The following is a 57,671-nucleotide window of genomic DNA, read 5'->3' as shown; positions in this document are numbered from 1 at the left end:
GTGGCGCAAACGCGACTCCCAGGCCAAACAGGCAAACAGTCAGGACCCTTCCTCGCCCTGGGGCAGCGCCAGTGGCTTTAGACTCAACTGCGCCAAGCGCCACGATATTGCCCTGATGGACGATGAACACCATATTCATCACCTGCAGCTGACTGAGCTGGCCAAGGCCGATAGCTGGCAACTGACACTGGATGGCCAAACCCTGGTTATCGAAGGCGAGCTGAGCACAGATGAGGCCGGTGGTGACGCGCTTCGCTGTGTGGTCGATGGGCATATCAGCAGCCAGCGAATCAGCCGCCAGGGCATGGACTTTACCCTGCTTGGCCGCTCCGGCGAGCTTAACGCCTGTCATTTCCGCGCCATTCAGAATGAACTGGAAGAAGAGCAGGCCAACCACGCCGATCTGCTCAAGGCGCCGATGAATGGCACCATAGTCACCCACCTAGTGGCTGTGGGCGACAGCGTTAAGGCGGGCCAGGGGCTGATGGTGATGGAAGCGATGAAGATGGAATACACCATAGCCGCGCCTTTCGATGGCACTGTGAGTGAGTTTTTCTTCCAGCCCGGCGAACTGGTCAGCGATGGCGCCCAGTTGCTGGAGCTCAGCGAACAACTCAAGGAGGCTTAAAATGCTGCCTCCAAAGGTAAGCCTGTTTGAAGTAGGCCCAAGAGACGGCCTGCAAAATGAAACCTCGGTCAGCACTCAGGCCAAGATAGCCCTGATTGAAGCCCTGGCCGATGCCGGGGTGAAACGCATCGAAGCCGCCAGCTTTGTGTCGCCCAAGTGGGTGCCGCAAATGGCAGACTCGGGCGAGGTGCTGCGCGGCATTTCACGCCGCGCCGGCGTCTGCTACAGCGCCCTGACTCCCAATCTCAAGGGCCTGGAGTTGGCGCTGGATGCCGGCGCCGATGAAGTTGCAGTATTTGCCGCCGCCTCCGAAGGCTTCAGCCAGAAGAACATCAACTGCTCCATCGAAGAGTCCATCGCCCGCTTCGAGCCCCTGCTGAGCCGGGCCAAGGAGCAAGGTATTCGGGTTCGCGGCTATGTTTCCTGCGTATTGGGTTGCCCCTATGATGGTGAAATCGCCCCGGCAGAAGTGGCTCGGGTCGCCGACATTCTGCATCAATTGGGCTGCTATGAAATATCCCTCGGCGACACCATAGGCGTAGGTACACCGCTCAAGGCCCGAAAAATGGTGGAAACCGTGGCCGAGCGCGTACCGGTAGAGCGCTTGGCGCTACACTTCCATGACACCTACGGTCAGGCGCTGGCCAACATTCTCGCCTGCCTGGAAACCGGCGTCAGTGTAATAGATACCTCGGTCGCCGGACTCGGTGGCTGCCCCTATGCCAAAGGCGCATCCGGTAATCTGGCCAGTGAAGATCTTGTCTACATGCTGCATGGTATGGGTATAGACACAGGCATAGATCTCAACAAACTGGCCCAGGCCGGACGGCAGATAAGCCAGCAGCTTGGACGGCAAACCGGTTCAAAAGTAGCCAGAGCCCTGGGAGCTTAAGGCCTCCAGGTGGCACAACAGATAAGCAGTATAACGACAGATAATAAACAGCAAGGACATCACTATGGCAGGACTCAATAAAGTTGTCGGCAGCTACGACGAAGCGCTCGCAGGTCTCACCAATGATATGACAGTCATGGTGGGCGGTTTTGGCCTTTGCGGCATTCCCGAAGGCCTTATCAATCAAATGGTCAAACTGGGCGTTAGCGGCCTGACCGCCATCTCCAATAACGCCGGGGTGGACGACTTCGGACTGGGGCTGCTGCTGCAACATAAGCAGATAAGCACAATGATCGCCTCCTATGTGGGTGAAAACGCCACCTTTGAGCGGCAGATGCTCAGTGGCGAACTCAATGTAATCCTTACTCCGCAAGGCACTCTGGCGGAGAAGATCCGCGCCGGCGGCGCCGGGATCCCCGCCTTCTTTACCGCCACCGGCTACGGCACCCCGGTGGCCGAGGGCAAAGAGACCCGCGAAATCAATGGCCGCCACTATGTGCTGGAAGATGCTCTGACCGCCGACTTCGCGCTGATCCGCGCCTGGAAGGCCGATACCATGGGTAACCTGGTATTTCGCAAGACAGCCGCCAACTTCAACCCCATGATGGCCACCGCCGGCAAGATAACTGTGGTGGAAGTGGAAGAGATAGTCGAGCCGGGTGAGCTGAACCCGGATCATATCCACACCCCGGGAATCTATGTGGATCGCGTCATCAAGGGTGTGTTCGAGAAGCGTATCGAACAGCGCACAGTCAAACAGGCATAAGGGCAGGAGAGCAAAATGGCACTTTCAAGAGAACAACTGGCCCAACGCGTCGCCAAGGAACTCAAAGACGGTTACTACGTCAACCTGGGGATAGGTATCCCGACTCTGGTGGCCAACTATATCCCCGAGGGCATGCAGGTGATGCTGCAATCGGAAAACGGCCTCTTGGGCATGGGTGAATTCCCCACCGAAGACACTATAGATCCGGATCTGATCAACGCCGGCAAGCAAACCGTTACCGCCGTCAAGGGCGCGTCTTTCTTCTCAAGCGCCGAGAGCTTCGCCATGATCCGTGGCGGACATGTGGATCTCACGGTACTGGGCGCGTTCGAGGTGGATGTCGAAGGCTCTATCGCCTCATGGATGATCCCCGGCAAGCTGGTTAAAGGCATGGGCGGCGCCATGGACTTGGTGGCCGGCGCCGACAATATCATAGTCACCATGATGCACGCCGACAAACATGGCAACTCCAAACTACTGAGCAAATGCGAGTTGCCGCTCACAGGTTACGGCTGCATCAAGCGAGTACTGACAGACCTGGCCTTTATCGAAATCAAGGACGGCGCCTTCCACCTGCTGGAGCGGGCACCTGGTGTGAGTGTCGAGGAGATAGTTGCCAAAACCGCCGGCAAGCTTATCGTCCCGGAACATGTGCCAGAGATGGCACTGTAAATCAGACCGGTGGCTCCCACAGAGCAGTGATATCCCAAACACCCGCCGTTGCGGGTGTTTTTGTATTCAGTCAACAGGGACAATTCTCCCCACCAACACTTGCAGGGCTTACGGCGGTGGATTTTCCTATTACATGCCGCAAATTTTCGCACAGGCACATCTGTGACATGGCACGAGTTGCATAGCTAGTTGCGTAGCTAGTTGCGTAGCTAGAGCAAGGTGCTTTCGAGCACGAACCAAGGAGGGTGAGCTGGCTCATTATCCCTCAAGGCTCTGCCTCGGCCATACACTTCCCTGGGTATGAGCCAGTTCGGCGTTCATGCCTCTCGTTCGTAGCCAACGCAATGCGTTACTAACCATGCTCCGGAAGGTCAAAGTTCCACCTGCGCTTAGAAAATAAATGCACTACCTAAGGAAGATGCGAACAAGTCCCATGTGTGCTCTGCGTCGACTTACAGGCCTGAATGCAAGGCGTGGTTCGCAGCAAATGGCCCGAGTCCTTTGCAAGAAGCACAACACAGCAGGCTGGCCTGTAAGCCATGTCCCCGAACAAAGTGTTTACCAATTTCCCGGTCTATACACTCTTGTATTCCCCTCTTGTATACACTGTGGCTATCCATTAACCTGAAACGGCATTGGCAATGGATGGCTTGACGCGAATCTGACGCCAGTCAAGAGCGGCTAACGCTTTTATGTTTTAGTGCTTGGATGCTCACGACTAAGGCTCAATTCTCTGCCTGTTACTTCAGGCAGTTGCATGCGACAGGGAAAGTCGGGCTCTCTCCCCCTTAGTGAAACCCCAAAATACTGCCCAGCCGATGTTGCAAAGCCTCTTAGTCCGGCGCCGCTCGTATCCAACACGGGTATAGGGTAAAAAAATAATCATAATTTGGAGACTCAATTTGGCCACCAAAGTACTGCTTCTTCTTGCCTGCCTGGCGGCATCGAGTATTGCCCAAGCTCATGCGACAGGCACAGAAGCTGCCGCTTTAAGCGCAGAGAGTACAAAGAGTGCACTGCAACAACTCAGTGCCAAGAGTAAGCTGCAAACCCAGGTGATGGTGCTTGGCAGCCTGCACCTGAGCAATATCAAACAGCAATTGGACAGCCGCTCTCTGTCCTCGATCCTCGAGCCACTCTCCCGTTACCAGCCTACGGCCATAGCAGTAGAGTCACTGCGGCCACAGGATATCGCCACCATGATCAACGGCTCAGGCGAGTATCAGACTGTGTTGGATTATTTTGTGGGACAAAGATTTCTGGCGCTGGCGATAAAGGAGCAGCAGGAGTTGCGGCTCTCGGCGCAAAAGGCGCTTGAGAGTCTGGAGCCCTTATTGGACGAGACAAGCCTTGAACCTGTTCAGCGAGCAAGGCTCATCAAGTTGGCCGTTGCAGCCTATCACAAAGAGATAGCCCTGCTGCACTGGCATTATTTGGACAAAACCGCGGCAAGCCCAACGATTTCCACCGAGTTGCAGCACTATCTGGAGCAACTTGCCGCGAGCAATAACGAGAAAAACACCCTTGGCAACAACCTGGCCATGGCACTGAAGCTCAAGCGCATTTATCCGATAGATGATCATCTGGATAAAGATCTCTACCGCCCCATCGAAGCGCGGCTGCTTGAGTCTTACAATCAGTCGCCTCATGCCGCCGCTCTGGCCAAAAGCGACTATATCAACAAGCCACAAAGGCTAAAGACAGAGGCGCTTGAGACAGGTAATTGGTTGCCGCTCTTTTCCTGGCTAAACAGCCAGGAGTACCAGAGGGCCGTCATTGACCAGGAGTGGAGCCTGTTTATCGATAAAGATTTAACCCAGGATGCGGCGCTCTCCCGGGTTGCCCTTTGGGAGATACGCAATCTCAACATGAGCTCGCACATCATGCGCGTGGTGGCAGCTAACCCTGGAGGCCGGGTGCTGGTGATAGTCGGTGCCAGTCACAAGGTGTTTCTGGAGCAGTATTTGGCCAATATGTTGGGGGTTAAACTGATCCAACCGCAACAGTATTTTGCCGCCCCAAAGACATCAAAGGGGCAATCACCACAGCACTTGTTCTCAGATAAAGAGCAAAGATAAAGAACATGAACAGTCCATAACACACGATCAATAAAGCATCGCCCATGAAACATAGCTCACGAAATAGAAACAGCGGCAAAGGGTCATCAACTGCGCGCAGCAAGACCCACTCCGGTTGGCTTGTTGGCCTGCTCATGGGGCAACTGGCCGCTCTGGTGTTTGCCGTGCCGACCGCGGCACTGCTTTGGTTGGCAACCAATAAACATCTGGCCCTGTGGAGCAACGGCCAAGCCTTTATCGGCAGCCAGGGTTGGTGGCTGACACTGGCAGTATTTGCCCTGACGGCGCTGTTACTGCCGCGACTCTTCCCGAGTCTGCTGGGGAAAGTCTGGCAGTTATTGATTTGGTTTTAGTTGTAAACAAGGAACCCCATGAAACAATTGCAAAGTGTAGCCTGGCTATATGAAAAAGACGGTAAAGTCTTGTGTGTCAAATCCAAGGGCAAAGATAAGTACTTTATTCCCGGCGGCAAACCTGAACCGGGTGAAACCCTTGAACAAGCCCTGACTCGGGAGTTGAAGGAAGAGCTCAGCATAAATCTGCAGCAAGACACCATTTGCCACAGGTTCAGCATTACGGATAAGGCCTTCGGCTTCGAGAACACTGAGCTGACCATGCATTGTTTCAGCGCGGGCTTTAGTGGCGACATCATTACCGCCGCCGAGATAGAAAGCCTGGACTGGATAGACATGGTGGGTATCATCAAGTGTGCACCGGCGGCGCAGCAGGCGATTGCAAGACTGCTTGGCGACCATTGAATCGACGTTCGCTGGAGCAACTTTGTCCATCTTGGTCTATCCTGCTGCCAGATAACACAGAGTCAGGCTCGCACTCGCAAGCGAGCCAGGGAGAACACAAATGGACAAAAAATTGCAGCAAACCGACGGTAGTGTTTCTATCGACCACAAGATTGCCGCCCTGGGCGGCTGGCGCGCCGAGATGCTTGGCCATATCCGCGAACTTATCAAGGCAGCTATTCCCGAGGTAGTTGAAGAGTGCAAATGGGTAAAGCCAACGAACCCGTCCGGCGTACCTGTATGGTCGAGCCAAGGCATACTCTGTACCGGCGAGTCATACAAAGCCAAATTGAAACTGACATTTGCCAATGGCGCTTCGCTGCCGGATCCCCACAAGCTGTTTAATGCAGGTCTTGAGGGCAAACAGCGTAGAGCCATAGATATTACCCAGGACCAATCCTTGGATGAAACAGCTTTCAAGGCACTGATAAGCGCCGCTGCCGACTTCAACCACAACAAGGCCCTGAAACAATCAAAGCGGTAAGTGGGCTGCCAGAGCGGCAGCAAAGATGCACCAAGCTATAGCTATAGATATACAAATCTAAGGAAGGTCAATGAATAACCCGTTTATTCGCCGTTTGGCACTATTGTTTTTCCCCTTGTTTTCCCTCTGCCTGGCACCTGCGGCATTTGCCGAAGTAGATGAGCTTTTTATGCAGTATCTGCAGGGCAATTATCAGCTGGTTGGCAAAGCCATTGACTCAGATGCCAGCTACACGGGCAAGATGAGCATTTATGAGCAGGACGGCGAACTTAAGGTGCGCCGGGAGATAGAAGGCTTAAGCATTCAAGGAACAGCAGCCATAGAGCCGGTGCTGAACGGCGATGCCAAGGTGCTTAGGATCCGTTTTCAGCAACAAGAGCGGGATATTGAAGCCAGCTGCCTGTGGCGCGGCGATCTGGATAACTATGCCCGCATCAGCTGCTACCTGTATCATCCGGGGGAAGACACAGAAAACCCAGGTTTGGAGGCGCTGTTTCACTTGAGATAATTGCCAGGATTAACAACCCGGCTTGCCATTACGCGTTCAACACCTTTAACTCTCTTTAGCAATCAAACAGGGAAGTCACTATGAATCGGAAACTCATCACTTTAATCAGCAGCGCCTTAATCCTGATTATCGGCACGACGGCGCAGGCCTGCACCCGCGCCGTCTATCACGGCGAAGAACAGTTGGTGATCACTGCCCGCTCCATGGACTGGCGCGACGAAATCCCGGCGAGCCTGTGGCTGTTTCCCCGCGGCATGCAGCGCCATGGGGCGGTCGGCGACAACTCAGTCACCTGGACCTCACGCTACGGCAGCCTGGTCACCAGCGCCTTTGATATCTCCAGCACCGACGGCATGAATGAGAAGGGCCTGGTGGCCAATCTGTTATGGCTGGCAGAGTCGAGTTATCCCGAATACCAGGGTAAACGAAAAGGCCTGTCGGTCGCCGCCTGGGTGCAATATGTGCTGGATAACTTTGCCACAGTCGCCGAAGCCGTCGATGCACTGAGAGCCGAACCTTTTGTAGTAGTTTCCGCCAATATTCCCGGTACCCAACGCTTTGCCACCCTGCATCTGTCAATTTCCGATGCCGCAGGTGACAGTGCCATATTCGAGTACATAGATGGCAAGCTGGTGATCCATCACGACCAAAAGTACCGGGTGATGACCAACTCCCCCATCTTCGAGCAGCAACTGGCACTGAACCAGTATTGGCAACAGATTGGCGGCTTTACCATGTTGCCGGGAACCAACCGCGCCGCCGACCGGTTTGTCAGGGCCTCTTTCTATATGGATGCCATTCCCAAGACAGCCAATACCCGGGTGGCGGTTGCCGGCGCCTTCAGCGTCATTCGTAACGCCTCTGTGCCTTTCGGTATAGCTTCCGAGACTGAACCGAATATCTCTTCGACCCGTTGGCGCTCGGTCTCGGATCATAAAAATCGGGTGTATTACTTTGAAACCGCCTTAACCCCCAACACCTTCTGGGTCGATATGAAGGGCATCGACTTCAATAAACAACAAGAAGTGAAAAAGCTGACCATCAACAACAACAGCATCTACTCAGGTAACGCGCTGTCGGACTTTGTCACGGCCAAGCCCTTTACGTTCGCCGGGCTTTAATCTTTAAGACAGGGAGCCAAGGCTCCCTGTCTATCTTTTTGGCCTCACTGCCGAGCCCACACTCGCGCAAACCGTATCTAGGACTCAAAACTGTTCAGCCCGGCTTAAGGCTGATGGCGGATACTGTGAACTCTGAGAATCTTTGCAGGAGTCCTGTGAATGAAGCTAACCAACACCTTAGGCAAGTATTTCCCTAACTCCAAAACCGCTCTCTGGATGTTTTCGGCCCTGGCCCTTGGCACACTCTCCGGCTGCGGCTGGTTTGCCGCCGATGAAAAGGCGCAACTGGAGCAGCAGTGGCTCGCCAAAGATCAAGAGTTGCAACAAGCCATTGAGCAGATCCGCTCTCAAGGTCTGGATGCCATCAATCGCAGCGCCGAGGTCAGCTCGGTAACCGCCTGCGTCGCTGAAAAGCTCAGCCTGGATCCGCTTGGTGAACTGATCCAGGTCGATGGCGTATTGGCCGAGCCCGCCAGGGTCAGCGAGCTGCTCGGCCAAATTCAGCAGTTACTGGAGCAGGGCTTCAGTTTTGAAAACGCAGCCGCACTGCTGAATAAAGGAGCGGATCTCGCCGCCTATGTCAGCACACTTATCGAATCCCAGGGAATAGACAAGGCTTTGGCAGATGTCGAACAGCTACTGAAAAACGGCACTGATATCAAGGATCAGCAGCTCGGTGGCCACTTGCAAACCCTGTTGAACCAATGCCGCCAATCCCCTCCTAAAGGAAATGGATAGCGGCCGAACATCATTCATGCAAAAGACGGTGGCTGCAAACAACTTGCCGCCGCTCTCCCCTTGCCCGCCAAGGACATGACCACTGGCGCCACAGACTCACCAGATAAAAGAAAAATCCCAGTTATCCAATTAGCCATTCAAACCAAAAACCAGTTTTTATTGCCACCAACACAACAAAAACCAGACAGTTGCGCCATAGCTTTAAATCTTGGCTGTGATAGAGTCTCTTTGAACAAGGATCCGAGTCTGAATGTAATGGAGGCCATATGAGCACAGCAGTTCCACGTACCGTCACATCTCCCAAAAAGTTCATTATTGGCAAAGGCTTATTGTCGAAAATGCACGAATATGTGCATGACTTCGGCGACAATGCTTTTATTATTGCCGATGAGTTTATTCTCGGCAGGCTTGAGGATGAAGCCCTGACGGGTCTTGAGCAAAATGGCATCAGCAACCAACTGGAAAAATTCAACTACGAGTGCAGTGAAGCCGAGATCCAGCGGCTTGCCGCCCTGGCTGAGCAGGCTCATGCCAACGTAATAGTGGGTGTCGGCGGCGGTAAGACCCTGGATGCCGCCAAGGCCGTTGCCTTTCACCTTAAGCACCCCGTCGTTCTCTACCCCACCATAGCGTCAACCGATGCTCCCTGTACGGCTCTGTCAGTGATTTATACCGAAGCGGGTGAGTTTGAACGCTATCTATTCCTGCCACAGAATCCGGATGCCGTGATTGCCGACACCAGCATCATCGCCGCCGCACCGGCGCGTTTCTTTGCCGCGGGTATAGGCGATGCCCTGGCCACCTACTTTGAAGCCAGGGCCTGTTATCAGGCCGATGGCGTTAACCTGGTGTTAAAAAAGCCCTCGCGTACCGGCCTTGGACTGGCGCAGCTGTGCTATCAATTGCTGAGTGAAAACGTTGCCGCCGCCATGGATGCGGTAAACAACAAAATAGTCACCCCGGCGCTTGAGCAAACCATAGAGGCAACCATCTATTTAAGCGGTGTCGGCGCCGAAGCCGGTGGCCTTGCGGCAGCGCATGCGGTCAACAACGGTATGTCGGCGGTTGCCGAGCTGCATGGCGCCCAACATGGCGAGAAGGTGGTCTTTGGCCTCTTGACCCAACTGGTGCTGGAAAACGCTCCACAGAGTGAAATAGACAATGTTGTCCGCATCATTAAAACCGCTGGATTGCCGCTGACTCTGGCAGATATGGGGCTGAAGCACTTTTGCGAAGAAGAGTGGCGCAAGGTCGCCGAAATCGCCTGCGCCGAAGGCGATACCATGGACAATATGCCGATGGCTATCAGCGTCGATGATGTCTATCAGGCGATGATAGCTGCCAACGCCATGGCCGAGCGCTATCGCCGCCAGGACTGACAACAGCCAGAGCTGCAAACCCTCTCCGCGAGTTGGTTTGCAGCCTTCTTTAAATAACAGCAAGGCCCAAGGTTACATTTTTGTTAGTCAAAGATGTTTTTAAGTTTTTTAAAAACAAAGACCTAACAAAAAAGGATTAAAAATCACCGGCCGGCAGAACCCCGGGGATTTGCGTGACACTCATCACACAACTATCGCCATTTAAGGAGTAGAAAGGTTTGAGCTTTATTTCCAGCCACTCGCCTCTGAGGGCCGGAATCCACGATAAATCCAAACATTTTCACCCGATGCCAGGAGTTGGCATCAATACCCTATTACTTGCAACGCTGGGAGGAACACATGGCATATGCAACGATCAATCCCTTCACGGGAGAGCTCATCAAAGAATTCCCCAACGCCACTGACGCCCAAGTCACCGAGGCGATTGAATCGGCCCACCAGGCCTTCTTGAGCTGGCGCAATACGCCCTTCGCCACCAAGGCTGAAATACTCAATCGGGCTGCAGCCCTGCTCAGAGACAGCAAGCGCCGCTATGCAGAGCTGCTGACTCTGGAGATGGGTAAAGTCATTGGAGAGGCGGAGGCCGAAGTAGAATTGTCGGCACAAATCCTCGAATACTATGCAGAGCATGCCGAGAGACTGCTGGCACCGCAGAAACTGCCGGTGGCCGATCCCGCCGAAGGGGAAGCCCTTTTAGTCAATGAACCTCTGGGGGTATTGTTGGCCATTGAGCCATGGAACTTCCCCTACTACCAGATTGCCAGGATCCTGGCACCACAGCTTTCAGCCGGTAATACCCTGCTGTTGAAACACGCCTCCAATGTGCCTCAGTGCGCCGCCGCTTTTGAGAGCCTGATGCGTGATGCCGGGCTGCCGCAGGGCGCCTTCCAAAACCTGTATGCCACCCGGGATCAAATCGAACAGATCATTAACTCACCCAAGGTGCATGGCGTGGCCCTGACCGGCTCTGAAGGTGCCGGCGCCGTTATCGCATCCCAGGCCGGCAAGGCGTTGAAAAAATCCACCCTGGAGCTGGGCGGCTCTGATGCCTTTATCGTGCTGGAAGATGCCGAACTCGAGAAAACCATAGATTGGGCGGTGTTCGGCCGTCACTGGAATGCGGGTCAGGTTTGTGTTTCATCCAAGCGAATGATCCTGGTGGAAGCCATCTATGACAAGTTTATGGAAGGCTATACCCAAGGTGTGGCCAAGCTTAAAGCCGGCGACCCCATGGATCCGAATACTACCCTGGCCCCACTGTCATCCCAGGGCGCAGCAGATGAAGTGAAGCAGAAAATTCGTGAAGCGGTTGAGCATGGTGCCACGGCTACCGAAGTCGGCCCCAAAGTGCCGGAGCAAGGCGCCTTTGTGCAGCCGACCATACTCACCAATGTCAACCCGGACAACCCGGCTTACTACTGGGAGTTCTTTGGCCCTGTCTCCATGATCCTCAAGGCCAAAGATGAACAGGAAGCGATTGCCATTGCCAACGACTCTCCCTTCGGCCTCGGTGGTTCGGTATTCACCGCCGACAAACAACGCGGTCTGGCGGTAGCCAAACAAGTCTCTACCGGGATGATGTTTGTCAACCACCCCACCATGGTCAAGGCCGATCTGCCCTTTGGCGGTATCCGCCGCTCCGGCTATGGCCGCGAATTGATCGACTTAGGCCTGAAAGAGTTCGTCAACCACAAGCTGATCAATGTGGTGGATATCGACGCCCCCTTCTGATCTCACTTGACTCACGCAGCTATCAATGACAGACCCGGCCATTTGGCCGGGTCTTTTTGTGTAAGTCCATGAACTGACACAGATACTGACAAGCAAGGCTTACAGGCTGGACCAGATTGCTTAAATGGACAGCATCGACTATAGATTTGTGACCCGGCATATCCCCGGCAACCGACAGCACCACAAGGACAAGGAAGCCCAAGGTTATCGCCACTTCAGCCATGTCATGGAGGACACCCTATGAACTCACAAATAAGCCAAGGTTTTGAAATCGCTACCTGGTACGATACCTGGAATCCTGTTGGCCTGAATAATCTGGTCAACAACCTGGTCCCGTTGCACCTTGCCAGTCGCTACAGCCTGGCATTCGGCCAGTTGTCGGCAATTCACTCTGGTGGTTACTGTATTGAAATGAGTGGCAAATATGCCGATGCCATCAAAGATCAGCTGCTCTCTCAAGCGCCGGGTATCGAGCTTTATGCCGGAATTGGCAGTGAAGGCATACAGGCAAGCGTTGCCAGTAACAAGAGTGACAACAATCTCTCGACCCGCAATATTGTCTCCTGGCTCAAGGACAATCACTACACAGGGATAAACATAGACGCCGAAGAAAGAGAGGCGATGAAGCAAGTGGCCGAATTCGTCACTCAGTTGGGGCCTGAGTTTCGTGCCGCCGGTCTCGGAATTGCCGTTTCAGTCCCCTGGCCCGGGGAAGGACCGAGTTACCTCTACGGAGAGGGAGCTATCCAGGCCTTTAACGATAATGTCGATGCGGTGGAAATGCAGGACTACTCCTCCATCAATACCGCCCGCGATGCTGCGGTTTGGCTCGATGCCGGTTTAAAAGCCGAGATATTGATGGGCGGAGTCTGCAGTGAAAACTCCCGGGTACAAACCCCGCTCGAACAAGTTGAGCAGTGGACTGAGTTCGCCATTCACAATGGCTTGCGGGGCATGTTCAGTTGGCGTTTGGATAACGATCACGGCTCAGACGGCACCCGGGAAGACGTAGGCCCCAACTTTGCCTGCGCCAAGCACCTCTACGATACCCTGATGAAAAACAGATAGGCAGCACCTATCCCGGCTGGCTCACCAAGCCAATGCTTGCCAGCATTGTTGCTTGAACGGCTTCAGAGCCGCTGCCGGGAAATCTATGTCACGCGGCCCGGCCGCATCTGGCACTCTGGCATGTAAATTTAGGCAAATCCCTTATCCTTGAGAGCTCCCTGACAGTTAAAGTGTTTATTCGCAGCGCTTTTGCAATGCTGTCCCGGTTTATATCCACGCCGCTGCCGCGCGGCGGCCTCTAGTCAATGGAGTCCTCAATGAAACAACACAAATACAGTATCAGTGTCGAACATCTCGAAGATCAAAACGGTATGCCATCAAGCTATCAACAGGCGCTCAAATTCGAAGTCGGCAATCACGACGATATCTTTGCCATAGTGGACAAAATCAAACAGCGACAGGACTTCGATGAAGATCAGGCTGCCGCCTTTGCCGTTGGCCTTAAACTCTTCAGTGAGGTGATGCTGGAGCAACGTAAAAATCCACTCTTCGATGAGTTTCGGCCTCACTTTATGCAGTTTATGAAACAGCTCAAGCAAGGAAACCGCAGCGCCTAAATAGCTTCATGGCAAGAAATGCAGTGTTATCACCTTGGCAAGAGCCCCAGGCGTTAACAACTTGTATTTAGTGCTTGTATTCACAGATTGGGCCGTGTCATCTTAAGCGGCACCTGATACTCACAGCTGCATCATTCATGTCTGGATTGGAAAAGAAACTGCCGCCCCTGGCTCTCTTGTTGCTGTTTGCCCTTTTGCTGCAACTGACGTCCTATTGGCTGCCCTCTTCCGGCCTGCATTCCAGCCTCAGCCTGAGCCTCGCTTTTTCTCTGTTGGCGGTCGGGCTGATTATCCCATTGGCGGGAGTGCTCAGCTTCAAACGCCATGGGACGACACCGGATCCCAGGGTGCCGGAGCAAAGTTCAACGCTGGTAACCTCGGGGATTTATCGCTGCTCACGCAATCCCATGTATCTGGGATTTGTGTTCTTGCTGCTGGCGCAGACATTTTTCCTCAACTCACTCTGGCTGCTGATCTTGGTCGCCCTGTTTATTGCCTATTTACAGCGCTTTCAGATCCTTCCCGAAGAGCGGGCGATGCAGCAACTCTTTGGTGATCCCTACCGCACCTATTGTCAGAGAGTCAGACGCTGGATTTAACCCGGGCCTCCTCTTGTAAACCTGCCCCAGGCAAAAAACCACATTCGAATGATGCCACCAGAGGGCAAGCTGTGATCCAGCGCATAAAGGCTTTGCCGTCAAGCAATTGTGGCTCCCAGTTTGCACCTTTCGCGGCCACCGCCGACTCCATCGCGATTCATCTCTGTCATAATTGCCCTTGACGGTCAACCCATACGCTTTTTGAGACACTGCCATGCCCCTGTTTGCCAGAGCCTCCGCCTTCGCCGATTTCATCTATCGCCATTCCCGCGCCGTACACACGGTAAAACTGGCCTTGGCGCTGTTTATTGCCGCCGCCATCAACGCCATCTGGTCTTTGCCTCACTTTGTCTGGAGCATGGTCACCATAGTGATCATCATGATGGGCCTGCCACAAGTGGGCGGCGCTATCGAAAAATCGCTGCAGCGGGCCATAGGCACCTGCTTGGGCTCGGCCTATGGGGTCTTGTTGGTGATCACCATGGGCGGCTATTGGGACTTGATGGGCTTACTGATCCTCGGGGTCAGCATAGTCTGTTATATCAATGCCGGCCGCTACAGCTATGCCTACCTGGTGGCTGGGTTCACCATGATCATAGTGATAGGTGACGCCAACCACGACACCTCGGAAGCCTTATGGCGCACCGCCAATATTCTCATCGGCTGCGTGATTGCCGTGCTGGTATCCCTGTTTGTGCTGCCAATCAAGGCCAAACAAGACTGGCGGGCCCAGCTGGCAAGCTCACTGAAAATCATGACCCAAGTGCTGGAGCAGCATCTCAATGCCGGCCAGGAAGAGCCGGAAGATGCCCGTAAGTCTCTGGAAACAGCGATGAAGGCGGTGCTGGCGCAGAAAAAACTGCTGTTTTCGCTGGAATGGGAAAGCCAAACCTTGAAGAAAGAGGCTGCTACTCTGACCGAGCTGGCCAACAAACAGATAAGGGTGATCACGCTTTTGGAGCTACTGCTGCTCACCCGCTGGAAGGCCGAAGAGGATGAGGCCTATGCCAGAGTCAAACAGGTAGCCAGCGGGCTACAGCGAGAGTTTGCCTATCTGGCGGACTATGTGGCCGGCAACACACCCGACTGCCCCAAACTCCCCCTGGGACTCGGCTATCAATTGCAGCAACAGCTACTTAAGCAACTGCCATCTGAGCCGAGCGACGACTCGCCGGAATCGGCCCATCAAGGTTTCGCACTCAGCGGTTACAGTTGGCTTATCTATCAACTGGCCCAGGCGCTGTTGGCCATTCATGGCGAGCTGGCCAGCCTGGATCTGGCTTATAAGCGCAAAGCATCTTCCCAGCGCCAGTTGGATATTCCCGAGTAACTGGCCGCCGGCGTTACAGCCGCAACAGGTCCTGCTGATGAAAGTGGATCACCACTTCAGGGTCAAGCTCGAGTGCCAGATCCAGTATATGGCTGATGCTGATGGGTCCCTCTCCCATCTGGCTTAAGCTGTTGTAATAGCCCAGTAAGGGTAAGGCCCAGCCGCGGCGCCTTTCAATCAGCTGCTGGTACAACAGGGCGGCCTCTTGGTATTGTTTCTGCTCATAGCTCAGCATGGCTTTGAGATAGACAAGCTGAAAATACGCACGGCCCTGACGCTTTAATCCCTTATCGAGCTGCGCCAGAGCCTCATCGGATCGTCCCAACGCCCGCAAGCTGACGGCCTGATAAAACTGCAGCTTATCCAGATAGTCATACTGTCTCGCGGCTCGTTGATAACTCTTGAGCGCTGCCTCATGCTGGCCCATTTGTGCCAGGATATTGCCTTTGAGCATCTGGCCATCGGCCCAAAGCTGAGGCTTGTTATTGAGATAGCGGTTTATCTGCTCCAGCGCTGCCGGATAGTCCCGGGTTTCATAGAGTGTCCTGGCAATATCCAACCTGAGATCACGCTCCGATCCCAAAGCCTCGGCTTTGCGGTAATCGGCCAGTGCGCCGCTATAGTCCGGACGCAGGCGTTGGGAATAAGCGGACAGCACCTGAGCCTTGGCCGCGGCGCGGAAAAAATACAGTTCAGAGTCCTTGGACAGCATGGGCTCGGCCTTGTCATAGGCCGCCACCGCCTTGGGATAATTGGGGATATTGCTGAAGTAATAAAGCTGCCCAAGCAAAAATGCCAGCCGCCCGGAGTCCGGATAATTTTCTATGGCCGCATCCAGTCTGGGCGCCGCCTCTGCCATCTTCCTTTCAAAAATAAGCTTTTGAATCACTTTAATTTCTGAGGCGGGAACGGCTTTATCTGCAACGGCCTGCAATGGCAAAACTGAGCCCAGCAACAACAGCAACAAACCCGGCAACCGCTTTCTGGATATACGGCTTCCAGCAGGGGAAATAGACGACATAAGCTTCCTTTCTTTATCTCTTTCTTTATCGCTTTATTTATATCTTTGGCTGTTCGCCTACACTTTTACTATTGAACTTGCCGCTTCGGGCTTGCAAACGCGACGCCTCACATCAGTCCCAAATCAATTCGCGGTAGTGCTTACGACAGACAGACTCATAACTCTCATTGCCGCCTATCGCCACCTGCTCACCCTCGCGCACCGGGTTACCCGCCCCATCACGACGGATCACCATATTGGCCTTGCGACCACAGTGACAGATGGTTTTCAGTTCTACCAACTTGTCGGCCCAGGCCAACAGGTACTGACTGCCAACAAACAGCTCGCCCTGGAAGTCGGTACGCAAACCGTAACAAAGTACAGGAATATCCAGGATGTCGACCACATAGGCCAGCTGTTTAACCTGCTCTTTACTGAGAAACTGGGATTCATCAAACAGCACACAATTCAGGTGCTGACGCTCATGTTCGGCGCGGATCATCTCGAGCAGATTGTCATCATGGGCAAAAATACGTGCATCACATTCAATACCGATCCTGGAAGCGACCTTTCCCACTCCAAAACGGTCATCTATGGCGGGTGTCATCACCAGGGTATGCATGCCGCGCTCGCGATAGTTATAGGATGACTGCAGTAAAGAGGTGGATTTCCCGGCATTCATCGCCGAATAGTAGAAATAAAGTTGCGCCAAAACGGCTCTCCCCTGAGAAAAATTCCGGCCGCAATTTTACACTTTTTACCACATAAATACAGGATGCATGCCCCATGCAGCCAAACTTGAGCATTGGTTCAGCATTCGCTGAATCTACCCATTAAAATCAATTTGTTACACTTCTTTATCAATAAGCTGCTGGCCTGCAAACGTCGCGATTATGTAGGCTATAAACATTAAATTCAGCCACTTTTAAACAACAAGTGCTAAGTTGCGCTAAAAAACTCATAACTAAAGATGGAAGTCATAATAATGCGAAAATCTCTTCTGGCGCTGGCCGTTGGCGCCACACTGGCTATTTCTGGCTGCAGCACCCACAATCCTCAGGACACAAATCTGGCAAGTGCGGAAGCCACTCAAAGCAATCCACTTTTTGCCAAGAGCACCTTGCAATATCAGGCCCCGGATTTTCGCCTGATCAAAGATGAACACTTCAAGCCTGCACTCGAAGCCGGTATTGCCGAGCACTACCAGGAAGTATTGGCCATTGCCAACAACCCAGAGAAACCCACTTTTGCCAACACCATAGTCGCCCTGGAAAAATCCGGTGAACTGCTAAGCCGCGCCTCAAGCGTTTTCTATAATCTGACCGGCTCCAACTCCAACCCTGAACTGCGTAAAATTCAGGGTGAAATGGCGCCCAAGATGGCGGCCCACTCAGACAACGTCAACCTGAACCCGGAGCTGTTTGTCCGCATCGACAGCCTCTACTCTCAACGGCAGCAATTGGGCCTGAGCAGCGAAGAAGTGCGCCTTATTGAGGTGTACCACCAACGCTTTGTGCTTGCCGGCGCCAAGCTGACCGAGAACGAAAAAGCCCAGATCCGCGCCTTGAACGAAGAGCAGTCCAAGCTGGTGAACGAATTCCAGCAACGACTGATGCGGATGAACAAAGAAATCGCCGTAACTGTTACTGACGTTGCTCAATTGGAGGGTCTGTCCGACTCGGCCATTCGCAATGCCGCGGCCGATGCCAAGGCAGCCGGGCTCGATGGTCAATACCTGATCAGCATCACCAACACCACTCGCCAGCCTGTGCTGGCTCAGCTGAAAAACCGAGAGCTGAGAAAACAGATTTGGGAAGCCTCGGCCTACCGCGGCCTTGAAGGTGAAAACGAAACCGCCTCTCTGGTGGCCCGCCTGGCGCAGCTGCGCGCCGAACGCGCCGCCCTGCTGGGATTTGATAACTGGGCCAGTTACCGCCTGAGCCCACAGATGGCCAAGACACCCGAGGCCGTCTATGAGATGTTCGGCTCCATGGTGCCGGCCGTTGTCGCCAACACCCAGAAAGAAGCCGCCGATATCCAGGCGATGATCGACAAGACTGGTGGCAAGTTCCAGCTCAAGCCTTGGGACTGGGCCTTCTATGCCGAACTGGTGCGCCAGGAGAAATATGATCTGGATGAAGCCAGCCTCAAGCCTTACTTCGAATTCAATCGAGTGTTGGAAGACGGCGTCTTCTTTACCCTCAACCAACTCTATGGGGTAACCTTCAAGCCACGGCCGGATCTGCCGGTTTATCACCCTGATGTCAAAGCCTGGGAAATGTTCGATGCCGACGGCAGCAGCATGGCCATCTTCTATGGCGACTATTTCGCCCGTGAAGGCAAGCGCGGCGGTGCCTGGATGAGCTCTTTCGTCAACCAGAACCTGCTCAAGGGTGAAAAGCCCGTGGTGGTCAATGTGATGAACATCAAGAAGGCACCGGAAGGCGAAGCCACCTTCGTCAGCTATGACGAAGTAACCACCATGTTCCACGAGTTGGGCCACGGCACGCATGGCATGTTCTCCAAAGTAACCTACCCCAGCCTGTCCGGTACTGCGGTATCCCGTGACTTTGTCGAGTTCCCATCCACCTTCGAAGAGGACTGGGCCGGTCATCCACAAGTGTTGGCCAACTATGCCAAGCACTACCAAACCGGCGAGCCTTTACCCAAGGCGATGCTGGACAAGTTGCTGAAGTCCCGCAGCTTCAACCAGGGCTTCGACACCCTGGAGTATATGGCTGCTGCATTGGTCGACATGGAATGGCATTCGCTGGACAAAAACGCACCGCTGCAGAATGTCGCCGAGTTTGAAGCCAAGGCGCTTGAAAAGCACGGCCTGAACATTGAAGCCGTGCCACCACGTTACAAGTCGACCTACTTTGCCCACGCCTTCCCGGGTGGCTACAGTGCCAGCTACTACGCCTATATGTGGAGTGAAATCCTCGCGGCCGATGCCTTTGCCTATGTACAGACCCAAGGCGGCCTGAAGCGGGATATCGGCATGAAGTATCGCAAGACTATCCGCGAAGTGGGTAACAGCGTGCCACCTATGGAAGCTTACAAAAACTTCCGAGGCCAGGAGCCGACAACCGATGCCCTGCTCAAGCGTCGTGGTCTGCTCTGATAAGTGAGTGCTGAAAACCGTTTAAGTCCGAGGGGCGAGATTACACCTCGGACTTAAGCATAAAAAACACCTGAGTCTTCCGGCTCAGGTGTTTTTTTATGACAAGCTATTCGACTTCCAGCACCGGCAATCATTCTCCCCGTAATCTGGGCCGGATCTATTTTGCAACCCCTTGAAAATGGACACGTGATACCTAAGGAAGGTGCGAATAAGTCCTCGTGGCGTTCTCTTTTGTAGAGAGAGGCTTGCACAGCAACTTGCCGTTCAAGGCATCTGACTGAAGGCATGCCGGGGCCTGTCGAAGTCGGATTGAATCGTTAATGTTTCTTTAAAGAGTTTTTAGTGGCTTATTCCTGTGAGTGGAGAAAATGTTGAAATACACACTATCCACTATTTAAGGCTTGCCAGGTTCCAAGAGATAGGTTTATAAGGGATCCACACAGGGAGGAGCCTCCTCCCATATTTTCTGTCAACCTGGATTTTGTATGTCATTGGTCGCTTCCACAAGTTGTTTGCAGCCTAGTCGCCAACAAGTGACCGTCGCCAATCTCCTCCTGCTCTCTCTGGAACTCAACCGGGGCTGACAGGCTATTATCTTTTATTTTCTGTCAGTGAGAGTCGCTGGCAGAGTCATCAAAACGCTCACTTGCTGGTTACTTCAAAGCTGACATATTTGAGGAAGACTATGTTAAGTGCACGCAATATAGCCGCTTTGGGGTTTATGACCTTTGCCATGTATTTAGGCGCCGGCAACCTTATTTTCCCATCATTTTTGGGGTATCAGGCAGGCGAAAACCTGTTTCAGGGCATGGCGGGCTTTCTACTGGCCGGTGTGGGCTTACCCGCCTTTGCTTTGGTCATTGTGGCCCTGGTGGGGGGCTCCGATAACCTGACTTCAGTACTTCCCCGCCCTCTGGCTACCACGTTCTGGATTATGGTATTTATCGTGATTGGCCCGGCATTTGTCATTCCTCGTGCCATCACAGTCGCTTACCAATTCGGTTTTAGCCCGTTTTTCGGTGACAACGCTCTGGGTCCTTTTTCAATTATCTTCTGCGTTATCGCTGTACTGTTTTCCCTGCATCCGGGCAAACTGGTCGACAACCTGGGGAAGTGGTTGACGCCGGCGCTAATGGCTATCCTACTGGCAATGGCTATCGCCGCACTGCTGTTTCCGAGTCAAGGCATTTCCCAGGCGACCGGCGCCTATGTAACCAGCGCATTTGCCGAAGGTGTGACTCAAGGATATATGACCATGGACGCCTTGGGCTCTATCGGTTTTGGATGGGTTATCTTCCGCGCGATAAAAAGTATGGGTGTCACTCAGCCAAAGGCGATTACCAGGTACACCCTGATTGCCGCCTTGATGTACGCTGTGGCTATGGCACTGGTATATATATCCCTGGCTTATATCGGCGCCAGCAGCGTCGGTGAATACAGTAACGGCGGGGATATTCTGACCACCTTTACCACAACACATTTTGGTATTTTAGGTACCTTGCTGTTGGGGGCTGTGATGATATTGGCTTGCCTGACGACGATAATCGGCGTGACGACTGCCGGCAGTGAGTTTTATAGCCGCACATTCAGTAACGTGTCTTACCGTAACAGTGTGCTGGTCACCATGATAATTGGAGCATTGGTTGCCAATATTGGTCTGGAGCAACTTTTACAGATCACCCAACCCGTCGTGGTAGCCCTGCATCCGATTGCGATTGCCTTGTTGTTGATTGCGCCGCTACGGCGCCTTGTCTCCATGTCTGGCGTACTTGCAACCTTAGCGGCAGCGTTGATCTTTGGCGCTCTGGACGCCTTGCATATTCTCGGCAGTATGCCTGCCAGCCAGGATGCAATTTTGAACCAATATCTACCCTTATACGCTTGCTATGCAGCTTGGATTGTCCCGACGGTTATTGTTCTGGCCATAGCGACGAGTTTGACTCTGTTTGCCCGCTCGGCATCGGCTCGCGTCATCACGGAAAACTCAATAGAGCTGCCACAAAAATAATTGGCGAGGCCAGTTTGAATCAATAGGTATTTAGCCTGAATATCCAAGACGAGAGTACGCCTCCAACTCCAATGGCCCTGAAATATAGGTAACAAAAAAACGCTGCCGAGGCAGCGTTTTTTAATTGGCCGGTTAGGCAGCACTGTTTTTGGGCTGCTGCCACTTGAGCCACACCAGCCCCAGCATGAACAGCACACAACTGCTGGCAAGCCCAAGCCATACCGACTCGGTAAAGCCGAGTACTATATAGCCGCCGAGGGAAATAAGCGCTACCAAGACCGCATAGGGCAACTGAGTCAGCACATGGTCGATATGATGGCAGCTGGCACCTGTGGATGACAGAATCGTGGTGTCCGATATCGGCGAGCAGTGATCGCCAAACACAGCGCCGGAAAGCACGGCGGCCAGCATAGGCAACATCATGCCACTGTGGCTGCCCATGGCCATATCGGCGGCAATCGGCAACATGATACCAAAGGTGCCCCAGCTGGTGCCGGTAGAAAAGGCGGTAAGCCCAGCCAAAATAAACAGCACGGCCGGCAACAAGGCAAAGGGAATATTGCCACTGGCGAGGCTGGCCATAAACTTGCCGGTTTCCAGTGAGCCTATGATCCCGGCTATGGTCCAGGCAAACATCAGAATATAGATTGCCGGCAACATGGAACGGGCACCCGAGGTGAGTGCCTTGAGGATCATCTTGGCTTCAATCTTCTGGATAAAGGCCAGCAGCAGCGTCACCACCAGGCCGATGGAGGCGCCGAAAAACAGTGACGAGCCCACATCGGTTTTCTCGAAGGCACCTATGATACTGAAAGGCAGGCTTTCTGCCGCCAGGGCATCGGCACCACTGGAAACCATAAAATAGAAGGTCGCCACCACCAAGACACCTATGGGCAGGAACAGGCCGTGCACCTGGCCGGTTTCCGCCTCGGGCAGATCGGCATTGGCACCGGGGGGCAACCCCTTGGACTCATCATAGAGATTGCCCTTGCGGGCGTTGAGCTCGTGTTTGCGCATGGCGCCGATATCCAGCTCCATAAAGGTGACGCACAGCAAGAGCGCAAGGGCAAACAGGGCATAGAAGTTCATCGGGATCATCTGCACGAAAGCACTCAGATGTCCTACTTCAGTAAAACCGTGAGCGGTGAGAATGCCGCCGATAAGGGCGATAATATAGGCGCCCCAACTGGACACCGGCGAGATAACGCACACGGGCGCCGCGGTAGAATCCAAAAGATACGCCAGTTTGGAGCGGGAGATATAGTATCTGTCGGTCAGAGGCCTAGCGATACTGCCCACCACCAAGCTATTGAAGTAGTCATCGATAAACACCGCACAGCCGAGAAACATGGTCAGCAGCTTGGCATCACGGCGATTACGGATATGCTGTCTGGCCCAGTTGGCAAAGGCCCTGGCCGAGCCACTGACGGTGATCAGCGCAGTGATCATCCCCAGCAGCACCAGGAATCCCAGAATATACAGGTTCCAGGCATTGAAAGCGTCATCGTCCCATACCAGGGAAAGCACCCTTTGCCCCAGATAAACCCCGGTGTCCAATACCGACCATTGATTGAGCAACAGGGCTCCAATCAATATCCCCAGCCCCAGCGATAACAGCACCCGACGGGTGAGGATCGCCAATAAAATTGCCACAACCGGCGGCAACAAAGAGAGTGCCGAATCGGCATAACTTGTTAGTGTCATTGAGTCTTGTTCTTCGTTAAATACGAATGGAGGGCAACTGAACTGGTGGGAAAAGGCAATGGCATACCGAGTAGCACCTGTCCTTTCAGTAGCGCTCCATAGTAACGTCAATCTGTCATCCCGACAGAATATACTATGGCAGTGCTGCCCCTATTTGGTAACAGCCCCAGCGGTGGACCTTGATAAGTCGCAACCACTTCGGCACCAAATCCTTTCGCGATACATAAACGGAATCACCCTGCTTACCGCTACTGATATTTAGTGCGCCTCTACTTCTCAGGACGCCTGATGTCAGGCGTGAGGCACATAAAAACATAGGCGGCTTTGAGGATGCTACCCCAAAGCCGCCTATCGTGACCTAGATCACAGATTAAATCAACTCGTTCAATTTAGGCACAACATCAAACAGGTCAGCTTCCAAGCCATAATCGGCAACCTGGAAGATAGGCGCTTCAGGATCTTTGTTGATGGCCACAATGACTTTTGAGTCCTTCATCCCGGCCAGATGTTGAATCGCCCCGGAGATACCCACAGCGATATAAAGCTCTGGCGCCACGATTTTACCCGTCTGGCCAACCTGCAGGTCGTTGGGAACAAAGCCGGCATCCACTGCTGCCCGCGATGCACCTACGGCGGCGCCCAGCTTATCGGCCAAGGCTTCCAGCATGGCAAAGTTTTCGCCACTACCCATACCGCGACCACCAGAAACAATGACTCTGGCGCTGCCAAGCTCCGGACGAGCCGACTCGGTCAGGCTCTGGGATACAAAGCTGCTCTTGGCGTCGAAGACGCTATCGAGCTGATTGATTTCAGCTGAGCCTGTCTCGGCAACTGCGTCGAAGGCGCTGGCGCGCACAGTGGCCACTTTCTTATCGTCCAGACTCTTAACGGTTGCCATGGCGTTACCGGCATAAACGGGACGGACAAAAGTATCGGCGTCAATCACCTTGGTGATCTCCGAAAGTTGAGCCACATCCAGCAAAGCCGCCACTCTTGGCAGTATGTCCTTACCCTGGCTTGAAGCTGCAGCCAGAATGTGGCTGTAGTCACCACTCAGAGACAAGATGAGTTCACCAATATTGTCGGCAAGATGAGCACCATAGGCAGGGTTATCGGCCAGCAGTACTTTACTGACGCCTTCAAGCTTGGCGGCAGCATCGGCGGCGGCCTTACAATCCTGACCGGCAACCAAGAGGTGAATATCTCCCCCTATGGCTTTGGCTGCGGCGACAACTTTGGCTGTGTCCTGTTTCAGGCTGGCATTATCGTGTTCTGCTATTACTAATACGGCCATTTAGATCACCTTCGCTTCGTTTTTCAACTTGTCCACCAGCTCCTCAACGGAAGCCACCATCACACCCGCCTGACGGCTGGCCGGCGTTGCTACCTCCAACACCTGTACGTGCTGCTTGAGCGCCACTCCCAGGTCATCAATGCTCATGGTCTCCAGCGGCTTGCGCTTGGCTTTCATGATATTGGGCAAAGAAGCATAGCGAGGCTCATTCAGACGCAGATCTGCGGTGACCACGGCAGGCAGAGGCATGGACAGAGTCTGTAAGCCGCCATCCACTTCCCGGGTGACCAGCAAAGTTTCGCCTTCCAGCTTCACTTCAGATGCAAAGGTTGCCTGAGGCATACCGGCGAGCGCCGCCAGCATCTGTCCTGTCTGATTGTTATCGCCGTCGATGGACTGCTTACCGAGCAGAATAAGTTGCGCCTGTTCCTTGTCCTGCACCGCCTTGAGCAGTTTGGCAATAGAAAGGGGCACCAGCTCTTCATCGGTTTCGATGTGAATGGCACGGTCGGCACCCAGAGCAAGTGCGGTACGCAGCTGCTCCTGTGCCGCCTTGGGACCTATGCTGACAACGACAACTTCAGAAGCACTGCCGGCTTCTTTCAGACGCACGGCTTCTTCTACCGCAATCTCACAAAATGGATTCAACGCCATTTTCAGGTTGGCTGTTTCAACGCCTGTGTTGTCGGCCTTGACCCTGACCTTCACATTGGCATCGACCACACGTTTTACTGGCACCAATACTTTCATAGGGTTTCCTTCCTACACCTTGTATCTAATGTGGGTTGCGTACCGATGATACCAGGGCCATCAGTACAGGATGGCTCAACTTTACGTGCTGTTGACGTTAACGTCAACAGCAACTTAAACGCTCGTTTGTCACTTCTGTCACACTTTAAGGCCAGTTTTTTGAACACTTGGCAACTTTCATGGTCATAGAATTGAGTTAAATAAAGAAATTAATGTCAATTGGCGTAAAAATATTTGATCCAGACTCTTATAGTTTCTATTATTTATAGCGATGTTCACCATAACCCAATTTATAAATTAGCGTGGGACCAAAATACTTATGAGCGATTTTCTTGATATATTGACTCACGGTCGTCGTTTTAAGGCCGCAGTAAAAGAGTTGAGCGTTGCAGATCTGCGCGATCTGGCTGCCAAATTGGATAAGATCATTATTGATCGTGAAGAGGAAGCCAAGGAAGAAGAAAAGGCACAAGCTGAACGTCTTTCTAAAATAGAAGATATCCGTAAGCAGATGGAAGCCGTTGGCCTGTCTGTTGAAGATCTGGGTAATGTTGCTGCCGCCAAGGCTGCTCCCAAGAAGCGTGCTCCTCGCCCACCAAAATACAAAATCGTTGTAGATGGTGAAACTATTACTTGGACCGGCCAAGGCCGTATGCCAACTGTATTCAAGAACGAAGTAGACAAAGGTCGTTCAATGGATGATTTCCTGATCTAATCAGGCATCTATTTACTTAAGCCTCGACAGTGTCGGGGCTTTTTTATGTCTGATAGACGTCTGGCATCTGTTAAAAAGCCTTACAATTACGCCTTGGCATTTACATTTTGACTGGGTTAACTTTTATGGACATCAGCACACAGCCATGTATCCCGTCGGCCTCAGATACCTTTTTGTATTATGGATATCTGTAACTCTTTGGTAAAAAAGTAGTGAATATATACTGATATTCATATCTTTTTACTGATAGCTGTGACTTTTCCCCAAAAGAATAATGACAAGGTAGCCACAACAGATGAAACCCTCTTTCCCCGCCGCAAAACTGCTGTTTATCAGCCTTGTGGCCTGCAGCGCCTACGCCGATGAAACGCAACTGACAGACAATACTCCGAGATTGACCGCCTTAACCCACGCCAAACTCATGCTCTCCCCGGGTAAGCAATTGGATAACGCTACCCTGCTTATTGAAAATAACCGGATAAAGCAAGTTATTTCCAATAATGAAATTCCACAAAATGCTTATAAGATAGATCTCAATGGTTACACCATCTATCCGGGGTTTATCGATCCCTTTGCCGAATATGGCTTGGAGTATTCAGAATCGCCGGCAACTATTGAAGGCCCTGTCTATCGGATAAACCCCAAAGGGGCTGTGGCTGCAAATGGGGCTATTCACGCAGAGAAAGAATGGTTTTCCTATGTATTGGCAGATAAAGAAGCCGCGTCAAATTGGATAAGCAATGGCTTTACCAGCGTTCAGAGTGCTCATCTTAACGGAATATTCAGGGGAATTGGTGTTTCACTGTCTTTGGCGGACAAGAATAGCAATCAACTGATATATAATCCCCAAAGTCGACATTTTATGGCTTTTGATAAAGGCAATTCACCACAGGACTACCCCAACTCCCTGATGGGAAGCATAGCGTTAATAAGACAGACTCTCAGTGATGCCAACTGGTATAACCAGAATAAAATGAAAGCAGCCGGTCGCGAGGATTTATTGTCACCGGAATTTAATATCGCCCTTGAGCGCTTGCACGATATAAAAACTCGTGGTGCGATATTTGACACCCGAAACCTCAATAACCAGTTGCGTGCAGCCAAACTCTTGAGCCAAGAAGATATCCAGCCAATCTTACTGGGAAATGGCCAGGAATATGCAAGAGTGAGAGAACTGCAAGAATATCGACCCGTGTTGATATTGCCGTTGAACTTCCCCGCTGCCCCTCAGGTCAGTGATGAAGACAATGCCAGGGAAGTACCACTCAGAACCTTGAGACACTGGGAGCGGGCACCGAGCAATCCTGCTGTGATGGCCGCCAACAATATCCCTTTCTCCTTCACCCAATACGGCATGGACGGTAAAGCCTTTTGGCCCAGGTTGAGAATGGCGCTGCAAGCCGGTCTCGACGAAGAAACCGCATTGGCAGCGCTGACCACAGAAGCCGCTGCGGCCGCCGGCATAGATAATTTGGTCGGTAAACTGGCGCCCGGCTATATGGCCGATCTGGTGATAGCCAAAGGCAATCTGTTTCAGGACGGCGAAATAGTCAGCGTATGGTTGCAGGGCGAAGAGCAAAAACAGCTGGCTCCGGAATTCCAGTGGCAAGGCAGTTATCGCCTGCATTTGGCTGAACTGGAATTGGATCTTGAGCTGCAACTGACCCAGCAAACGCCCCGAAAACTCAGGGGCAACCTCAGCAGTGGCGATCAACAGATAGCGCTTGCTCACCTGAAAGCCGACAGCAAACGCCTGAGTTTCAGCGTCAATTTGCAGGGTGCTGGCATAAATGGCATCAGTAGATTTACTCTATGGCAAGATGATGAAGGGTTGAGAGGAAGACTCTTGAGTGCCGATGGCGCTATCACTCAACTGGCCGGCTCAAGATTACCGCAAGCGCTTTTAATGCCAGATACAGAAGAGGATACGCGGACAAATACTCAGGCAACAAGCCCCAAAACTGTGTCAAAGACCGGGCCAAAGACTGAACCCGAGTATCTCAGTCGTTTAACGAGCCCACTGCAAGCCTATGGCCGCAGTGAGCTGCCAGGTACGGAAAAACTGCATATCCGCAATGTCACTCTCTGGACCTCAAGCGAGGCCGGCATTATTGGCAACAGCGACCTGCTTATGGCCAATGGCAAGATTGAAAAGATTGGCACAGATCTCAGCACTCCGGCAGGTTATCAGGTCATAGAGGGAGCAGACATGCACCTGACAGCCGGGATCATAGATGAGCATTCCCACATAGCCGTCAACGGCGGCCTCAATGAGATGTCCGATGCCATCACCTCAGAAGTACAAATAGCCGATGTGCTTAACCCGGACGATATTGCCATCTATCGCTCCTTGGCTGGTGGCGTCACCACCGCCAATCTGCTGCATGGCAGCGCCAACCCTATAGGTGGCCAGTCGCAGGTCATTCAACTGCGCTGGGGAGAGTCGGCTGAGGGACTCAAGTTCACCCAGGCCCATCAGGGGATTAAGTTTGCTTTGGGGGAAAACGTCAAACAGAGTAACTGGGGCGAGCGTTATACCCGCAGATTCCCGCAAAGCCGCATGGGGGTGAAGGCCCTGATGAGCGATGCTTTCAATGCCGCCAGAGACTATAAAGACGCCCAGGCCCAATATGCCGAGCTGCGCTCACGGGAGAAACGTAAGCAGCTCTCCCCTCGCCCCGATTATCGTTTACAGGCGATTGCCCAAGTGCTGAACGGCGAGCGCGATGTGCATATTCACTCCTATGTCCAGTCTGAAATCCTGATGTTCTTGCGCCTCGCCGAGGCCTACGATTTCAAGGTCACCGCCTTCACCCATGTACTGGAAGGCTACAAGCTGGCCCCCGAGTTGGCGGCTCATGGTGCCGGTGCTTCCACCTTTGCCGACTGGTGGGCCTATAAATTTGAGGTCTATGATGCCATTCCGCAAAACGCCTGTTTGATGATGAATGCCAGCGTGCTCACCTCGATTAACTCAGATGACTTTGAGATGCAGCGGCGCCTGAATCAGGAAGCCGCCAAGTCGGTGAAATACTGCGACATGTCCCAGGAAGATGCCTGGAAGATGGTAACCATCAACCCCGCCAAGCAGCTCGGGATAGACGCCATAACAGGTTCAATTGAAGAGGGGAAACAGGCAGATTTGGTGCTCTGGGATGCCAACCCCCTATCGGTTTATGCCAAGAGCCAGGCAGTGTGGATTGGCGGCAAACGCTACTTCGACCGCGCTGAGGATAGGCAAATGACCCAGGCTATCGCCGGCGAGCGCCAGGCGCTGATCCAGAAAATTCTTGGCAGTGACCCGGCGCGGCTTCAAGGCGAAACAACGTCTGAAATCATAGAGCCCTTGTGGCAATGCGATACCCAATTCAACGCCTGGGGCCAGAATAAGGAGAGCCGCCTGTGACCAAGTTTCCTCTATTGCCATGCATGGCATCTATGCTGGTATATCTGCTGCTGGGTGGTTCGCTATTGATGTTCGCACCGGCAAAGGCCCATAACCTGATCCCGGCCGAGCGTCAGCAACAAGCCATATTATTGAAAAACGCCACGGTTCACACCGTCAGCCAAGGCACACTCGAAAATACCGATGTGCTGCTCGAGCAAGGTGTTATCAGCGCCGTAGGCCCAAGATTAACGGCCGAAAATGCCCGGGAATTTGATCTCAGTGGCAAACACCTTTATCCCGGCCTCATAGCACTGGATACCACCCTGGGCTTGGTAGAGATAGCCATGGCCAGACCAACAGTCGACAGCCGCGATGTGGGCAGTGCCAATCCGCAGCTTGAAGCCGCCAGCGCCTTCAACCCGGATTCGGAATTGCTGCCCAGTGTGCGGGCCAACGGAATCACCCACGCGCAGATAGTGCCGAGAGGCTCGGGCATTGCCGGGCAATCGGCACTGGTCTCACTGGACGCCTGGACCATAGAAGATGCCCAGGTCCCATCCAAACCACAGTTCCACCTCTATTGGCCAACTGCGCCGCAAAAACAAGGTACCAGCGAGGCAAATAAGCAGGCACAAAAGGCCTATCAGGACGCGCTGTCACAGATACACAAACACTTTGAAGCGGGTAAACGCTACGCCTTGAGTCAGCAAGGCAGTGAAGGCGCCCTTGAAGACAGCCGCTGGCAAGCGCTCTTGCCTCTGTATCGCCAGGAGGCGCGGCTATTTGTTCATGCCGACAGGCAGCAGCAGATAGAGGCTGCCATTGCCCTGGCCCGTCAGTATGGATTCAAGTTAACCCTGGTCGGTGGCTATGATGCCTGGCGCCTGGGTGCAGCGCTCAATGAAATAGAGGCAAGTGTCATCTATACCCATACGCTTGACTTGCCGCTACGAGAAGATGAGCCCATAGGTCAGGCATTTAGAGTACCGGCATTGCTCAAGCGCGCCGGTATTCCCTTCGCCCTCGGCTTCAGCTCCGATTGGGACAGCCGTAACCTGCCGCTGGCCGCGGGCCAAACCGTGGCTTGGGGGCTCAGTAAAGAGCAGGCGCTCAAGGCCATTACACAAGATGCCGCCAAGATACTGGGGGTAGACAACCTGGGGGCGGTAGCGCCCGGGTTTCAGGCCAATATTGTGGTCAGCAGCGGCGATATTCTCGACCCCATGAGCAGCCGGATAGAGCTGATGTTTATCGACGGCAGGCAGGTGGATCTCAACAATCGTCATCGGCAGCTTTATCAAAAGTATTTGAAGCGATAGAATTTCCCATACAGCTCCCGGGATGGCCGGGAGCATGGACGAATAACTATAAGGCCGGGCCATGAAACCGATTTTTCTCTCCACTCTGGTACTGCTGCTTGGTGGCTGCGCCGGGGAATACAGCTTCAATTCCAACCTGGACAGCCAGGCTATCCAGGAGTATTTCAAACCCTCGGAAGTACAGCTGTTCGATGGCAGCCGGCCAACAGGCCAATATGAAGTGTTGGGATTGGTTGAAGGCAATGCCTGTCAGTCTGAGCTCGATGGTGTACCGGCCACTATGGCCGATGCCCGCACTGAGGCGCGCCGAGCGGCCGCCGACATGAAGGCCAATGGTCTTATCATTAAAAACTGTGTCGAAACCCAGGAAGCCGCAGCCGGTTGCTACACCAGCGCCATGTGTGTCGGCCAGGCTATTCGCCTGGCAACCCCGAAGGAGTAAGCCTGACGTTATGGGGTTTTCGACTCAGATAGAAGCGGTTGCCTATTGCCGGACACCATATAAACAGAAGTTTGGTATTCCTCGTCAGCCGGGCTTGGTGGATTTTGTTCGCGGTTTTGTCGAACTGACAGCGCCCTACAATCATATTGATGCGGTGCGTGGGCTGGAGCAGTATTCCCACCTCTGGTTACTGTTCTGCTTTCATGAAAATCTGGCCCAGGGCTGGAAAACCACGGTGCGCCCTCCCCGGCTCGGCGGCAATGAAAAGCTCGGGGTGTTTGCCACCCGCTCCACCTTCAGACCCAATGGCATTGGCCAATCTGTGGTGAAGCTGCATCAGATCCACCAAGGCAAAGGCAAGGTGGTCCTGGAGATCTCCGGCATGGACCTGCTCGATGGCACTCCGATAATCGACATCAAACCCTATATCCCCTTCTCGGACGCGATACCGGAGGCGATAGGCGGCATAGCGCAGCAGGCTCCCGAGCAGGTTGAGGTCAGCTTCAGCCATCTCGCAGTAGAACAACTGATCCGACTCGAGAAACGCTATCCCGGGCTGGATAAGCTCATTCAGGCGGTGCTGGCCCAGGATCCGAGACCCGCCTACAAGAAAGGCAAGCCGGACCCCAAACGCTATCAAGTAGCTCTGTATGATCTGGATATCTTCTGGCATGCCCAAGAGCAAGGCATTGAGGTCGAAACCATACAGCCCTTTTGTGCCAAAGCGTCCGGCGCCGGAGCATGAGTGATTTTACCCCCTCAGCTGATGATTATCAGGCGCAGCACAAGAGGCGCCTCTCCTGGATGCCCTGGCTCTGGTATCGCCTCAAACCCAAACATCTCGAGTGGGCCCTTCCCTGGCAACAGGCGATTCAGGCCAGGCTCCAAGTCCTTGAAACCATCAGCATAGGGCAAAACTGCTTTATCGCCCCCGAGGCAGAGCTGTTTGCCGAACCCGGCAGGCCGATAACCCTGGGCGATGAGTCCATGATAGCCGCCAACTGCTTTCTGCATGGGCCGATACAGATAGGCCGGGAGGTCAGTATCAACCACGGCTGCTCGCTGGATGGCGGCAGTCGCGGCATAGTGATAGGTGACAAGACCCGTATTGCCAACAATGTCACCATCTACGCCTTCAATCATGGCATGGCGCCGGATATGCCCATCTATCGTCAGAGCAGCCAATCCAAGGGGATTGTGATTGGCGAGGATGTCTGGATTGGCGCCCAGGCCGGTATCGTCGATGGTGTTACCATAGGCGACTGCGCCGTCATTGCCATGGGCGCCATTGTCACAAAGTCGGTACCCGCGTTTGCCATAATGGCGGGAAATCCTGCTAGAGTAGTGGGAGATAGACGCGATAAGCCACTGACGGGCAGTGAAAAAAATCAATAAGAGGAAGTTGAGCGCCATGGATTGCCAAACCCGCCCAAACACACAAACACCAAGAAGCACGTCACTTGGCTTGCCGGGGATCCGCAGCCGGTTACTGCTGAGTTTTTTCTGCTTGCCGGGCTGATAGTGTTTTTTGGCGGAGCCAGCCTCTGGGTGATGGAGCGTACAGGCAAGGCCCATATCGCCGAGCTCCAGGATCAGAAACTGCTGCTGCAAACCATCAAAGCCAACCAGATGCAGCATCTGGCACTGCTGAAACTCAAAAACAACTGGCCTACCTATCCCTCCAACGAGCGGGAGGCTATCCTCGACGAAACCAGGCAGAGACAACAACAGATAATAACCACCCTGAGTCAGTTTACCCTGGCGGCCAAAGAATATGACGAGGCCCTGGCTCTTGGACAACAGCTGTCAGTGATGAGTGGTCAGCCTTTGAGAGCACCACATATGACCGGCATGATAAGTGCCATAGATAATCTTTCTCTGCGCCTGTCCGGCATAGGGCTGACCCACCTGGATGCCCAGGCACAAAAGAACAGCAAGTCGCTGATGCAAACCTTGCTAGGGCTGGTGCTCGGGTCACTGGCGCTGATAGTTCTGAGTCAAACTGTGGCCTGGGCTGTACTTGGCCGCCACCTGCTCAAACCCTTGTTGCAGACCAGCCACAAGCTCAGCGAATTGGCGGAACAAAACTTCGGTGGCAACTCCCCAAATGCCGTGAACAGGGAAACACTCAAGATAAACCATGCGCTGTTGTCCCTTGAGGCCCAAATGAGTGCCTTGACCAGCGAGCAACAACAGGACGAACTCACAGGGCTCTATAACCGCCGCAGCTTCAACCAACTGTTGAAGCAGGCCTGGCACAAAGCGGTAGTGAAACAGCACAGGATAGGCCTGTTGCTCATTCAGAGCGATCAGGCCATTGCCAGCGAAACCCTGTTGCATTTGGCCCAAAGGCTGCTGGACTTTGAAATTAGCGGTGAACATTTTCTGGCGCGATTGCAACAATCTCAGTTGGCACTGTTACTGCCAGACCGGGATCCGGAAGCCTGTATCCGCATTGCCCAGAGCCTCAATCAATTTGTGCTGGCGGCCAATCTGAGAGCCAAGGCCCAAAGCCCAAGACTGACAGTCTCTATCGGTGTGGCCAACATCCAACCGGCCAGGCAACTCGGTTGGGACACCCTGGTATTTCAGGCTGAAGAAGCCCTGCTCAGCGCCCAAAACCGCGGCGGCAACTGCAGCGCCGGCGCCAATCAGTAGCCGACAGGCTAAATTCGAGCAAGGAAAGGGGAATTTATCCGCCCTGGCCGCGTGACATCATCAAAGCAAGTGATAAAATGGCGGCCATTCAATTCATTTCGGACCCAAGGTAATGCGAGTCAGTCAATACCTGTTATCAACACAGAAAGAAAACCCTGCCAATGCAGAGATAGTCAGTCATCAGCTTATGCTACGCGCCGGTATGATACGTCGCAACGCCTCAGGCCTCTATAGCTGGCTGCCGTCCGGCCTGCGCGTACTGCGCAAGGTCGAAGCCATTGTGCGTGAAGAGATGAACAAGGCCGGTGCCATCGAAATTCTGATGCCCATGGTACAGCCGGGGGATCTCTGGGTGGAAACAGGTCGCTGGGACAAGTTTGGCCCGGAACTGCTGCGCTTTGTAGACCGTCACAATCGTGACTTCGTTCTGGGTCCAACCCATGAAGAAGTGATTACCGATCTGGTGCGCAAAGAAGTCAGCTCCTACAAGCAACTGCCGCTGACCCTGTATCAAATCCAGACCAAATTCCGTGATGAAGTCCGCCCACGCTTCGGTGTCATGCGCTCACGTGAGTTCCTGATGAAAGACGCCTACTCTTTCCATCTGGATCAGCAAACCATGGATGATACCTATCAGGCCATGTACACGGCTTACAGCAACATCTTGTCGCGCATGGGCCTGGCCTTCCGCCCTGTACTGGCAGATACCGGCTCTATCGGTGGCAGCATGTCACACGAGTTCCATGTTCTGGCAAGCAGTGGTGAAGATCTGATTGCCTACTCCAATGGCAGCGACTATGCCGCCAATATTGAGAAAGCCGAAGCGCCGCTGCCAACCATGGAGCGCGCCGCGCCCACTCAGGAAATGACCTTGGTAGACACACCCAATGCCAAGACCATAGACGAACTGGTTGAGCAGTTTGGCCTGGATATCACCAAGACGGTTAAGACCCTGATAGTCAAAGGCGCCACCGAAGAGGCCCCGCTGATAGCCCTGGTTGTCCGTGGCGACCATGAGCTGAACGAAGTCAAAGCCGACAAACTGGAACTGGTTGCCGCGCCGCTGGAATTTGCCTCTGAAGCGGAAATTCGTGACGCGCTGGGAGCCGGGCCAGGTTCTCTCGGCCCAGTCGGTCTGACTATTCCTGTGGTAATAGATCACAGTGTTGCCGTGATGAGCGACTTTGCCGCCGGTGCCAACCTAGACGACAAACACTATTTCGGTATCAACTGGGAGCGGGATCTGCCGCTGGCCAGCGCCGCCGATATCCGTAACGTAGTGGAAGGCGAAACCACCCCTGACGGCAAAGGCACTTACGCCTTCGCCCGCGGTATTGAAGTTGGCCATATCTTCCAGCTGGGCACCAACTACTCTGCCGCCATGAACGCCACTGTGCTGGACGAGAATGGCAAGTCTCAGACCCTGCTGATGGGCTGTTATGGTGTCGGCGTCAGCCGCATCGTTGCCGCAGCTATCGAGCAGAATCACGATGACCGCGGTATCATTTGGCCGGAAGCGATTGCCCCATTCACAGTGGGTATTCTGCCGATGAACATGCACAAGTCACACAGAGTGACTGATACTGCCGAGCTGCTTTACAAAGAGCTGACCGATGCAGGTATCGAAGTGCTGTTTGACGACCGTAAAGAGCGCCCTGGCGTGATGTTTGCCGATATGGAGCTCCTGGGTCTGCCTCACACCATAGTGATTGGCGATCGCAATCTGGATGCCGGTGTTTATGAATATAAGAACCGCCGCACCGGAGAAAAGCAGGAAGTGCCTATGGCGGAGATAGTGGACTTTATCAAAAAGGCCGCTGGCCAGAAGTAAGCTCCTGAATTCAAGAGCCCCCAGGCTCCAGAAAACCCAGGAACAAGAAAGCCGAGCTTAGCTCGGCTTTTTCATGGCTGGAAACCTGCTTGCAAATAAAAAACCGCAGATAAGTCTGCGGTTTTTTAGTCTCGCCGCTATGGGCGTTTTAGTGCGCTATCAGGCTTGGGTATCGACACCTTCACCGCCCTTGGACACCATTACCATGGCAGGCCGCAGCAGACGCTCATTGAGCTGATAGCCCTTTTGCATCACCAGCATCACAGTATTGGCCGGGAACTCGGCGCTTGGCTGCATGCCAATGGCTTGATGCTGCTCAGGGTTAAAGGCTTCACCCATAGGATCTATCTGCTTGACCCCGAACTTCTCCACCGCGGACAGGAAGCTTTTCAGTGTCAGTTCAACACCTTCAAACAAAGGCTTGGTGGCTTCATCGGCCTTATCTGCACCCACCAGAGCACGCTCCATGTTATCGATCACCGGCAGCAGCTCATTGCTGAACTTTTCCAGGGCAAACTTATGCGCCTTCTCCACATCCTGCGCCGCCCGGCGCCGGATGTTATCAACTTCTGCTGCGGCACGGATGACAGAATCTTTCTGCTCCTCAACTGTCGCCTGTGCGTCAGATAAAGCCTGCTCCAGCTCCTCAATACGGAAGTTCGCCTGAGTCAGCTCGTCGATAATGCCGCCTTCCTCAGCTATGCCCTCGGTGGTTTCAACCTGGTCAACCACTTCTTCGACCTGTTCCTGCTCTGCTTTAAATGACTCTTTGTTCATTTCTACTCCAGCTAAAAATGCTTTGTTTCTGCATACTCTGGGCATATTATGGGGATCAAATTGACCGTTTCAACCCCCAGAGTTCCCAAAATCTATGTCCACTGAGTTTCATACTATAGGCCTGATAGGAAAACCCCACCATCAGGGGACCAACCTGACCCTCAAGCGCCTGCATCATTGGCTGAAAATGCAGGGCTATGATGTGCTGGTGGAAGAGAGAGTCGCGGCCGAACTCGGGAAAGATGTGCGCGCGGTAGACCTACTGGATATCGGCGAACACTGTGATCTGGCGATAGTCGTCGGGGGGGATGGCAATATGCTGGGCGCGGCCCGGGTTCTGGCACGCTTCGATCTCGGCGTTATCGGTGTCAACCGCGGCAATCTGGGGTTTTTAACCGATCTGCCGCCGGATGCCTTTGAAGAATCTCTGGCCAAGGTGCTGGATGGTGAATATGCCACAGAACACAGGTTCCTGCTGGAAGCCGAGGTTTATCGCCACGGCGAAGTCAAAGCCAGCAATACCGCCGTCAATGAGGCCGTACTGCATCCGGGCAAGATAGCCCATATGATCGAGTTTGAGGTCTATATCGACAACCAGTTCATGTACAGCCAACGGGCCGATGGCATGATAGTGTCTACACCGACCGGCTCAACCGCCTATTCGCTGTCTGCCGGCGGCGCAATATTGACTCCAAATCTCGAGGCGCTGATCCTGGTGCCCATGTTTCCCCATACCCTTTCCTGCCGCCCTATAGTGGTCGACGCTTCCAGCACTATCAAACTGGTGGTGTCACCGGAAAACGGCGAAAACCTGGAAGTGAGCTGTGACGGCCATGTCACCTTATCTGTAATGCCGGGCGATGAAATTATCCTGAAGCGCAGCAAGGAGCGGCTCAAACTCATCCACCCAAAGGGGCACAACTACTTTCACGTCTTGCGCAACAAGTTGGGCTGGGGCAGTAAACTCTTTTGAAACCGGCGCTTGGGCGATGTCAGCTTGCCACTCAATCCAACTTAGTTAAAGCACCTGAGAATAAAGGTGCTTTTTTGTTATTTATTTTCAAAAAATGTAAAACATCATTCACGTGACCAAGATCACAATTTACTGCGCTCGATAAAACAGTGATCTGCATCACTCATAAACAAAAGTCAGAACAATCACAACCCGTTGATTATTAACAATATAAGCAACACCACATAAAATCCAACTTCACCAAACACTCAATTAGTGTGACATGAATCACATTCAAATTTTACGACATAAGCCTGCGTTTCCATCATAAATGAAATAACAGGATCACTTTATTACCGTTTTGAGCAAAACAAAGCCATAATTCCAAGGGTTTTGGGTCATTTCCAAGATTTCTATTCCCCAAAGTTATATAAGAGCCCCACCAAAGGTGATTTTGATCACATTTAGCTATTTTGTGGCGGAGATACTGCTCCCATAACCAAAAACTTAAGCCACATACGAAAGGCAAGATGATCCAGATCATTTTGGTTCCGGGTAAATTAACCATGATAAGCACGCACAACAACAAAAGGGAAAGGCGATAGCACTTTCTCAACACCACAATAAGCACAAGCAACATATGAAATGATGAGGCAACCATGACATTTCTACAGTTACTCGCAAGCCTGACACCCGTGATCAGCGTCATGCTGTTCCTGGTGTTGCTCCGGATGCCCGCATCCAGAGCTATGCCAATCTCCATGGTGATCACCGCCCTGGCCGCCGTTTTTATCTGGCAGATGGACACTACCCTGCTGGCCGCCTCCGTGGTTGAAGGCCTGCTGTCGGCGATTACTCCTTTGACCATCATCTTCGGTGCGGTCTTCCTGCTCAACACCCTGAAATATTCAGGCGCCATGGATACCATTCGTGCCGGTTTTACCAATATCAGCGCAGATGCCAGGGTCCAGGTGATCATCATCTGTTGGCTGTTCGGCTCCTTTATTGAAGGCTCAGCCGGTTTTGGTACACCTGCCGCTATCGGTGCACCTCTGTTGGTACTCTTGGGTATCCCACCGGTTGCGGCCGCCGTGGTTGCCTTGATTGCCGACTCAACTTCAGTGTCTTTCGGCGCTATCGGTCTACCGGTGCTCTTTGGTATGGAGCAGGGTCTGCTCGAAGGCGGTACCAGCATGGCTGCGGCACAAATTGCCGAACATGGCGGTCACTTCAGCGATTATGCCCAGTTCATTGCCATGCATATGATCACCATAGATCTGATAACAGGTACGCTGATCCCCTTGGTAATGGTGTCTGTGCTGACAGGCTTCTTTGGTCGCAATAAGTCCTTCAAGGAAGGCTTTGCCATCTGGAAATTCGCCCTGTTCGCCGGTTTGGCCTTTACCATTCCTGCCTGGCTGATCAACTTCTTCGCCGGCCCAGAGTTCCCTTCAGTGATTGGTGCCCTGGTCGGTATGTCACTGGTTATCCCGGTTGCCCGCAAAGGCTGGTTACTGCCGAAAACCCCTTGGAATGACTTTGCCGAAAACGACAAGGAAGCAGAAACAGCTAAAGTGGAAACCAAGGCACGCTTCTCTCAGTTGGCCGCCTGGACTCCGTACCTGATCATGGCCGCTCTCTTGGTGCTTTCACGTGTGGTACAGCCACTGAAAGCCTGGCTGAACGGTTTCAACATCAGTTGGACCGGCCTGTTGGGCACTGAGCTCAAGGCCAGCTTCGCCACCTTCTTTGCACCGGGCGCCTTCTTTGTTGCCGTGTGTATTCTGGGCTTCTTCCTGTTCAGAATGAACTCCAAGGCCATTAAAGAATCGGTCACGGTTTCCTGCAAGTCCATGGTGCCAACCATTATCTCTCTGGGTGCCTCTGTGCCCATGGTGAAAATCTTCCTTAACTCAGGCACTAACAGTGCCGGTCTGCAGTCAATGCCGGTAGCACTGGCGGATATGCTGGCCGGAAGCCTCGGCAGTGTCTGGGCCTGGATTTCACCTATAGTCGGTATTTTCGGTGCCTTCCTATCGGGTTCGGCTACCTTCTCCAACATGATGTTCTCCGGCCTGCAATACAGCGTGGCCGATAATATAGGAGCCAACCACGCGCTGATCCTGGCACTGCAGGGTATTGGCGCCAACGCCGGTAACATGATGTGCGTGATGAACGTGGTCGCGGCAGCAACTGTGGTCGGTATGGCCGGTCGCGAATCTGAAATCATCCGCAAGACTATGCCCGTGGCGCTTGGCTATGCTTTACTGGCCGGTACCCTGGCGGTGATCTGGGGCGGATTCTAAAAACGATAATAATCCTTCGATAAGGCAGCCGCCTTTAGCGCTGCCTTTATTATCAAATTTAATGTGTAGAGAAATGTCTTATGTCTATCAACTATGAAGCCGTGATCCGCGACCTGCGTAAACAGTTGGGAGAAGCCGCCGTCAGTGATGATCCTGTGCGCCGCTTTGCCTGGTCAACCGATGCCAGCTATTTCCGAATAGTGCCCGAGGTGGTGGTACATGCCGAAGAGCTGGAGCAGGTAAAACGTACTCTGGCGGTGGCCAGAAGCTACGGCGCTCCGGTAACTTTCCGCGCCGCAGGTACCAGTCTGTCGGGTCAGGCCATAGGTGAAGGCATCTTGCTTATCCTGGGATTCGATGGTTTCCGCACTCTGGATATCAGTAAAGACAGCAACAAGGTCACCCTGGGTGCGGCTGTTATTGGCGCCGATGCCAACGCCGCCCTCAAACCTTTGAATAAGAAAATCGGCCCGGATCCGGCAACTCTGGCTTCGGCCATGGTAGGCGGTATCGTCTCCAACAACGCTTCCGGTATGTGCTGCGGCACGGCCCAAAACAGCTACCAAACCATCTCCTCAGTAAAACTGCTGCTGGCCGATGGCACAGAGCTGGATACCGGCAGCGAAGAATCCAAAGAAGCCTTCCGTCAGTCACACCCCGAACTGCTCAAGGCACTGGCAGATTTGGGTGCCATGGCTCGCGGTAATGAGACCCTGGCAGCGCGAATTCGTAAAAAGTTCGCCATTAAAAACACTACAGGTTACAGCCTCAACGCCCTGGTGGATTTTGAAGATCCCTTCGATATCATCAACCACATCATAGTCGGCGCCGAAGGCACTCTGGCGTTTGTTAACGAAGTCACCTATCACACAGTGGACGAAGCTAAATTCAAGGCCTCGGCCATGGCGGTATTCTTCAATATGGAAGATGCAGCCCGGGCAATCCCCCCTATTCAGGGCGAAAGCGTGGCTGCGGCCGAGCTGCTGGACTGGGCCTCCATCAAGGCGGTAACAGGCAAAAAGGGTATGCCGGATTGGCTGGCCGAACTGCCGGAAGGCGCTGCGATTTTGCTGATAGAATCCCGCGCCAATGATGATGAGACTCTGGAACGTTATACCCAGGACGTTATCGCCAAGCTGGCGCATATTGAAACCGAGCGCCCCATCAGCTTCAGCCGTGACCCGGCCGTTTACGGTAAATATTGGGCCATGCGCTCCGGCCTATTCCCCATTATCGGTGGTGAGCGTCCCAAGGGCACTTCGGTAATCATCGAAGACGTGGCCTTCCGGGTTGAAAACCTGGCCAGTGCCGCTCACGATCTGACCGAGCTGTTCCATAAGCACGGCTATCCTGAAGGGGTGATCTACGGCCACGCGCTGGCCGGTAACTTCCACTTTATCATTACCCCTAAATTCGGCTCCCAGGCCGATATCGAACAGTTCCATCAATTTATGGAAGCGGTCGCCGATATGGTGATCAACAAGTACGACGGTTCGATGAAGGCCGAGCACGGCACAGGCCGCGCCGTGGCACCTTTTGTAGAAATGGAATGGGGTAGTGACGCCTACACCCTGATGAAAAACATCAAGCAGATCTTCGATCCCGAAGGACTGCTGAACCCTGGGGTGATCCTCAACGACGACAAGCAGGTGCACATCAAGAATATCAAGCCCTGTCCCGAAGTGGACGACCTGGTAGATAAGTGTATCGAGTGCGGTTTCTGTGAAAAGACCTGCCCCACCTCGGCGCTGAACCTGTCACCCAGACAGCGGATAGCCACCTTGCGTGAAATCGAGCGTCTGGAACAGAGCGGCGACAAGGAAGCAGCCGAGAAGATGCGTGCCGCCGCCAAGTATGATGTGGTGGATACCTGCGCCGCCTGTCAGCTGTGTACCATTGCCTGCCCGGTAGACAACAGCATGGGCCAACTGGTCCGCAAGCTGCGTACTCCCTACATAACCACCACAGAGCAGAAGGTTCTGGACTTCCAGGCCAAGCACTGGGGCGCCGTCAACCAGGTGCTAAGCACAGGCTTTGATGCCCTGGGCACAATACACAAACTCACGGGCACGGGTATCACCTCAGGGCTGATGAACATGGGCCGGGCGATTTCCAAAGAAGTGCCTTACTGGAACCCTGACTTCCCCAAAGGCGGTAAGCTGCCCAAGCCTTCGGCTCCCAAAGCCAACCAGGAAACCGTGGTCTACTTCGCTGCTTGCGGCGGCCGCACCTTCGGCCCAACGCCGCTGGATCCCGATGACCGCACCCTACCTGAAGTGGTAGTGACCTTGCTGGAGCGTGCCGGCTATAACGTGATTACGCCGGCCAAGACCCGCAATCTGTGCTGCGGCCAGATGTGGGAATCCAAAGGGGATTTCAAAAATGCCGACATGAAGCGTGATGAGCTTATCGATACACTTAGTGCCATGACAGAAGGCGGCAAGCTGCCCGTGGTCGTCGATGCCCTCTCCTGTACCTACCGTGCCCTTTCCGGTAATCCCAAGGTTGAACTATTGGATCTGGTCGAATTCCTGCACGACAAGGTATTGCCGAAACTCACCCTCACCAAGAAGGTCAATGTGGCACTGCACCTGGGGTGCTCGGCGCGCAAAATGAAGCTGGAACCCAAGATGCAAGCCATTGCCGATGCCTGCTCCGACAAGGTACTGCGCCCTGCCGGCGTCGATTGTTGTGGTTATGCCGGTGAGAAAGGTCTCTACAAACCTGAGATCAACGCTTCGGCACTGCGGAACATCAAGAAACTCATCCCCACAGACTTCAAGGAAGGCTACTATGCCAACCGTATGTGTGAGGTGGGCCTGAGCCACCACAGTGGCATCTCATACCGCCACCTGGCCTATCTGCTGGAGGAATGCAGCCGCTGATAACCGAGAGAGGGAGCACTAAGCTCCCTCTTTTTTCATCTGTGTCAAATAATGGATTTCCGTTCGGATTACGAAACAAAAACCAAGACATTTAATCAATAATAATCAGCTAGTTACAATATTCTCATTTTTGCAAAAAAGATTTTACTCATTTACTGAATTAGCACTATTTATTGTGTGGTTATAGGCTTATATTCAAGCATATTTACCCTGTGTCAGGTGATGTTCAAATACAGAGTCAGAAAGCATCTGGCCACACCGGACATAGATGATGTCGGTTAACGCAAGCAACATCCAATTAGGAAACACCAAATGAAGATAGCCTTGTTTATTCCCTGTCTGGTCAACCAGATGCTGCCGGATGTGGCCATCGCCACCTTGGAACTGCTGGAGAAACTGGGGCACCAGGTGATCCTGCCTGAAGGCCAAACCTGTTGTGGTCAGCCCATGACCAACTCGGGTTGTTTTAACGAAGCCCGCAACACCACTATGAAGCTGCTCAACGCCTTCAAGGGAGTCGAATGCGACGCTATCGTCTGTCCTGCCGCCTCTTGCCTGGTGGCAGCCAAGGAAAACTTCCATGAGTTTGACGACAGCCCGGAAGCCGCAGCCGTTATCGCCAAGCTGTACGAACTGACCGAGTTCCTGCACGATGTCGCCCCGGTAGAGAGCTTCCCCAAGGCCTTCCCTCACAAGGTGAGCCTGCAGTTGAGCTGTCACGGTATCCGTATGCTGGATCTCGCCAGCCCCAGCGAATATATGGGCCCACGTTACAACAAGATGGAAGCCCTGCTGGAACGCATTCCCGGCATAGAGATCACCTATCCGGATCGCCGCGACGAATGCTGTGGCTTCGGCGGTACCTTTGCGGTGGATGAAGGTGCAGTGTCGGCCAAGATGGGTAAAGACAAGGCTCAGGCCCATGCGGCTACGGGAGCAGACTTTGCCGTCGGTTTCGACCCATCCTGTCTGATGCATCTGGATGGCATGATCCGCCGCCAGAACCTGCCGATTGAAACCCGCCATCTGGCGCAGATCCTCAACGCTGCCATTTAGGGAGATAGCCATGTCACAGACACAAGGGGCCAACGCCCACGCCAGCCAGGCAGAGATCTTCTGCCGTGATGAGTCCAGAGTCGATTGGCATTCCAAAGCCCTGTGGGTGTTGCGGGAAAAACGCGACCGCGCCGCCGGCAGCCTGCCCGAGTGGGAACAGCTGAGGGATCTGGGTTCGGCTATCAAGTTGCATACCCTGACCAATCTGGCCAAGTATCTGGAAGAGTTCGAAGCCAACTGTATCCAGAACGGCATTCAAGTGCATTGGGCCAAAGACGGCGCCGAGCATAACCGTATAGTGCATGAGATTCTGGCCCGCCATCAGGTGAAGAAACTGGTGAAGTCCAAGTCCATGCTCACCGAAGAGTGCCACCTCAACCCCTTTCTCGAGAGCAAGGGCATAGAGGTTATAGACACTGACCTGGGTGAACGTATCATTCAGCTGAAAAAGCAGCCACCTTCACATATTGTGGTTCCCGCCATTCACCTCAAGAAAGAGGAAGTGGGCGAGTTGTTCCATGAAAAACTGGGCACAGAAGCCGGCGCCAGCGACCCAACTTACCTGACCCGTGCCGCCCGAGCCCATCTGCGTGAGCAATTCCTCAGTGCCGATGCAGCCATGACTGGGGTGAACATGGCTATCGCCGACAAAGGTGCGGTAGTGGTCTGCACCAACGAAGGCAACGCAGATATGGGCTGTAACCTTCCCAAACTGCAACTGCACTCCATGGGGATAGACAAGCTGGTACCTTCAGTGGAAAGTGCCTCGGTTTATCTGCGCACCCTGGCCCGTAACGCCACGGGCCAACCGGTAACCACCTACTCCAGCTTCTACCGCGGCCCACAAGCCGGTGGCGAGATGCATGTCATCATAGTGGACAACGGCCGCACCGAGATGCTCAAGGACAAGATCCTTGCCGAGTCGCTCAAGTGTATTCGCTGCGGTGGCTGTCTGAACACCTGCCCTGTATATCGTCGCAGTGGTGGCTACAGCTACAACTACACCATCCCGGGCCCAATTGGCATCGCCGTAGGCGCCCAGCACGATGACACCAACTCCATCGCCTGGGCTTGTACCCTGTGCGGCTCTTGCTCCTATGTGTGCCCCACCAAGGTGCCATTGGACAAGATCATCTTCCGTCAGCGTCGCCTCAAGGCCGAGTCGGGTCAACTGCCATATGGCAAAGGCAGTTATATGCCTTTGGTCGGTAAGTTTATGGCCAGCACCACTATGCTGAACTGCTCCATGAGTATGGCAAGACTGGGCTTGAGAATACTGCCCGGCAGCCTGCTCAAGCCGTTCTCCGGCGCCTGGGGTAAGTACCGTGAACTGCCCAAGGCACCCGCCTCCAGTTTCGAGGCCTGGTTCAAGAAAAACAGGAGCTAATCAGATGTCCAGCAAATCTCTTATTTTGGATGCCCTCAAGTCCTGTGCACTTGAAGGACACAATATGCCGGCCATAGATGTGGCCCCCCGACTGGATGACCTGATTGGTCAGTTTGAAACCAATCTGGGAACCGTTGCCGGCAAGCTGCATAAGCGTGGTGGTTTTACCGAGCTGCAGCAGCAGGTCGATGCCTTGATTGCCGAAGGCAAGCAAGTGATTTCTCAGGTGGAAGGGGTAACAGGTAACCGTGAAGTGCCCGCTGACAGCCATGATCTGCGTGATATCGATTATGCCGTGATCAAGGGTCAAGTGGGTGTTGCCGAAAATGGTGCCATCTGGGTCAGTCAGAAATCTCTGTCCCACAGGATCACGCCCTTTATCTGTGAGAACCTGTTCCTGGTACTGGAAGCCGATGCCATTGTCGCCAACATGCATGAAGCGGCCGACAAGATAATCTTGGACTCGGGTGAGTTTGGGGTGTTTATTGCCGGCCCATCCAAGACGGCTGACATTGAGCAGGCCCTGGTGGTTGGTGCCCACGGCGCCTGTAGCCTGAATGTCTTCCTTATCTAACTCAGGATGAGGATGACAAAAACGCCGGCAACTGCCGGCGTTTTTATTGGGTTACAATCAGCTCTGCGGCCTTAAAGCGTGAAGGAAATCTTTGACCACGTCTTGGCACTAACGGGCTTACCATCGACAAACTTGGGTGCATAACGCCACTTTGACACGGCTTTGACGGTTTCGGTTTCAAACTGCTTGCCACCCTTGGAATCCAGCACTTCCACATGGCTGACAAAGCCCTGTTCGTTTACAGTCACTTCCACGTTGACCCAACCTTCTCGGCTCATCCTGGCGTACTGAATTGGATAACCGGGCACGGCACGAAACAAGGGCCGCTGCTCCTGATCCACACTCCAGGGGCGCATATTGCCTATCGCCTGACAGTGTTGAGTCGCTTTGTCTTCTTCTCCATTGCGGGAATAAAGTTCGACCAGATAGGCATGAGCCGACAGCGCGACAGGCACATCAAAGGGTAATACCTTGAGCTGCTCTATCACTTCCAGCAACAGAGGTTCGGCCTTGACGTACTTTTGCTCCGCCAGATAGATGGCTGCCACAGCTGTATCGGCATTGACCCGCTGCAATGAATCCTTTGGTGCAAGTTCGTGGTAAATCTTCTGGGCATCGAGGGCATAGGCCCGAGCCTCGCGGTCATAAACCTCAGTCACAACGAGATCGTTAAAAGCTTCGAGACGCACTGCGGCGGACAGCAGCCGGTCATTTTTTCCATCAGCCAAGGCTATGGCCTGCTGGTAAAGCTTAGCCGCCTCTTTGGGATTGCTGCTGTGCGCAAGCCCCATCATAGGGTCGAGCACTTCCAAGGCCTGTTCGCCATACAGCGCTTGATAGCTTTGCAACGCTTGCTGATATAAGACTTTGCTCCTTTGCTGATTGGCAATTCCCTGCTCATCCAACATCAGATTACGCGGCTGTTGCAGCGCCTTGGCCAGATTCATCGACAACGCCAAAGTCGTCCTATCGGTTGCACCCAATTTGGCTTTACCGTCGGCATAGGCCTGCTCGGCAGTACTAATTATCTGAGCCTTGTCACCCTTTTCCAACGCTTGTTGATAGGCCTGATAACTTTCATCCAACCCGGCTTGGGCAGTACCGAATATAAGAGGCAGGAGCAATAGCGACAGTTTGGATACTGAAACAGGGATAGATTTAGTAGATTGCGAGAAGTTGAACATGGCGCGTCTTCCTTAACACTGAGTATCTAGCACTTTTATGGATAATCGGCGCTTGGTGACTTCAAGTCACTGACTCGGCGGGCCTACTACCGAGCAAATCACAAACGCCAATAACTGCTCAAAGTAACAATATATAAACCTATTGTAAATAGCTGGTATTTTAAACAGCTCTCGGGCTAGTTTTTTGATTTTTCGGTTAAATCTTTAAATGCACCGTTTAATTTACTCAGTAACTCAAGCGGCAGCGGAAACAGGATAGTCGAATTGTTTTCCGCCGCCACTTCCGTCAGGGTATGCAGATAGCGCAGCATGATGGCATTGGGTTCTTTCCCCAGCGTCTGCGCCGCTTCCACCAGTTTTTCCGAGGCTTCCATCTCCCCCAGAGCATGGATCACCTTGGCCCGCCGCTCCCGCTCCGCCTCGGCCTGACGGGCAATAGCGCGGATCATACTTTCATTGAGATCCACGTGCTTGATTTCCACATTGGCCACCTTGATGCCCCAGGCATCTGTGTGGGAGTCGAGGATCCTTTGAATGTCGGCATTGAGCATCTCCCTGTTGGCCAACATCTCGTCCAGCTCATGCTGACCGAGCACGGATCTCAGGGTGGTCTGTGCCAGTTGACTGGTGGCGGCGAGGAAGTTCTCCACATTGATAATCGCCTTTTGCGGGTCGACTACCCGAAAATAGAGCACGGCATTGACCCGCACCGAGACATTATCACGGCTGATCACATCCTGAGAGGGCACATCCATCACTATGGTTCGAAGATCCACCCGCACCATCTGCTGCACCACAGGGATCAGTATGATAAGCCCAGGCCCCTTGACCCGGTAAAAACGCCCGAGAAAGAAAATCACCCCACGTTCATACTCTCTGAGGATGCGGAACATGCTGATAAGCAAGGCCGCAAACAGCACCAATAACACCCCAAAGGAAATATTCAAACTACCGCTGATAGCTTCGCCCATGTCAGTCTCCTCTGCGTTGATTTTCAGTCAGCTCGATATCACCACTTTTCACCTCAGCCAGCTTGAGTACCAGCCCCTTAAGGCCCAAAACCCGCACCCGTTGCCCGGGGCTCAAGGCCTGTTCGCTGTCACCTTGCCAATCTTCTCCCATAAAATGCACCCGGCCGCGCCCGGGAAAACCCTCTATCACCCTGGCATATTCCCCTACCATCCCCTCGGCGCCGGCCACTCCGGACAATTTGCGAGTCTTGAACACAAAGCTGATCAGTAGCAGTAAAAACAGCAGGCTCACGACGCTGACCAGGGCTATCACAGGCCAGGCGATACGAAAGGCTTCAACTTCACTGTCCACCAAAAATACCGACCCCAGCACAAAGGCGGCCAGGCCGCCGAATCCCAAAATCCCAAAGCTCGGCAGCATGGCCTCGGCGAGCAGCAAAGTAATTCCCAAGAGCAATAAACCGCCACCGGCATAGCTGATGGGGAGCAGCTGGAAGGCATACAAGGCCAACAGCAGACAGATCCCCCCTATTACGCCGGGCAACATGGCGCCAGGACTGTAAAACTCCAGCAGCAAACCGTAGATCCCCAATAACATCAGTATGTAAGCGATATTGGGGTTGGTGAGCAGATTGATGAAACGGGCACGCCAATCCGGGCTGCGATCCAGCACTATGGCGTTTTCGGTTTTGAGTATCCGAGCACCACCTGGCATGGCTACCGACTTGCCATCAAGTATGGCCAGGAGTTGCTGCGGCGTATCGGCGATATAGTCGATAACATTGGCCTCCAGCGCTTCCGAGGCCGTCAGGGTTGCCGCATCACGTACCGCCTTCTCGGCCCACTCGACATTACGCTGACGCAGCTCCGCCAGTGCCCGAATATAAGCAATGGCATCATTGAGCTGCTTGCGCTCAAGTTTTTGACTGTTGCTGTCACCCACAGGTTTTTCGGCTTCATTATCGGACGGCTTGGGCTCCGGTGGTTCATTTCCCATGGGACCCAGTTGCACAGGGGTGGCCGCCCCAAGACTGGTGGCACTCGCCATGGCGGCGATATGACAGGCATATAAGATGTAAGTCCCGGCGCTGGCTGCGCGGGCACCGGATGGATAGACCAGGCAGGCAACCGGCACCCTGGAGCCGAGAATCGCTTGATTGATATCCCGCAGGCTGGATACCAGGCCTCCGGGGGTATCCAGAGTGATCAACACCAACTGACTGCCTGGGGTTGCAGCTGCACTCTCTATCCCCCGGATCAGATAGTCGCTGACACCGGGCCCTATGGCTCCTTTGACACTGAGCAGGGTAATGGTCGGCGCTGCGGCCGGGGAGTAAGGCTTTGGCCGGACGTGGTCTGCACCTAAGCCAGGCAAGATCCACAACAGAGCCAAGAGTCCTACACAGCCGCAGCGCCGGAACAAAGTATTGGCCGGCCAGCCTTTCATAACGCCCCCGGGTGGGTTTCCCCATACCTTAAGGATAGTCGGCTTTGGGGATTAGGCATAAAGCACTCATGTGACGGCCTTAAACCGAGCCGGTAGATATGAGCAGAAGGAGAGACCAATGAAAAAGGCGCCGAATCAACGGCGCCTGGTATTCAATGAGGGTTAGCGGATATGCTGAGTCAACGGCAGGAATCAAGAGATTGAAACCCACCACAAGGCTTATATATTTCAGCTCAAGGCTTATACGTTTCAGCTCAAGGCTGTTTCAGCCTACCGCCCAAACAATCGCCTGCAGTGATAGCATTGAGAAGATACCGGCCAGAATATCATCGGCCATAATGCCAAGACCGCCATGTACCTTGGCATCCAGCACCCGAATGGGCCAGGGCTTGAAGATATCGAAAATGCGGAACAACACAAAGCCCAGCAGCAACCAGAGTACACCGGCGGGCGCTGCAATCATGGTGATCAGTAACCCTGCTACTTCATCCCAAACTATGGCGCCGTGATCGTGCACCCCCATATCTTTGGAAGTCTTGCCGCACAGATAGATGCCACCGATACAGGCCAGCAGCGTCACGGCAATATACACCCCCAAACTGAACTGGGACAGCAACAGATATACAGGCACGGCTGCCAAGGTTCCAAAGGTCCCCGGCGCCTTGGCCGCGAGGCCGGAGCCAAAACCGAGTGCCAGAAAATGCACCGGGTTCTTGAGGCTGACCCTTGCGAGCGCCTCGTCATGAGCAAACCACTTCATCTAAAAATGCTCAAATCCTGTCTGTTGCGGCTCGAATACCTCGCCATGATATTGCAGCCTGAGTTGATTACCGGCAAGTATCTGGCCGACTTGATAGAACTTGACTCCGGCATGGCCCAAGGCGGTTTCCAGCGCGCCGCGCTGCGCTTCCGGCACAGTGAACAGCAACTCATAGTCTTCGCCGCCACAGAGGGCATAGTCGAGTGCCGCATCCGCTGTGACAGTATCTTTCATCGCCTGGGACAGCGGCAGCTTATCCACTTCGAGAACCGCACCGACGGCCGATGCCTTGAGGATATGCTTGATATCCGACAGCAAGCCATCTGAGAGATCTATGGCGCTCGATGCCAAGCCTCTCAGGGATTGACCGGCCAGGACTCTGGGGGAAGGATGATAATGGCGGTTAACCAGATATTCCTTGTGCTCTGCCCTCGCCTTCAATTCACCGCGGATAATATCCAGCCCCAGGGCTGAATCCCCCAGGGAACCTGTGACATAAATCCAATCACCGGCGCGGGCACCGCTACGGGTGAGCGCCTTGCCCTCCGGCACTTGGCCATGAACCGTGATATTGATGGCTCTCGGGCCGCGGGTGGTATCGCCTCCGACCAGAGAAATACCATAGTAATCAGCCGCTTCAAATAAACCTGCACTGAATTGCTCCAGCCAAGTTTCATCGACACTGGGCATGGTCAGTGCCAGGGTCATCCATGCGGGCTCGGCCCCCATGGCAGCAAGATCGGACAGGTTGACCGCCAACGCCTTGTAGCCCAATGCCTGGGCCGGCATGTCCGGCAAGAAGTGGACATTTTCCACCAAGGTATCGCAGGAGATGGCAATGGATTTGTGTTCGGCGGGGTGCACCAGGGCACAATCGTCACCTATGCCGAGGCGGACATCTTTGCGCGCTTGGCCACGACCATGAAAATAGCGCTCGATAAGTTGAAATTCTTTCACTGTTGACTTGGCCACTGGTTCGCAGCCTCCCGGTTTTCCAATGAAAAAACGGTATCTTACGATACCGTTTGTCTAATTTCTTTCTGGTTCAGCGACGAGCTACCAGCTTGTCCAATATGCCATTGACAAACTTGTGGCTGTCCTCGGCGCCGAACGCCTTGGCCAACTCGATAGCCTCGTTGATTACCACTTTGTAAGGCGTATCCTTGCGGAAAGTCAGCTCGTAAGCCGCTAAACGCAAAATGGCCTTCTCCACAGGATCGACCTCCTCCATGGGACGCTGATCCAGATGGGGGGCAATTAACTCGTCCAGTTGAGCCTTTTTGGTTGCCGCTCCGGTGAACAGTTCACGGAAGTAGGCGACATCCACGCCGTCTATGTTTTGCTCGGTCAGAAACTCGTGCTCCACATCGGCAATATTGTTCCCGCTCAGTTGCCATGAATAGATGGCTTGAACCGCTAAACGGCGGGCTCTGCGGCGCTCTGAAGGCTTCATGCTTTTTCCTGTATTACAGCTGTTGCTCAAGTTGTTGCAGCACGTTCACCATTTCCAGCAGACCCAGGGCAGCTTCGCCGCCTTTGTTGCCAGCCTTGGTGCCGGAACGCTCAATGGCCTGTTCGATAGTGTCTGTGGTCAGTACCCCGAAAGAGACCGGGATATCGAATTCCAGACCCACTTGAGCCAGACCCTTGTTGCATTCACCTGCAACGAAATCAAAGTGTGGCGTACCACCACGGATCACTGCCCCCAGGGCGATGATACCGTCGAACTTGCCACTGGCGGCAACACGACGGGCGGCCAAAGGCAGCTCGAAAGCACCAGGTACGCGTACCACAGTGATGTTGTCTTCACTTACCTGACCGAAACGCTTAAGAGTGTCTACGGCACCCTCCAGCAGACTTTCAACCACAAAGCTGTTGAAACGGGATACAACGATCGCGACTTTGGCGTTTTTTGCTTCGATATTACCTTGAACTATGTTCATTATCTTACCTAACTTAGCTAAAGCACCCGGCCGGGGGCAAAAAGTGGCGCTATGATAGCACGCAATTTACCCCTCCGCCCTATGCAATTATTCGGAAATGGTTAATTAATTTGGTCGGCTCATTCGCCGGGAATATACTCAGTGACTTCCAGGCCAAAGCCCCCCAAAGAGTGATAACGCTTGGGCGAGCTGAGCAGGCGCATTTTGTTGACACCAAGCGTCGCCAGAATCTGTGAGCCTACGCCAACCCTTTGGGAGGTTCCCTGCCATTTGGCAGTCACCGGCACTTCACCCTTGTCTTCGGCTTCGAAAGCCTTGACCTTGGCGATAATGCTCTCGTTAGGCTCCTGGTTACCCAGCAGCAACAGCACGCCACCATCGGCGGCAATCCGCGCCATGGCTTGCTCAAGCGGCCAGCTGCGCACTTCATCACGCTCAGAGAACAGCAGGTCATTAATGGTGTTTTGCAGGTGTACCCGCACCAGAATATTGTCGACAATCTCGCCCTTGACCATGGCAAAGTGCAGTTGATTGTCTATGGTGTCGCGGAAGGTGTGCAGTTCAAACTCGCCGAAACGGGTAGGCAGCTTGCACTTGGCCTCACGCACCACTGTGGTTTCTGTGTTATTACGGTAGTTGATCAGATCGGCAATGGTGCCCATCTTAACGCCGTGCTCCTTGGCGAACACTTCCAGATCCGGACGGCGCGCCATGGTGCCATCCTCGTTAAGGATCTCCACGATCACAGCCGAAGGTTCCAAACCGGCCAAACGCGCCAGATCGCAACCGGCTTCGGTATGACCGGCGCGCACCAGCACTCCGCCATCCTGCGCCATCAAAGGGAAGATATGCCCGGGCTGAACTATGTCGGACGGCGTGGCATTTTTAGCCACAGCCGCCTGTACTGTCACGGCGCGGTCATGGGCGCTAATACCTGTGGTCACCCCTTCAGCGGCCTCGATGGAGACGGTGAAGTTGGTCGAAAACTGGGCGTTGTTATTGCTGACCATCAGCGGCAGATTCAGCTGCTGGCAGCGAGCCTTGGTCATGGTTTGGCAGATAAGACCACGGCCGAAGCGAGCCATGAAGTTGATCGCTTCCGGGGTGACTTTCTCCGCCGCCATGATGAGGTCGCCCTCATTTTCTCTGTCCTCATCGTCCATCAGGATAACCATTTTGCCCTGACGAATATCCTCGATGATCTCTTCGATACTGTGTAGCGCCATTGTAAGACCTTTATCTCTTGTTCTGTGTAATCAATGAATTCTAACCTGTTAGCGCGCGATAACCAGTGGGCTGGCGCACATCTAGCGCATGAAGCCGGCCTTGGCGAGCATAGCCAGGGTGACACCTTCGCTCGGCTGCGCTTCCTCTTTGTGCTGCATCAGACGCTCAAGATAGCGGGCTATCTGATCCACCTCCAGATTGACCTTATCGCCGGGGCGCAGCTCAAGCAGAGTGGTTTCACTGGCGGTATGCGGCACTATGGTGAGACGGAAATTACGGCCATCGACCTCATTGACTGTGAGGCTGACGCCATCGACGGTAATGGAGCCTTTATGGGCGATGTAACGGGCCAGCTCAACGGGTGCCTCGAGCCAAAACTCCAGCGCCTTGCCCCTTGGAGTCACACTGATGACCCGCGCCATACCATCCACATGGCCACTGACCAAGTGCCCACCCAAGCGGGTGTTTGGCGTGACCGCCTTTTCCAGGTTGACTTTGGTGCCGACACTGTAGCGGTCAAAGCCGGTGAGACTGACGGTTTCGGCCGAAACATCGGCCACATAACCCTCCGCCAGACGTTCAACCACGGTCAGACACACGCCGTTGGTGGCAATGCTGTCGCCCAGACGCACATCACTGAGATCCAACTTGCCGCTGGCCACAGTCAGACGAATATCATCACCACGGCGCTCCAGCGTCCGCACTGTACCGACAGCTTCAATTATTCCGGTAAACATTCAATCACCTATCTTGAGAGTAAGCCGGGTATCATTGCCCAGCTTACGTTGATCAGTTACCCGTATCGCCGGGGTATCGGCTATCTGCTGATAGTTTGGCAAGGCCAGCAGGTTTCGGCCAGCGGCGCCAAGCAGTTTCGGGGCTTGATAAAGCAGCATCTCATCGGCCAACCCCGCGGTAATAAAGGCGCCGCAAAGCGTTGCCCCGGCTTCGACCAACACCGCATTGCAGCTCTGGTTCAGGTGTTGCATCAGCGCCGCGATATCGACTCTGTTGTCTTCACCGGCCAGCACCAAAGTGGTGACATAAGGCGGCAAAGCGGCTAGGAATTCATCCTCATAGGGACGGCAGCTGACCAAGAGCACCGGGCTGGCAATTTGCAACAGCCTGGCATCGAGCGGCATACGGCAGTTGCTGTCGAGTATCACTCGCAGCGGTTGAATAAGCTGTTGCTCGCTGAGGGTTTCACCCAGGCTGCCAAGCTCAGCGTGCCGGACATTCAGGGAAGGGTCATCGGCCAATACGGTTTCAATGCCGGTGAGCAGAGCGCAACTGCGGGCTCTGAGCCTTTGCACGTCGCGGCGCGCCTCGGGGCCGGTTATCCATTTGGACTCACCGTTGGCCAGTGCCGTCTTGCCATCGAGACTCGCCGCCAGCTTGAGGGTGACCCAGGGGCGATTTCGCTCCATCCGCGATAAAAAGCCCGGATTCAACTCTCTGGCCTGTTCGGCCAAGAGACCGCTCTGCACCTGAACCCCGGCCTCCTGCAGCATGCCGATACCTTGGCCGGCCACCTGAGGGTTGGGATCTGTCATTGCCACCACCACCCGCTTGAGGCCATGTTTAATTAAGGCTTCGGCACAGGGCGGCGTGCGACCATAGTGACTGCAAGGTTCGAGGGTGACATAGGCAGTAGCACCGCGGGCCTTGTCAGCGGCCATTTTCAGGGCATGTACTTCGGCATGGGGCTCACCGGCACGTTGGTGCCAGCCTTCGCCGACAATCTTGCCATCGGCATCTATGATGACGCAGCCGACATTGGGGTTGGGGCGGGTTGTATAACGGCCACGGCGAGCCAGCATTATGGCGCGGCTCATCATGGCGATATCAGTATTGGACCACATGAGGGTTTCCGTTACTTAACAGTTGGCTGTGACTGACAGCCTATTTTTTCTCCAGCTTGGCAATCGCTTCACCAAACTCTGACACATCTTCAAAGGCACGATACACAGAGGCAAAGCGAATATAGGCCACCTTATCCAGCTCAATAAGATGATCCATCATCAGATTGCCGATCATTTCCGAGGTCACTTCCCGCTCGCCTGTGGCTCTGAGGGTGGACTTGATCTTGCTGATCGCCTCTTCAATCTTATCCATGGAAACCGGACGCTTCTCGGCGGCGCGCAGCATACCGCCGCGCAGCTTGTCCTCATCGAACGGTTGCCTGCTGCCATCGCGCTTGATCACTCTGGGCATGACAAGCTCGGCACCTTCAAAGGTGGTAAAGCGTTCATGACACAGAGTACATTCCCGGCGACGGCGCACCTGATGACCGTCTGCCACCAGCCTGGAATCTATCACCTTGGTATCCGTCGCACTGCAAAATGGACAATGCATTATGCCTCCTGGTGCTCAGTTGCCGGCAGCGGATGCTGCTAAATGGCAGAAACAAAAATGGCCGCTGAATTCAGCGGCCATCGAAGTTTATCCTATTCCCTTGAAAAGGTTAACCGTAAACAGGGAAGCGAGCGCACAGTTCCAGCACCTGGCCCTTAACACGCTCGATAACGGCGTCATCGTGAGCATTGTCGAGCACATCACAGATCCAGCCGGTCAGTTCACGGGCTTCGGCTTCCTTGAAACCGCGGCGAGTGATGGCCGGAGTACCGATACGCACCCCGGAGGTCACAAAGGGTGAGCGGGGGTCGTTAGGCACAGAGTTCTTGTTGACTGTGATGTTGGCGCGGCCCAGAGCGGCGTCGGCTTCTTTACCGGTCAGCTCACGGCCAATCAGGTCCACCAGCATCAGATGGTTGCTGGTACCGCCGGAAACTATCTTGTAACCGCGTTCGAGGAACACCTCAACCATGGCCTTGGCGTTATTGACCACCTGCTGCTGATAGGTTTTGAATTCCGGCTCCAGTGCTTCTTTGAAGGCCACGGCTTTACCGGCGATAACGTGCATCAGAGGACCACCCTGACCGCCCGGGAATACCGCGGAATTCAGCTTCTTGTACAGATCTTCATCGTCGGCAGCCGACAGAATCACACCACCGCGGGGACCGGCCAGCGTCTTGTGAGTGGTCGAAGTCACCACGTGGGCGTGCGGCACAGGGTTAGGATAAACACCGGCAGCGATAAGACCGGCCACGTGTGCCATATCGACAAACAGGTAAGCACCAATCTTGTCGGCGATTTCGCGCAGCTTGGCCCAGTCAACTATGCCTGAGTAGGCCGAGAAGCCGCCAATGATCATCTTGGGCTTGTGTTCCAGCGCCAGCGTTTCGAGTTCGCTGTAGTCAATCTTGCCGGACTCATCGATACCGTAAGGAATGATGTTATACAGCTTGCCGGAAAAGTTAACCGGAGAGCCGTGGGTCAAGTGACCACCGTGAGCCAGGTTCATCCCCAGTACGGTATCGCCGGGTTGCAGCAACGCCATATAAACCGCGCTGTTGGCCTGTGAACCTGAGTGTGGCTGAACGTTGGCGTAAGTAGCGCCAAACAGCTGCTTGGCACGCTCAATTGCCAGAGTCTCCACCACATCGACATACTCACAACCACCGTAGTAACGCTTGCCTGGATAACCTTCGGCATACTTGTTGGTCAGTTGTGAGCCCTGGGCTTCCATGACTCTGGGGCTGGTGTAGTTTTCGGAGGCGATCAGCTCAATGTGCTCTTCCTGACGACGGGTTTCATCCTCAATCGCCTTGAACAGCTCAGGATCATAGTCGGCAATGTTCATACTTTTCTTCAGCATCTGTCACTCCAGCTGGCAAATCTTATTGGTAGGGTTGCGCGGTATTCTACTCTGAGTGTGACAAATATCCCAGTCGCAGGATGATGAAAATCCTTGTGTCAGCAGATGACTATGTTTCATTTGCTGAACAATGGTGCCGCTATCCGGCCGCATCTGGCAGGAGCCCTGGCAAATTGGTAAACTGCCGCCAGTTTAGGAAAACTCAGTTCAGGACAACAGAGAAACAATATGGCTCAGTTTGTATACAGCATGCTGAGGGTCGGCAAAATAGTGCCGCCCAAAAAGCAGATCCTCAAAGATATTTCATTGAGTTTCTTCCCCGGCGCCAAAATTGGTGTTCTGGGTCTCAACGGCTCGGGTAAATCCACCCTGTTGAAAATCATGGCAGGTCTGGACACAGAAATTGAAGGTGAAGCCCGTCCCATGCCGGGACTCAAGATAGGTTACCTGCCCCAGGAGCCCCAGCTTGATCCCAACAAGACAGTACGGGAAACCATAGAAGAAGCCGTCAGCGAAGCCAAAAACGCCCTCAAGCGTCTGGATGAAGTCTATGCGGCCTATGCCGAGCCGGATGCCGACTTCGACGCCCTGGCCAAGGAGCAAGGCGAGCTGGAAGCCATCATTCAGGCCCAGGATGCCCACAATCTGGACAACATTCTCGAGCGCGCCGCCAACGCCCTGCGTCTGCCGGAATGGGACGCCAAGGTGGAGGTGCTCTCCGGGGGTGAACGTCGCCGGGTGGCCATCTGTCGTCTGCTGCTGGAAAAGCCGGAGATGCTGCTGCTGGACGAACCGACCAACCACCTGGATGCCGAATCCGTTGCCTGGCTGGAGCACTTCCTGCAGGAATACTCAGGCACTGTGGTCGCCATTACCCACGACCGTTACTTCCTCGACAATGCC

General features: G+C 53.8%; 52 protein-coding genes and 1 riboswitch (2 of these 53 only partly in view). Of the genes, 34 read left to right on the top strand and 18 right to left on the bottom strand.

Annotation, left to right across the window (positions count from 1 at the left end; all coding sequences use genetic code 11):
* The 17 genes from E1N14_RS06690 to E1N14_RS06610 all read left to right on the top strand — a co-directional run.
* A protein-coding gene (locus E1N14_RS06690) for an acetyl/propionyl/methylcrotonyl-CoA carboxylase subunit alpha (protein WP_037436433.1) crosses the window boundary here: on the top strand, window positions 1–628 show its final stretch. It extends 1,430 nt beyond the left edge of the window; only the last 628 of its 2,058 coding nucleotides appear in the window; its start codon lies off the left edge, out of view; the stop codon is at window positions 626–628.
* A 1-nt stretch (window position 629) separates the two neighbouring features.
* The gene (locus E1N14_RS06685; RefSeq protein WP_025009398.1) at window positions 630–1,520 is read left to right on the top strand and encodes a hydroxymethylglutaryl-CoA lyase; all 891 of its coding nucleotides are present in this window, start codon (window positions 630–632) and stop codon (window positions 1,518–1,520) included.
* 64 nt (window positions 1,521–1,584) lie between these two features.
* On the top strand, window positions 1,585–2,286 hold the full coding sequence (locus E1N14_RS06680; protein WP_025009399.1) for a CoA transferase subunit A: 702 nt from the start codon (window positions 1,585–1,587) through the stop codon (window positions 2,284–2,286).
* 15 nt (window positions 2,287–2,301) lie between these two features.
* Window positions 2,302–2,958 carry a CoA transferase subunit B gene (locus tag E1N14_RS06675; protein WP_025009400.1) on the top strand — a complete coding sequence of 219 codons (657 nt, stop codon included), beginning with the start codon at window positions 2,302–2,304 and terminating at the stop codon, window positions 2,956–2,958.
* 902 nt (window positions 2,959–3,860) lie between these two features.
* The gene (locus E1N14_RS06670) at window positions 3,861–5,036 is read left to right on the top strand and encodes a DUF5694 domain-containing protein (RefSeq protein ID WP_062793301.1); all 1,176 of its coding nucleotides are present in this window, start codon (window positions 3,861–3,863) and stop codon (window positions 5,034–5,036) included.
* A 44-nt stretch (window positions 5,037–5,080) separates the two neighbouring features.
* On the top strand, window positions 5,081–5,389 hold the full coding sequence (locus tag E1N14_RS06665) for a hypothetical protein (protein ID WP_025009401.1): 309 nt from the start codon (window positions 5,081–5,083) through the stop codon (window positions 5,387–5,389).
* 18 nt (window positions 5,390–5,407) lie between these two features.
* On the top strand, window positions 5,408–5,794 hold the full coding sequence (locus E1N14_RS06660; protein WP_025009402.1) for an NUDIX hydrolase: 387 nt from the start codon (window positions 5,408–5,410) through the stop codon (window positions 5,792–5,794).
* 100 nt (window positions 5,795–5,894) lie between these two features.
* Window positions 5,895–6,317, top strand: coding sequence for a DUF1801 domain-containing protein (locus E1N14_RS06655; RefSeq protein WP_025009403.1), 423 nt, complete (start codon window positions 5,895–5,897; stop codon window positions 6,315–6,317).
* 70 nt (window positions 6,318–6,387) lie between these two features.
* Entirely contained in the window at window positions 6,388–6,825 is a 438-nt protein-coding gene (locus tag E1N14_RS06650; RefSeq protein ID WP_025009404.1) for a hypothetical protein, read from the top strand.
* Between the two features lie 80 nt (window positions 6,826–6,905).
* Entirely contained in the window at window positions 6,906–7,946 is a 1,041-nt protein-coding gene (locus E1N14_RS06645; protein ID WP_025009405.1) for a linear amide C-N hydrolase, read from the top strand.
* Window positions 7,947–8,105: 159 nt separating this feature from the next.
* Window positions 8,106–8,684 carry a hypothetical protein gene (locus E1N14_RS06640; protein WP_025009406.1) on the top strand — a complete coding sequence of 193 codons (579 nt, stop codon included), beginning with the start codon at window positions 8,106–8,108 and terminating at the stop codon, window positions 8,682–8,684.
* A 266-nt stretch (window positions 8,685–8,950) separates the two neighbouring features.
* On the top strand, window positions 8,951–10,063 hold the full coding sequence (locus tag E1N14_RS06635) for a glycerol dehydrogenase (RefSeq protein ID WP_062793302.1): 1,113 nt from the start codon (window positions 8,951–8,953) through the stop codon (window positions 10,061–10,063).
* Window positions 10,064–10,402: 339 nt separating this feature from the next.
* The gene (locus E1N14_RS06630; RefSeq protein ID WP_025887648.1) at window positions 10,403–11,794 is read left to right on the top strand and encodes an NAD-dependent succinate-semialdehyde dehydrogenase; all 1,392 of its coding nucleotides are present in this window, start codon (window positions 10,403–10,405) and stop codon (window positions 11,792–11,794) included.
* A 240-nt stretch (window positions 11,795–12,034) separates the two neighbouring features.
* Window positions 12,035–12,862 carry a glycoside hydrolase family 18 protein gene (locus tag E1N14_RS06625; protein ID WP_025009407.1) on the top strand — a complete coding sequence of 276 codons (828 nt, stop codon included), beginning with the start codon at window positions 12,035–12,037 and terminating at the stop codon, window positions 12,860–12,862.
* Between the two features lie 257 nt (window positions 12,863–13,119).
* Window positions 13,120–13,419: a DUF3861 domain-containing protein gene (locus tag E1N14_RS06620; protein ID WP_025009408.1), complete on the top strand. Its 300-nt coding sequence runs from the start codon at window positions 13,120–13,122 to the stop codon at window positions 13,417–13,419.
* A gap of 137 nt (window positions 13,420–13,556) precedes the next feature.
* A complete protein-coding gene (locus E1N14_RS06615) occupies window positions 13,557–14,018 on the top strand; it encodes a methyltransferase family protein (RefSeq protein WP_025009409.1) in 462 nt (153 codons plus the stop codon).
* A gap of 214 nt (window positions 14,019–14,232) precedes the next feature.
* Complete coding sequence (locus E1N14_RS06610; protein ID WP_025009410.1) at window positions 14,233–15,348, top strand: FUSC family protein; 1,116 nt, start codon at window positions 14,233–14,235, stop codon at window positions 15,346–15,348.
* 13 nt (window positions 15,349–15,361) lie between these two features.
* On the opposite strand, the gene E1N14_RS06605 is transcribed toward E1N14_RS06610, so the two are convergent.
* Together E1N14_RS06605 and E1N14_RS06600 are read right to left on the bottom strand one after the other, a co-directional pair.
* Window positions 15,362–16,207, bottom strand: coding sequence for a tetratricopeptide repeat protein (locus E1N14_RS06605; protein ID WP_162173416.1), 846 nt, complete (start codon window positions 16,205–16,207; stop codon window positions 15,362–15,364).
* A 274-nt stretch (window positions 16,208–16,481) separates the two neighbouring features.
* Window positions 16,482–17,060 carry a thymidine kinase gene (locus tag E1N14_RS06600; RefSeq protein ID WP_025009412.1) on the bottom strand — a complete coding sequence of 193 codons (579 nt, stop codon included), beginning with the start codon at window positions 17,058–17,060 and terminating at the stop codon, window positions 16,482–16,484.
* 273 nt (window positions 17,061–17,333) lie between these two features.
* On the opposite strand from E1N14_RS06600, the gene E1N14_RS06595 reads away from it, so the two are divergent.
* Both E1N14_RS06595 and brnQ read left to right on the top strand, forming a co-directional pair.
* A complete protein-coding gene (locus E1N14_RS06595; RefSeq protein WP_062793304.1) occupies window positions 17,334–19,472 on the top strand; it encodes a M3 family metallopeptidase in 2,139 nt (712 codons plus the stop codon).
* Window positions 19,473–20,157: 685 nt separating this feature from the next.
* Window positions 20,158–21,480 carry a branched-chain amino acid transport system II carrier protein gene (gene brnQ, locus E1N14_RS06590; RefSeq protein ID WP_062793305.1) on the top strand — a complete coding sequence of 441 codons (1,323 nt, stop codon included), beginning with the start codon at window positions 20,158–20,160 and terminating at the stop codon, window positions 21,478–21,480.
* Between the two features lie 132 nt (window positions 21,481–21,612).
* Here brnQ and E1N14_RS06585 read toward each other — a convergent pair whose 3' ends face one another.
* The 3 genes from E1N14_RS06585 to E1N14_RS06575 all read right to left on the bottom strand — a co-directional run bounded on the left by E1N14_RS06585 (window position 21,613) and on the right by E1N14_RS06575 (window position 25,228).
* Window positions 21,613–23,184: a Na+/H+ antiporter NhaC family protein gene (locus tag E1N14_RS06585; protein WP_062793306.1), complete on the bottom strand. Its 1,572-nt coding sequence runs from the start codon at window positions 23,182–23,184 to the stop codon at window positions 21,613–21,615.
* An 81-nt stretch (window positions 23,185–23,265) separates the two neighbouring features.
* A riboswitch (Lysine riboswitch) is annotated at window positions 23,266–23,464 on the bottom strand.
* 90 nt (window positions 23,465–23,554) lie between these two features.
* Complete coding sequence (locus tag E1N14_RS06580; RefSeq protein ID WP_025009413.1) at window positions 23,555–24,478, bottom strand: electron transfer flavoprotein subunit alpha/FixB family protein; 924 nt, start codon at window positions 24,476–24,478, stop codon at window positions 23,555–23,557.
* A complete protein-coding gene (locus E1N14_RS06575) occupies window positions 24,479–25,228 on the bottom strand; it encodes an electron transfer flavoprotein subunit beta/FixA family protein (RefSeq protein ID WP_025009414.1) in 750 nt (249 codons plus the stop codon).
* 319 nt (window positions 25,229–25,547) lie between these two features.
* Between E1N14_RS06575 and E1N14_RS06570 the strand changes: the two genes are divergently transcribed.
* The 8 genes from E1N14_RS06570 (at window position 25,548) to E1N14_RS06535 (ending at window position 35,581) form a co-directional block, all read left to right on the top strand.
* Entirely contained in the window at window positions 25,548–25,943 is a 396-nt protein-coding gene (locus E1N14_RS06570; RefSeq protein WP_025009415.1) for an H-NS histone family protein, read from the top strand.
* 295 nt (window positions 25,944–26,238) lie between these two features.
* Entirely contained in the window at window positions 26,239–29,349 is a 3,111-nt protein-coding gene (locus tag E1N14_RS06565) for an amidohydrolase family protein (protein WP_025009416.1), read from the top strand.
* A gap of 32 nt (window positions 29,350–29,381) precedes the next feature.
* Entirely contained in the window at window positions 29,382–30,650 is a 1,269-nt protein-coding gene (locus E1N14_RS06560; RefSeq protein ID WP_099049547.1) for an amidohydrolase family protein, read from the top strand.
* 61 nt (window positions 30,651–30,711) lie between these two features.
* On the top strand, window positions 30,712–31,092 hold the full coding sequence (rcsF, locus tag E1N14_RS06555) for an Rcs stress response system protein RcsF (RefSeq protein WP_025009418.1): 381 nt from the start codon (window positions 30,712–30,714) through the stop codon (window positions 31,090–31,092).
* A 10-nt stretch (window positions 31,093–31,102) separates the two neighbouring features.
* Window positions 31,103–31,837 carry a tRNA (N6-threonylcarbamoyladenosine(37)-N6)-methyltransferase TrmO gene (gene tsaA, locus E1N14_RS06550; RefSeq protein WP_025009419.1) on the top strand — a complete coding sequence of 245 codons (735 nt, stop codon included), beginning with the start codon at window positions 31,103–31,105 and terminating at the stop codon, window positions 31,835–31,837.
* Window positions 31,834–32,487: an acyltransferase gene (locus tag E1N14_RS06545; RefSeq protein ID WP_025009420.1), complete on the top strand. Its 654-nt coding sequence runs from the start codon at window positions 31,834–31,836 to the stop codon at window positions 32,485–32,487. The genes tsaA and E1N14_RS06545 overlap by 4 nt, the downstream gene beginning before the upstream one ends.
* A gap of 21 nt (window positions 32,488–32,508) precedes the next feature.
* Window positions 32,509–33,750, top strand: coding sequence for a GGDEF domain-containing protein (locus E1N14_RS06540; protein WP_062793307.1), 1,242 nt, complete (start codon window positions 32,509–32,511; stop codon window positions 33,748–33,750).
* Window positions 33,751–33,862: 112 nt separating this feature from the next.
* A complete protein-coding gene (locus E1N14_RS06535; RefSeq protein WP_062793308.1) occupies window positions 33,863–35,581 on the top strand; it encodes a proline--tRNA ligase in 1,719 nt (572 codons plus the stop codon).
* Window positions 35,582–35,740: 159 nt separating this feature from the next.
* Here the strand turns inward: E1N14_RS06535 and grpE are convergent, their stop codons facing one another.
* Window positions 35,741–36,358, bottom strand: a complete 618-nt coding sequence (grpE, locus tag E1N14_RS06530) for a nucleotide exchange factor GrpE (RefSeq protein WP_025009423.1) — start codon at window positions 36,356–36,358, stop codon at window positions 35,741–35,743.
* 94 nt (window positions 36,359–36,452) lie between these two features.
* On the opposite strand from grpE, the gene nadK reads away from it, so the two are divergent.
* The 6 genes from nadK to E1N14_RS06500 all read left to right on the top strand — a co-directional run bounded on the left by nadK (window position 36,453) and on the right by E1N14_RS06500 (window position 45,518).
* A complete protein-coding gene (nadK, locus tag E1N14_RS06525) occupies window positions 36,453–37,331 on the top strand; it encodes an NAD(+) kinase (RefSeq protein ID WP_062793309.1) in 879 nt (292 codons plus the stop codon).
* 638 nt (window positions 37,332–37,969) lie between these two features.
* Window positions 37,970–39,616 carry an L-lactate permease gene (locus E1N14_RS06520; RefSeq protein WP_037473773.1) on the top strand — a complete coding sequence of 549 codons (1,647 nt, stop codon included), beginning with the start codon at window positions 37,970–37,972 and terminating at the stop codon, window positions 39,614–39,616.
* A gap of 80 nt (window positions 39,617–39,696) precedes the next feature.
* Window positions 39,697–42,501 carry an FAD-binding and (Fe-S)-binding domain-containing protein gene (locus E1N14_RS06515; protein ID WP_028779062.1) on the top strand — a complete coding sequence of 935 codons (2,805 nt, stop codon included), beginning with the start codon at window positions 39,697–39,699 and terminating at the stop codon, window positions 42,499–42,501.
* Between the two features lie 312 nt (window positions 42,502–42,813).
* Entirely contained in the window at window positions 42,814–43,557 is a 744-nt protein-coding gene (locus E1N14_RS06510) for a (Fe-S)-binding protein (RefSeq protein ID WP_025009424.1), read from the top strand.
* Between the two features lie 10 nt (window positions 43,558–43,567).
* Window positions 43,568–44,944: a lactate utilization protein B gene (locus tag E1N14_RS06505; protein ID WP_062793310.1), complete on the top strand. Its 1,377-nt coding sequence runs from the start codon at window positions 43,568–43,570 to the stop codon at window positions 44,942–44,944.
* Between the two features lie 4 nt (window positions 44,945–44,948).
* Window positions 44,949–45,518, top strand: a complete 570-nt coding sequence (locus tag E1N14_RS06500; protein ID WP_025009425.1) for a LutC/YkgG family protein — start codon at window positions 44,949–44,951, stop codon at window positions 45,516–45,518.
* A 71-nt stretch (window positions 45,519–45,589) separates the two neighbouring features.
* Here the strand turns inward: E1N14_RS06500 and E1N14_RS06495 are convergent, their stop codons facing one another.
* From E1N14_RS06495 to glyA, 12 genes are all read right to left on the bottom strand, one after another.
* Window positions 45,590–46,702 (bottom strand): energy transducer TonB, encoded by a 1,113-nt coding sequence (locus tag E1N14_RS06495; protein WP_025009426.1) that lies wholly within the window; start codon window positions 46,700–46,702, stop codon window positions 45,590–45,592.
* A 176-nt stretch (window positions 46,703–46,878) separates the two neighbouring features.
* Window positions 46,879–47,673, bottom strand: a complete 795-nt coding sequence (locus E1N14_RS06490; RefSeq protein ID WP_025009427.1) for a slipin family protein — start codon at window positions 47,671–47,673, stop codon at window positions 46,879–46,881.
* A 1-nt stretch (window position 47,674) separates the two neighbouring features.
* Complete coding sequence (locus tag E1N14_RS06485; protein WP_025009428.1) at window positions 47,675–49,120, bottom strand: NfeD family protein; 1,446 nt, start codon at window positions 49,118–49,120, stop codon at window positions 47,675–47,677.
* 265 nt (window positions 49,121–49,385) lie between these two features.
* Window positions 49,386–49,880 carry a phosphatidylglycerophosphatase A family protein gene (locus E1N14_RS06480; protein WP_025009429.1) on the bottom strand — a complete coding sequence of 165 codons (495 nt, stop codon included), beginning with the start codon at window positions 49,878–49,880 and terminating at the stop codon, window positions 49,386–49,388.
* Complete coding sequence (gene thiL, locus E1N14_RS06475; protein WP_062793321.1) at window positions 49,881–50,837, bottom strand: thiamine-phosphate kinase; 957 nt, start codon at window positions 50,835–50,837, stop codon at window positions 49,881–49,883.
* A gap of 88 nt (window positions 50,838–50,925) precedes the next feature.
* Window positions 50,926–51,333 (bottom strand): transcription antitermination factor NusB, encoded by a 408-nt coding sequence (nusB, locus tag E1N14_RS06470; RefSeq protein ID WP_025009430.1) that lies wholly within the window; start codon window positions 51,331–51,333, stop codon window positions 50,926–50,928.
* Window positions 51,334–51,346: 13 nt separating this feature from the next.
* Window positions 51,347–51,823 carry a 6,7-dimethyl-8-ribityllumazine synthase gene (gene ribH, locus E1N14_RS06465; RefSeq protein WP_025009431.1) on the bottom strand — a complete coding sequence of 159 codons (477 nt, stop codon included), beginning with the start codon at window positions 51,821–51,823 and terminating at the stop codon, window positions 51,347–51,349.
* 119 nt (window positions 51,824–51,942) lie between these two features.
* Window positions 51,943–53,049, bottom strand: coding sequence for a bifunctional 3,4-dihydroxy-2-butanone-4-phosphate synthase/GTP cyclohydrolase II (ribBA, locus tag E1N14_RS06460; protein WP_025009432.1), 1,107 nt, complete (start codon window positions 53,047–53,049; stop codon window positions 51,943–51,945).
* An 81-nt stretch (window positions 53,050–53,130) separates the two neighbouring features.
* A complete protein-coding gene (locus tag E1N14_RS06455; RefSeq protein ID WP_062793311.1) occupies window positions 53,131–53,787 on the bottom strand; it encodes a riboflavin synthase in 657 nt (218 codons plus the stop codon).
* On the bottom strand, window positions 53,788–54,912 hold the full coding sequence (gene ribD / locus E1N14_RS06450; protein WP_025009433.1) for a bifunctional diaminohydroxyphosphoribosylaminopyrimidine deaminase/5-amino-6-(5-phosphoribosylamino)uracil reductase RibD: 1,125 nt from the start codon (window positions 54,910–54,912) through the stop codon (window positions 53,788–53,790).
* 40 nt (window positions 54,913–54,952) lie between these two features.
* Complete coding sequence (gene nrdR / locus E1N14_RS06445) at window positions 54,953–55,405, bottom strand: transcriptional regulator NrdR (RefSeq protein WP_025009434.1); 453 nt, start codon at window positions 55,403–55,405, stop codon at window positions 54,953–54,955.
* Window positions 55,406–55,514: 109 nt separating this feature from the next.
* Complete coding sequence (glyA, locus tag E1N14_RS06440; protein WP_025009435.1) at window positions 55,515–56,768, bottom strand: serine hydroxymethyltransferase; 1,254 nt, start codon at window positions 56,766–56,768, stop codon at window positions 55,515–55,517.
* 228 nt (window positions 56,769–56,996) lie between these two features.
* On the opposite strand from glyA, the gene ettA reads away from it, so the two are divergent.
* A protein-coding gene (ettA, locus tag E1N14_RS06435) for an energy-dependent translational throttle protein EttA (RefSeq protein WP_025887609.1) crosses the window boundary here: on the top strand, window positions 56,997–57,671 show its 5' end (the start). The gene runs 993 nt beyond the window's last position; 675 of the gene's 1,668 nt are visible here — the first part of the coding sequence; it begins with the start codon at window positions 56,997–56,999; the stop codon falls past the right edge of the window.

The organism is Shewanella algae, assembly GCF_009183365.2.
In the GTDB taxonomy this organism is placed as follows: Bacteria; Pseudomonadota; Gammaproteobacteria; order Enterobacterales; family Shewanellaceae; genus Shewanella; species Shewanella algae.
This window is presented reverse-complemented; position numbering and strand designations above follow the sequence as displayed.

What these genes read in the sequence shown, in the direction of transcription:
- E1N14_RS06685 (WP_025009398.1), top strand. Translation starts at nt 630, where the DNA reads ATGCTGCCTCCAAAGGTAAGCCTGTTTGAAGTAGGCCCAAGAGACGGC.
- E1N14_RS06680 (WP_025009399.1), top strand. Translation starts at nt 1,585, where the DNA reads ATGGCAGGACTCAATAAAGTTGTCGGCAGCTACGACGAAGCGCTCGCA.
- E1N14_RS06675 (WP_025009400.1), top strand. Translation starts at nt 2,302, where the DNA reads ATGGCACTTTCAAGAGAACAACTGGCCCAACGCGTCGCCAAGGAACTC.
- E1N14_RS06665 (WP_025009401.1), top strand. Translation starts at nt 5,081, where the DNA reads ATGAAACATAGCTCACGAAATAGAAACAGCGGCAAAGGGTCATCAACT.
- E1N14_RS06660 (WP_025009402.1), top strand. Translation starts at nt 5,408, where the DNA reads ATGAAACAATTGCAAAGTGTAGCCTGGCTATATGAAAAAGACGGTAAA.
- E1N14_RS06655 (WP_025009403.1), top strand. Translation starts at nt 5,895, where the DNA reads ATGGACAAAAAATTGCAGCAAACCGACGGTAGTGTTTCTATCGACCAC.
- E1N14_RS06650 (WP_025009404.1), top strand. Translation starts at nt 6,388, where the DNA reads ATGAATAACCCGTTTATTCGCCGTTTGGCACTATTGTTTTTCCCCTTG.
- E1N14_RS06645 (WP_025009405.1), top strand. Translation starts at nt 6,906, where the DNA reads ATGAATCGGAAACTCATCACTTTAATCAGCAGCGCCTTAATCCTGATT.
- E1N14_RS06640 (WP_025009406.1), top strand. Translation starts at nt 8,106, where the DNA reads ATGAAGCTAACCAACACCTTAGGCAAGTATTTCCCTAACTCCAAAACC.
- E1N14_RS06635 (WP_062793302.1), top strand. Translation starts at nt 8,951, where the DNA reads ATGAGCACAGCAGTTCCACGTACCGTCACATCTCCCAAAAAGTTCATT.
- E1N14_RS06630 (WP_025887648.1), top strand. Translation starts at nt 10,403, where the DNA reads ATGGCATATGCAACGATCAATCCCTTCACGGGAGAGCTCATCAAAGAA.
- E1N14_RS06625 (WP_025009407.1), top strand. Translation starts at nt 12,035, where the DNA reads ATGAACTCACAAATAAGCCAAGGTTTTGAAATCGCTACCTGGTACGAT.
- E1N14_RS06620 (WP_025009408.1), top strand. Translation starts at nt 13,120, where the DNA reads ATGAAACAACACAAATACAGTATCAGTGTCGAACATCTCGAAGATCAA.
- E1N14_RS06615 (WP_025009409.1), top strand. Translation starts at nt 13,557, where the DNA reads ATGTCTGGATTGGAAAAGAAACTGCCGCCCCTGGCTCTCTTGTTGCTG.
- E1N14_RS06610 (WP_025009410.1), top strand. Translation starts at nt 14,233, where the DNA reads ATGCCCCTGTTTGCCAGAGCCTCCGCCTTCGCCGATTTCATCTATCGC.
- E1N14_RS06605 (WP_162173416.1), bottom strand. Translation starts at nt 16,207, where the DNA reads ATGGCAGAGGCGGCGCCCAGACTGGATGCGGCCATAGAAAATTATCCG.
- E1N14_RS06595 (WP_062793304.1), top strand. Translation starts at nt 17,334, where the DNA reads ATGCGAAAATCTCTTCTGGCGCTGGCCGTTGGCGCCACACTGGCTATT.
- brnQ (WP_062793305.1), top strand. Translation starts at nt 20,158, where the DNA reads ATGTTAAGTGCACGCAATATAGCCGCTTTGGGGTTTATGACCTTTGCC.
- E1N14_RS06585 (WP_062793306.1), bottom strand. Translation starts at nt 23,184, where the DNA reads ATGACACTAACAAGTTATGCCGATTCGGCACTCTCTTTGTTGCCGCCG.
- E1N14_RS06580 (WP_025009413.1), bottom strand. Translation starts at nt 24,478, where the DNA reads ATGGCCGTATTAGTAATAGCAGAACACGATAATGCCAGCCTGAAACAG.
- E1N14_RS06575 (WP_025009414.1), bottom strand. Translation starts at nt 25,228, where the DNA reads ATGAAAGTATTGGTGCCAGTAAAACGTGTGGTCGATGCCAATGTGAAG.
- E1N14_RS06570 (WP_025009415.1), top strand. Translation starts at nt 25,548, where the DNA reads ATGAGCGATTTTCTTGATATATTGACTCACGGTCGTCGTTTTAAGGCC.
- E1N14_RS06565 (WP_025009416.1), top strand. Translation starts at nt 26,239, where the DNA reads ATGAAACCCTCTTTCCCCGCCGCAAAACTGCTGTTTATCAGCCTTGTG.
- E1N14_RS06560 (WP_099049547.1), top strand. Translation starts at nt 29,382, where the DNA reads ATGCTGGTATATCTGCTGCTGGGTGGTTCGCTATTGATGTTCGCACCG.
- rcsF (WP_025009418.1), top strand. Translation starts at nt 30,712, where the DNA reads ATGAAACCGATTTTTCTCTCCACTCTGGTACTGCTGCTTGGTGGCTGC.
- tsaA (WP_025009419.1), top strand. Translation starts at nt 31,103, where the DNA reads ATGGGGTTTTCGACTCAGATAGAAGCGGTTGCCTATTGCCGGACACCA.
- E1N14_RS06545 (WP_025009420.1), top strand. Translation starts at nt 31,834, where the DNA reads ATGAGTGATTTTACCCCCTCAGCTGATGATTATCAGGCGCAGCACAAG.
- E1N14_RS06535 (WP_062793308.1), top strand. Translation starts at nt 33,863, where the DNA reads ATGCGAGTCAGTCAATACCTGTTATCAACACAGAAAGAAAACCCTGCC.
- grpE (WP_025009423.1), bottom strand. Translation starts at nt 36,358, where the DNA reads ATGAACAAAGAGTCATTTAAAGCAGAGCAGGAACAGGTCGAAGAAGTG.
- nadK (WP_062793309.1), top strand. Translation starts at nt 36,453, where the DNA reads ATGTCCACTGAGTTTCATACTATAGGCCTGATAGGAAAACCCCACCAT.
- E1N14_RS06520 (WP_037473773.1), top strand. Translation starts at nt 37,970, where the DNA reads ATGACATTTCTACAGTTACTCGCAAGCCTGACACCCGTGATCAGCGTC.
- E1N14_RS06515 (WP_028779062.1), top strand. Translation starts at nt 39,697, where the DNA reads ATGTCTATCAACTATGAAGCCGTGATCCGCGACCTGCGTAAACAGTTG.
- E1N14_RS06510 (WP_025009424.1), top strand. Translation starts at nt 42,814, where the DNA reads ATGAAGATAGCCTTGTTTATTCCCTGTCTGGTCAACCAGATGCTGCCG.
- E1N14_RS06505 (WP_062793310.1), top strand. Translation starts at nt 43,568, where the DNA reads ATGTCACAGACACAAGGGGCCAACGCCCACGCCAGCCAGGCAGAGATC.
- E1N14_RS06500 (WP_025009425.1), top strand. Translation starts at nt 44,949, where the DNA reads ATGTCCAGCAAATCTCTTATTTTGGATGCCCTCAAGTCCTGTGCACTT.
- E1N14_RS06495 (WP_025009426.1), bottom strand. Translation starts at nt 46,702, where the DNA reads ATGTTCAACTTCTCGCAATCTACTAAATCTATCCCTGTTTCAGTATCC.
- E1N14_RS06490 (WP_025009427.1), bottom strand. Translation starts at nt 47,673, where the DNA reads ATGGGCGAAGCTATCAGCGGTAGTTTGAATATTTCCTTTGGGGTGTTA.
- E1N14_RS06485 (WP_025009428.1), bottom strand. Translation starts at nt 49,120, where the DNA reads ATGAAAGGCTGGCCGGCCAATACTTTGTTCCGGCGCTGCGGCTGTGTA.
- E1N14_RS06480 (WP_025009429.1), bottom strand. Translation starts at nt 49,880, where the DNA reads ATGAAGTGGTTTGCTCATGACGAGGCGCTCGCAAGGGTCAGCCTCAAG.
- nusB (WP_025009430.1), bottom strand. Translation starts at nt 51,333, where the DNA reads ATGAAGCCTTCAGAGCGCCGCAGAGCCCGCCGTTTAGCGGTTCAAGCC.
- ribH (WP_025009431.1), bottom strand. Translation starts at nt 51,823, where the DNA reads ATGAACATAGTTCAAGGTAATATCGAAGCAAAAAACGCCAAAGTCGCG.
- ribBA (WP_025009432.1), bottom strand. Translation starts at nt 53,049, where the DNA reads ATGGCGCTACACAGTATCGAAGAGATCATCGAGGATATTCGTCAGGGC.
- E1N14_RS06455 (WP_062793311.1), bottom strand. Translation starts at nt 53,787, where the DNA reads ATGTTTACCGGAATAATTGAAGCTGTCGGTACAGTGCGGACGCTGGAG.
- ribD (WP_025009433.1), bottom strand. Translation starts at nt 54,912, where the DNA reads ATGTGGTCCAATACTGATATCGCCATGATGAGCCGCGCCATAATGCTG.
- nrdR (WP_025009434.1), bottom strand. Translation starts at nt 55,405, where the DNA reads ATGCATTGTCCATTTTGCAGTGCGACGGATACCAAGGTGATAGATTCC.
- glyA (WP_025009435.1), bottom strand. Translation starts at nt 56,768, where the DNA reads ATGCTGAAGAAAAGTATGAACATTGCCGACTATGATCCTGAGCTGTTC.